The organism is Bradyrhizobium sp. UFLA01-814, assembly GCF_046718885.1.
Lineage (GTDB): Bacteria > Pseudomonadota > Alphaproteobacteria > Rhizobiales > Xanthobacteraceae > Bradyrhizobium > Bradyrhizobium elkanii.
On sequence record NZ_JAQOSR010000022.1, the window covers coordinates 1 to 55,849 of the forward strand.

The window sequence follows — 55,849 nt, forward strand, 5'->3', positions numbered from 1 at the left end:
AGCGCTTCAACGACGCCGTGGGACGGCGCCGCGCCCCGGTCGAGCAGGTCTTCGCGCGCCTCAAGGGCGTCTATGGCTGGGCGCGCGCTCGCTATCTGGGCTTGGCACGCAATCAGACCCATCTGCATCTTCTCTGCCTCGCCATGAACCTCAAACGATGGGCAATGCTGCGTCCAACGGGTGTTGCGCTGTGACCGCCGCTCCGCAATGCCGTCAATCGGCCGCCCAAACGAAGCTGTCCACTCCCGCGCGCCCCCAGAAGCCACGCAAAAAAATGCCTGACACTGGCCTGCACCCGCGCACGCCCGATTGCGCAAAGCCCTCGCAAGCGGGAGAGGTGCAACGAGTCCGCGGATGTAGCGTCATACAACAAGGGAGGCTCGCGATGATCGACCATATCGGCTTTTCTGTCTCCGACTATCAACGCGCGAAGGCGTTCTACCAGACGGCGCTGGCGCCGCTCGGCTACGGCCTGATCATGGAGGTGCCCGCGGAGGTGACCGGACACGCGCCCGCCGCGGGCTTCGGCGCCGACGGCAAGCCGGACTTCTGGATCGGCGGCGAAGGCGCGATGAACAAGCCGGTGCATATCGCCATCACGGCCAAAGACCGCGCCACCGTCGATGCCTTTTACAAGGCTGCGATGGCGGCCGGCGGCCGCGACAACGGCGCGCCCGGCATTCGCGCGCATTATCACCCGAACTATTACGGCGCATTCGTGCTCGATCCGGACGGCCACAATATCGAGGCGGTCTGTCACACGCCCGGGTGAAACATCGGAACGCCGCGGCGCGCGATCCGTTGTCGCTGCGAACTTCGATGGAGCGATCAATGCGCGCGACGCGATCTGGCATCGGCAACCGCCGCGGGGTCTCGACATGATGCCGATCGAGCCCCCGGAGATTCCGCCGACGACGCCGGGCACCCCGAGCGAACCGCCGCCGGGAATTCCACCCGGCAATCCGCATCCCGAGATTCCGGAGCCGGTGCGCGAACCCGGCGAGCCGCCGCGACCGGACGAGTTACCCGGCAAGACACCTGACGAATCACCGGTGCGCGGGCCGCCAGGACCGTCCGGCCCACAGCCTGCGACAGATCGACTCGCCGGCCGGTGAGCCGCTCTTGCGCCTTGGTTCCACGTCGATTGCATATGTGTCGGTGCGTTTCTTCTGAACGCGCGGTGAACAATCGCACATGCAACCCGTTATAATGTCGAAATAAACTTCGCCGATGATTCGTGGCTCGCCACAATCCGGCCTAACGGCTGGCGGTTCATCGTCCTGCCGAATTGTTCGGTTCTCACTTTGCTTTCCTGCCCAGACTTTCCGCCGGGGACTCCTAGACAATGACAAAGCTTCGTCTCGTGCTGCTTGCCACGACTGCGCTGACGGTGATGCAGTTCGCCACCTCAGCGTCGCACGCCCAAACTTCGCCTCTGGTCGTCGCACAGGCGCAGCAGAAGGAAGAAACCGGACCTGACGGAAAGCCGAAAGCGCGGCCGGCGCCGGGCGCACCGGGTGCTCCCGCACGTCCGGCACCGCCGGCGGCCGCGCCGCATCCGCAGGCGCCACCTCCCGCTGCGGCACCGGCACATCCTGCTCCGCCGCCGGCCGCAGCGCCCGCGAAGCCGACCCCGCCTGCAGCACCTGCCCGGCCCGAGCCGCCCGCAGCTGCGCCGGCAAAGCCGACACCGCCTCCGGCAGCCGCGCCGCATCCGGCGCCGCCGCCGGCTCCCGCACGGCCCGAGCCGCCTGCCGCGCGCCCGACGACGCCTCCGCCGTCGGCTGCTCCCGCACGTCCCACACCGCCTCCGCCCGCGGCCGCACCCGCGAAGCCATCGCCGGCACCGGCACGGCCGGAGCCGCCCGCAGCGGCGCCTGCGAAGCCGACCCCGCCACCGCCGGCGGCCGCCCCCGCACATCCGACGCCGACTCCACCGCCGCCGGCCGCAGCACCGCAGCGACCGGGCACGCCGCCGCCTGGCGCAGGACCCGCGCACCCGACGCCAACGCCCGGCGCCGCGCCAGCAGCACGCCCCGGCACCCCGCCGGCGGCGGCAACGCCGACACCGACGCCCGCAACGCCGGGAGCTCCGACAACGGCGCCGGCCGAACGCCGCCCTGGTGATCGGCCGGGTGGCGAACGCGGTGAACGTCCTGGCGGCGCCAAGCAGCCGCCGGGCACGCCGCCCGCGGCGACGTCAACGCCCACGCCTTCGACAACGACAACGCCGCCGGCAGCAGGGGCACGACCGGGCACGCCGCCTGCCGCGACAGCTCCCGGTGCGACACCGACGCCGACACCTCCGGCAGCCGGCGCACAGCCCGCGCGTCCAGGTACCCCGTCTGCCGCGACGCCTCCGGCGCCCGGCGCGACGCCGACGCCACCGGCGCCGGGTCAGCAGGGACGTCCGGCGACACCGCCCGGAACACCGGCGGCCCCGGGCGCAGCGATGGGTGCGCCCGGCGCGACCCCGGCTCCGGGTCAGCCGGCAGCACGTCCGGGCGTCGCGCCCGGCGTATCGCCGGCCCAGGGAGCAGCCATGGGCGCGCCGGCACCGTCGGTCGTCCCCGGCTCGGCCGCCGCAACGCCGCCGCCCGGCCGCGCGCAATACGCCCCGCCGACGGTTGCGCCCGCCTTCCGCGCCGCGCCTGCCGTCGCAGCACCGCTGCCGCCGCCGCCGCGCCATGACAACATCAAGCCGCTCGCGATCGGCGCCGCGGTCGGTGCCGGCGTGGTTGCCGGCGCCATCATCGGCGGCAGCATCGCCGACCTGCACAGCCAGCGGCAGGAGGTCGTCGAGGGCGGCCGCACCATCTACACCGAGCCGGACCGCGTCATCATCCGCGATCCGGGCGGCCAGGCCTATGTCCGCGGCGACGACGTCTATCGTTTCCGCTATGGGGCGCGCGATATCCGCACCGAGACGATCGGCGGCGAGACGCGGACGGTCGTGGTTCGTCCTGACGGCAGCGAGATCATCACGGTGGTCGGCTCCGACGGCCAGATGTTGCGCCGGATCCGCAGGGATACTGGCGGACGCGAGGTCGTCATCATCGACAACAGCTATCGCGATCCGCGGGCGGTCGGCGGCTTCTATGTCGACGCGCCACCGCCGGTGGTCAACATTCCCTACGATCGCTACATCGTCGACGCTCAGGACGCGTCGCCCGACGTGATCTACGAGACCATGGAGGCACCGCCGGTGCAGCGGATCGAACGGCGCTACTCGCTCGACGAGATCCGCTACAGCCCCAATGTCCGCATGCAGATGCCGAGCATCGACGTCAACACGATCAATTTCGACTCCGGATCGTGGACCGTCCCGCCGGACCAGGCTGCGCGGCTGCAGGTGATCGCCGACGGTCTCAATCGGGCCATCCAGCGCAATCCGCGCGAGGTGTTCCTGATCGAGGGCCATACGGATGCGACCGGCAACGACACCGACAATCTGTCGCTGTCGGACCGCCGTGCGCAATCCGCCGCCGAGCTCTTGACGCAGCAGTTCGGCGTGCCGGCGGAGAACCTGACCTCGCAGGGTTACGGCTCGCAATATCTGAAGGAGCAGACCGACGGGCCGAGCCGCATCAACCGGCGCGTCACCGTCCGCCGCATCACCCCGCTGCTCAACGGCGGCACCGCCTCCGCCGCCCCGCCGCGCTGAGCCGGCGCGACATCACGCGACGAAATGGCCGGGAGCGATCCCGGCCATTTTTGTTTCTTCTCCTTCCCCCTGAAAGGGGGAAGGTCGGGATGGGGGTCAGCCACAGGCAACACTGTTTGCGGAGAGAGCAGATCCCCACCCGCTTTGCTCTGGCGAGCAAAGCGACCTCCCCTTTTCAAGGGGAGGTTGGAGAAGCGTCGCCCCGCAAGCGGGAGAGGTACAGCGGGCATGCTGATCGACCCAATCTCATCATTCGTTATTTCCCCGCGCCCAGTCCCAGCGCCTCGACCATCACGCGGAATACCTCGGTGTTGTCCATTGAGCCGTGGACGCGCTCGCTGCCCGGGCCGGTCGCGGTGAGGATGACGTCCTCGCCGGAATGCACGCTGGCGCCGATCATCGCCGGCAGATTGCCGAAGCGCAGCACGACGCCGGGGACATCCTTGTACTTGTCATTGGCCTTGAACGTGTCGGGCTGGTCGCCCTTCACCGTCGGCTCGTTCGGATCGTCGAGTTTCGGGCGGAACGTCTCGTAGTGATCCGGCAGGCTGGCGGAGAAGATCGCAAGCCGCCGGCTGACATCGACGCGTGATGGATAACCCTCGGCGTCCGGCGCCGGATAATTAGGAAAGCCGGCCTTCTCGTAGACGCCGACGCGCTCGCGCAGCGGCACGTTGGGTGTCGCCGCCATGTCGTCATTGATGGTACCGACCAGGCTGTTCGGATGGTTGTGGTCGGCCACGACCAGGATCAGCGTGTCGCCGCTGCGCGCTTTCGCCCAGTCCTTGGCGAGCCGCACCGCATTGTCGAGCATGATGGTGTCGTAGACCGCGCGCTCCATGTCGAGCAGATGGGCGTATTTGTCGATCAGGCCGGACTCGACCATCAGGAAGAAACCGGCCTCGTGTTTCGACAGCACCGTGAGCGCGGCCTGGACCTGCTCGGTCAGGTCCGGCTGCTCGGGGAATTTCCTGACGCCGCCGCCCCTCAGGAACTTGCGGTCGAGCGCGCCGTCCATGTTGCCGGCGGCGAACAGGCCGAGCAGTTGGCGGGCGTCGGGCTTCGCCGCCAGCGCGTTCAGCTCGCTTGCGGTGGTCGCGACCGGATAGCCGGCGTCGCGGAAGCGCGCCAGATAATCGATATCGTCCTTGCGTTTCGACCCGGACGTGGATTGCGGCAGGAAGTTCGCGGAGCCGCCGCCCATCAGCACGTCGGGCTTCGCGTCGAAATATTGCGCGACGATCGCGTCATAGGCGGCGCGGCGGCGGGTATGCGCAACCATCGCCGCCGGGGTCGCATCCTCGACCTCGGTGTTGGTGACGATGCCGACGGCGAGGCCCGCCCGGCGCTTGGCAAGGCTCGCGATGGTCTCGACCCTGGGATCGTCGAGCGGATCGGGCGTGCGGTCGGCGTAGACGCCGAGCGCATTGACCGCGGCCTTGTGGCCGGTGGCGTAAGCGCTCGCGGCATTCGCCGAATCGGTGATGATCGAGTCCGAGCCCGCGGTCGCGACCAGCGCCATATGCGGCACGTCGTCGATCGCGAGCTTGCCGCGGCTCTTGCCCTCCGCAATTCCCTTGGAAAGGATTCGCGCGGCGACGCGATGCGACGGCGACATCCCGTCGCCGATGAACAGGATCACGTTCCTGGCCTTGCGTGCCCCGGTGTCGTAGACGGTCCAGGTCACCTTCCGGCTCTGCGTGCCGTCGCTGACTTCGACGGCGACCTGCCCGGGCTTGGCGAGCGAGACATCGCGCAGCAACAGCGCCGACTGCTCCCGGCCGGCCTCGCGCGCGGTGAATGTGCCGCCCTGGCCGAATACCGCGGCATAATCCGCGCCGTTCAGCGTGACCTTGAGCTTGGCTTGATCGACCACCCCCGGAAGCTCGACCTTGAAGTCGAATTTGGCGCCGACGAGGATATCGGCGCGATCGATCGGATAGATCGTCTGGGCGAACGCCGGCGCTGCCGACAACGCCAGCGTGACGGCCATACCGGCAACTCGCTTGATCATGATCGATGCTCCGCCCTTGCGCATCATGCGCATCGGAGCGGAGGCTAGTTGCGGCGGATGACGGCGCAATGAGGCGCGCCGGGGCGTATTGCCGCAAGGCCGGCGTGATTTCAGCGCGCCATTTGCTGCGTATCGTAGAAGAAGCGCTCCTCGACCAGCTCCTCGCCCCGCCAGGTCTGCCAGGCGACCTCCTCCATGCAGCGAACCTTGCCGTCCTTGCCGGTGAATTCGAACCGCCAGCAGATCGCCGAATGATCGCCGTCGAGCAGGAGCGGCCCGAGCCGCGTGGTCTTGACGCCGGCGACCGCGGCCAGCACCGCCGCCTCGCGCGCTGCCAGTGCCTCGCGGCCGACCCGCCACTGGCCGTCATTCTCCTGGGTGCGGGCATCGTCTGAATAGAAGTTCCTGATCGCGCCGACATGGTCGTTGGATTCCACCGTGTCCGCGAAGGCTTGCAACGTCCTAAGCGAGGGCATGGGCACTCTCCAGTTACAGACTGATAGTCGGTATTTATCGACCAACAGTCGGTAAGTCAATTGGCTTGCGCCTGGAACTGGGATAGAGATGCGCCATGGCAACCCAGGCCGAGCGGCGCGAGAAAACCAGAGCCGCCATCGTCAAGGCGGCGCGGCGCATTTTTGGCGAGCGCGGCTTTGCCGCTGCGACGATGGACGACATCGCCGCTGGAGCGCGCGTCGCCAAGGGCGCGGTCTATCATCACTTCGCGACCAAGGAGGCGGTGTTCGAGGCCGTGTTCGAGCAGGTGTCAATCGACCTCGTCGCCGATCTCGACCGCATCTCGCGCGCCGAGAACGATCCGCTGGCGGCGATGGCGGCGGGCACGCAGGGCTATTTCGCGGCGTGCTCGAAAGGCCCGACCGGCCAGATCATCTTGCGCGATGGTCCGGCCGTGCTCGGCTGGGAACGCTGGCGCGAGATCGACGCGAAACATTTCGGCGGCAAGTTTCCACGCGCGCTGACAGCGGCGATGGACGCCGGCATGATCGCCAGGCAGCCGATCGAGCCGCTGGCGCGGCTGCTGCTCGGCGCGGTGACGGAAGCCGCGGTTGCGGTCTCCGCGGGGCCGGACATCGGCAAGACCGGCACCGATTACGCGCGCGCGTTCCGTTCGCTGCTGGATGCGCTCAGGGTGAGGTAGGCCGATATCCATCCCCGGGTCGTCCCTGCGAAAGCAGGGACCCATAACCACAGGGAGGAGTCGTGGAAACGCGCTGGAGCACCAGCGCGCTTCATAACCACGGCCGGTGGTTATGGGTCCCGGGTCGCGCTTCGCTTGCCCGGGACGACGAGGCGAGAGGGTGCCGCCTCAACCCTTGTCGTTCTCGAGCTGAAAGATCTGCGCCCCCTCGCCGCTCGAGATGAGGCCGGTCTTGTTGTAGAGGCCGAGCTTGGCGCGGGTGTCTGATATGTCGAGGTTGCGCATCGTCAGTTGGCCGATGCGGTCGGCCGGCGTGAAGGCGGCGTCCTCGACCTTCTCCATGCTGAGCCGTTCCGGCGCATAGGTCAGGTTCGGGCTCTCGGTGTTGAGGATCGAGTAGTCGTTGCCGCGACGCAGCTCGAGCGTCACCTCGCCGGTGACGGCGCGCGCCACCCAGCGCTGTGCGGTCTCGCGCAGCATCAAGGCCTGCGAATCGAACCAGCGGCCCTGATAGAGCAGGCGGCCGAGCCGCATGCCGCTGATGCGGTACTGCTCGATCGTATCCTCATTGTGGATGCCGGTGACGAGACGCTCATAGGCGATGTGCAGCAGCGCCATGCCCGGCGCCTCGTAGATGCCGCGGCTCTTGGCCTCGATGATCCGGTTCTCGATCTGGTCGCTCATGCCGAGGCCGTGGCGGCCGCCGATCGCATTGGCCTCGAGGAACAGCGCGACCGGATCGGCGAACGTCTTGCCGTTCAGCGCGACCGGCTGGCCTTCCTCGAAGCGCACCACGACCTTCTCAGCCTTGACGTCGCAATCGGCGCGCCAGAACGGCACGCCCATGATCGGGTTGACGATGGTGATGCCGCTCGCAAGGCTCTCGAGATCCTTGGCCTCATGCGTCGCGCCGAGCAGATTGCTGTCGGTCGAATAGGCCTTCTCCGCGCTCATCTTGTAGGCGAAGCCTTGCGCGGTCATGAACGCCGACATCTCGGCGCGGCCGCCGAGCTCGTCGATGAACTGCTGGTCGAGCCAGGGTTTGTAAATGCGCAGGCTCGGGTTGGTCAGCAGGCCATAGCGATAGAAGCGCTCGATGTCGTTGCCCTTGAAGGTCGAGCCGTCGCCCCAGATGTTGACGCCGTCCTCCTGCATCGCCGCGACCAGCATCGTGCCGGTCACCGCGCGGCCGAGCGGCGTGGTGTTGAAATAGGTGATGCCGCCGGTCGAGATGTGGAACGCGCCGGACTGGATCGCGGCGATGCCTTCATGGACCAGCTGGGTGCGGCAATCGACCAGGCGGGCCTTCTCGGCGCCAAAATCCATCGCCTTGCGCGGGATCGCGTCGTAGTCGGCCTCGTCGGGCTGGCCGAGATTGGCGATATAGGCGAAGACCTTGGCGCCCTTCAGCTTCATCCAGAGCAGCGCCGCTGACGTGTCGAGCCCGCCCGAGAACGCGATGCCGACTTTTTCGCCAGTGGGCAGGCTTTTCAGAATCGTACTCATGGGACGGTCCAATCGGTCGAAAATCGAAATCGATGATGTTTCAGGGGTGGCGATATCAAATTTCGGCAGGCGGGGCACGCCTTTAATCAGGCCCCAAATCAGGCCTCGGGCTGGCTGGACGCCGCCTTGCCGCCGCGGCGCCAGCGCTGCATCAGCCGGTAGCCGGGCATTGCGAGCCGCGTCAGCGCGGCATCGACCTGGGCGTCGGTCAGCCGGGTCGCTGCCCAGCGGTAGATCAGCGCGTAAAACAGCCAGACGGTGAAGAAGGACACCAGGCCCGCGATCGCCACATCGGTGAAAAAGTGGCCACCGAAGGCCATTCGCAGCCCGCTGGTGACGATGCCGAACACGGTGGCCCCGGCAAAGGCCAGCGGCCGCCACACGGGCGGCGTCAGCGCCGCCGGTGCATAGGTCCAGAACGCGGTGGCGCCCTCGCCGGAGAAGAACGAGCAGTTGCGCGGGCAGCCGCCGCGCGGGTCCCACCACGGCATGAATTGCAGGTCGCCGCCGAACTGCGTCACGAACACCGGCCGCGGCCGGCCCCAATAATTCTTGAAGGTGAAATTGGTGAGCACGCCGGCCGAGAGCAGCATCGTGGTGAGCAGGAACACCGCGGCGCGGCCGGACATCAGCATTGGCCGGTCCGGGCGGATGAATTTCCAGACGATGGTCACGATCGCCGGCAGCACCAGCGCCCAGGCGATCCACATCGCCGCATCGCGCGCAAACGACGCCACCGCGTCGAGCTTCAGCGGGAAGGTTTTCTGCGCCACATCGTAGAACAGCGCCGCCAGCTTCAGGTCGAGCTCGGGATAGATCCCGAACAGGATGCCGACGATGAGCGCCAGCGCCAGCGCGATGAAAAGTCCGGTCCGGTTCATGGCGCGCGGTTTAGCCGAGGCTGCGGGGCATGGGAAGCATCACGGCCGCGGCGATTGCGACGGCAAGGGCGGGGGCGGCGGCAAGGGACGCGGCGGCTCGCGCCAGGCGCCGGCGGTGCGGCCGGCGATCAGCCAGTAGACGAGGCCCGCGACGATGCCGGCGCCGGTCATGATCTCCATGTGCCGGCGCACGATGCCGTGGAATTGCATCATATCGGGATCGAACGGAACCAGGCCGAGATAGCAGGCCGCGCCGACGATGGCGCCGCCGACGGCGTAGGCCAGTACGCTGCGGATGAAGAACGCCTCGGTGATCAGCACCACGATCAGCGCCGGCAACAATGCGAAGCCTGATATGAAGATGAAACCGAAGCCGAGCACGACGTTGATAGCGCTCTGGTCGATCTGCCCGCCGAAATCGCTGATCTCGGGATACAGCACCGCGACGACCACGATGATCCCTGCCACGAAGCAGGCCATCAGGAAGCCGAACGCGACGACGAACAGGCGGCCGATCAAGGCCATTGGATTCTCATTTGAGTGGGCATGATCTGGTCCGAAAACCGGACTCCACTTTTCGGGATCATGCCCTAGTCCGTCATCGCCATCGCGCGCAGCGCCTGGCGCTCGCGGGCGGAGAGCTTTTCGGTCTCCGACTTGAGCTGGCCGCAGGCGGCGAGGATGTCGCGGCCGCGCGGCGTGCGCACCGGCGAGGAATAGCCGGCGTTGAAGATGTATTCGGAGAATTTCTCGATCTGCTCCCAGTCCGAGCATTCATAGGCGGTGCCCGGCCACGGATTGAACGGGATCAGGTTGATCTTCGCCGGAATGCCCTTCAGCAGCTTCACCAGGAGTTTTGCGTCATCGAGCGAATCGTTGACGCCCTTGAGCATCACATATTCGAAGGTGATGCGCCGGGCGTTGGAGGCGCCGGGGTAATCGCGGCAGGCCTGCAGCAGCTCCTTGATCGGATATTTGCGGTTCAACGGCACCAGCTCGTTGCGCAGCTCGTCGCGCACCGCATGCAGCGAGATCGCAAGCATCACGCCGATCTCGTCGCCGGTGCGCTGGATGTTCGGTACCACGCCCGAGGTCGACAGCGTGATGCGGCGGCGGGAAATGCCGATGCCCTCATTGTCGGCGACGATCAGCAGCGCATCGCGCACCGCGTCGAAATTGTAGAGCGGCTCGCCCATCCCCATCATCACGATGTTGGTGACGCGGCGCGTGCCGTCCTCGCGGTCGGCCCAGTCATTCAGCCGGTCGCGCGCCACCATCACCTGGCCGACGATCTCGCCGGCGGTGAGGTTGCGCACCAGCCGCTGCGTGCCGGTGTGGCAGAACGCGCAGTTCAGCGTGCAGCCGACCTGCGAGGAAACGCACAGCGTGCCGCGATCGGTCTCGGGGATGTAGACGCACTCGACCTCGTGCGGCCGCTCGACCTTGTCGCCGCTCGGCAGCCGCAGCAACCATTTGCGGGTGCCGTCATTGGAGATCTGCTCGGCGACCACTTCGGGACGGTCGACGGTAAAATGCTTCTCGAGCTCGGCGCGCATGTCCTTCGAGACGTTGGTCATCTCGGCAAAGCTCTTGGCGCCGCGGAAATACATCCAGTTCCAGAGCTGCTGGGTGCGCATCTTGCGCTGGCCGGCCTGCACCCCGATCTCGCCCAGGCGATCGGCGATCTCGGCGCGCGACAGCCCGATCAGCGACGGCTTGGCCGGCGGCACATAGGTCTCGAGCGGAACCTTCTCGACCAGCGCGCTGGCGCCGGAGACGGCATGGGTGGTCACGGTGTCGGTCATGAAACCTCAAATAGGCCTTCCAGCCGGTGCTGGAAAGCCACCAAATACCTCGATTTTAGGCCTTAAGTCGCTTCTCTAGCGCCGGCAGTCCTGCCCGAGCCGGTCGAGCGCCTGCGCGAGGCCCTTCAGCGAGAAGGTGTCTGTCGTCTCGGTGCCCTTGGCCGAGACGGCTTTTACCGTCAGATCGGCCGATTTACGCATGGATTCCACCATCCGCCCCTCCTCGGCCGCATTCTTGATCCAGAGGCCGTCGCCCTGCGTGTACATCGCATAGGTCCCGCCGCCGACCTGAAGCGTCGATTCGGAGCCCGGCTTCACGGTGTAGCCGATCATGATCGAGACTTCGTTGACGACCTGCTCCGCCGGACGGGTGGAGATGAAGGCATAGGCCGGATCGCGCGGCCGGTTCGGCGGGTTGGTCTTCGACGACGACGGCTTGGCGAGCGCAAAGCACACCTTCTTGCCGTTGGGCGACGCCGTGTACGCGCCCCAGGTCCCGAATTGGCCGATCAGCGTCGGCTCCGCGCCGCCGGCCGCAGCCGCGGCCGCCGAAGGCGCCGGCTTGGCTGCGTCCTTCGCCGTATCCTTCTTGGGCGCAGCCTGCACCGGCGCAAGGGCGATGAACCCGCACAGGATACAAGCAACCAGTGATGTCAGAATCTGCCGCACGGCCAACTGGTTCCCCCATCATTGTGACTGCAAGATGGCCCGGCGATTCCCCTCCGCCGGCTCGGATGGATAACCGGGAAACGCTTTTTTGGGAAGGCAGTTAGGCCGAAAGACGAACGCCGCTCACCGTCGCGCGCGTTTCGCGACGCGTTATCACTTGGCGCGCGCAGCGCGCTGCTTCTCCCACTGCGCATCGGTCCATTGCAGCAGGTCCTCGGCACCGGAACTGCGCAAGTGCGAGCCGCCATCCTGCACCACCATCTCGCCGTTGATGTAGCCGGCCTGATCCGAGATCAGGAAGGTCGCGAGATTGGCGAGCTCCGCATGCTCGCCGGCGCGGCCGAGCGGATTGCGATGCGCCCAGCTCTCGCCGCGCCCTTCGGGACGCAACTGTCCGGTCGCACCTGCGGTCGGAAACGCGCCGGGCGCGATCGCGACGGTGCGGATGCCCTTCGGGCCCCACTCCACCGCAAGGCTCTTGGTCATCGCCAGCACCGCGGTCTTGGCCATCGAGGACGGCACCGTGAACGCGCGGCCGGTGATGGTCGAGGTCGACAGGATCGAGAGCACCACACCCTTGTGCTTGCCGTCGATCCAGCGGCGGCCCGCGGCGAACGTGCAGTACATCGTGCCATGCAGCGTCGGCGCGAGGATCGCGTCCGCCGCGCGGAACGACAAATGTTCGCTCTGCGCAATAAAGGTTGCGGCAGCATTGTTGACGAGTACGTCGATCGGCGCGTCCTGCCAGACCTGATCCATCATCGCTTCGACCGCTGCGCCGTCGCGGATATCGCAGCGCGCGGTGGAAACCTTGGCGCCGAGCTCGCTGCGGAATTTTGCTGCGGTTTCCTCCAGCAGCCCCTCGCGCCGCCCGCAGATGATCAGTTCGGCGCCGAGTTCGGCGAAGCGGCGGCCCATCGCCGCGCCAAGGCCGGAGCCGCCGCCGGTGATCAGGATGCGCTTTTTCGCTAGCAGGCCTTTTTCAAACATAGTTTGATCCCTCCGCACTGTATTGTCGCTCCGCCGCAAATCCGGCATGAAGCTTGTAGTCCAAGATCTTGCAGCTCTTTCTGCGTCCGAAACTCAGGTGTGTCCATGAAAGCCATCCTCTGCTCGCAATACTGTCAACCCGACGATCTCGTGCTGGCTGACGTGCCCGATCCGGTGGCGGGTCCCGGCGAAGCCGTGATCGCGATCAAGGCGGCGGCGCTGAATTTCTTCGACATCCTGATGATCCAGGGCAAGTACCAGATCAAGCCGCCGTTCCCGTTCTCGCCGGCCGCCGAAGTTGCCGGCGTGATCGAAAGTGTCGGCGCAGGCGTCACTGACCTGAAGGTCGGCGATCGCGTCGTCGCTTCCTGCGGCCATAACGGCGCGCGCGACAAGATCGCGCTGCCGGCGAATTCGATCGTGAAGATTCCCGACAATCTCGATTACGACCGCGCCGCCGGCATCATCATCATCTACGGCACCGCGCTGCATGCGCTGGAAGATCGCGCAAGCCCGAAGCCGGGCGAGACGCTCGCGGTGTTAGGCGCCGCCGGTGGCACCGGCCTTGCTGCGTGCGAGCTCGGCAAACTGATGGGGTTGAAGGTGATTGCCTGCGCCTCGTCGGACGAGAAGCTGGCATTCGCCAAGCAACACGGCGCCGAGCTAACGCTGAACTATGCGAAGGAGGATCTCAAGGAGGGCCTGCGCAAGCTGACTGACGGCAAGGGCGCCGACATCGTGTTCGATCCGGTCGGCGGCGCCTACGCCGAAGCTGCGCTGCGTTCGACCGCGTGGGAAGGCCGCTTCCTGGTGATCGGCTTTGCCGCCGGCGACATTCCGAAGATCCCGCTCAACCTCGCGCTGCTGAAGGGCTGCGATATCCGCGGCGTGTTCTGGGGCGCCTGGGCGCGGCAGAACCCGGACAAGAACCGCAAGAACCTCGAGAAGCTCGTGCAGTGGACCGCGGAAGGCAAGATCTCCTCGCATGTCGACCGCACCTTCCCGCTGTCGCAGACCGCGGAGGCCCTGAAGGTGCTCGCCGGCCGCAAGGCGATGGGCAAGGTGATCCTGCACCCGGGAAGCTGAACCGAGATCGCGTAGCCCGGATGAAGCGCAGCGAAATCCGGGACCAGACTATCCGCGGTTAGAGCAGCCCCGGATTACGCTTCGCTGCATCCGGGCTACGGATGCTCCAACCTCCCCTTGAAAAGGGGAGGTCGCTTTGCTCGCAGAGCAAAGCGGGTGGGGATCTGCTCTCTCCACTTACAGCGGCGTCTGCGGCTGACCCCCATCCCGACCTTCCCCCTTTCAGGGGGAGGAGAACGCAGACCTCACTCCTCAGTCGGCACTCCACGCTTCAGCGCTGCGCGCGCAACGCGAGCAAACCTTGTGAACTTCCTCTGAATTGGCGCGCGCTGCCGCAATCAAACCCAAATTTCTCCCGATTCGCAGCGACCGAGGCCGCTTTTTGGGCCCAATCGCAAGGCGATTAAGGACCCGTAACGGGCGCTCAGGTACCCCAATAAGAATAACAACCAGACACCAGAGATGCCCGATTGTTGCGTCATAGTAACGGGGAAGCGTCATCATGGTGGGGAATTCAGGACACGTTCACGGCAACGATCCGCCGCGCGGCGCAGTCAACGCAGATATCAACGATCCCGGATTTGCGCATTATCGCTACCGACGATCGCATCGGGCAGGCATCGACTTCGGCGCGGACGAACCAGCTCCGCTCTTTCTCTCAAGCCAAATTGACGAGTACGACGCGGATTGGGAAAGGCGCACGACGATTCCGCGTTCGCGCCTTCGCATCGGCCTGCTGACAGCTTCGGCCGTCGCGGCTGTCGCGGCGGCGGTCTTCGCGCTGTTGTCCGCCGGCGTCACGCGCGACACGATCCTGAGCGCCAAGGCCTTATTGGTCGGCGTTTCGCCAGTCGGGGTCCGGGCGGACCTTGCTGAGGCTGTTCGCGCCGTGGCAACGCCAGCATCACCCGCCATCGCGAGCCAGCCGTCGCGCGCTGAGATCGCGGCCGCCTATCAGGAAGCGATTCAGAGCCAAATCGTCGCGGTCGAAGTACCCGCTGCTGCGCCGGTCGAGCCATTACCGGCGGCGCCACAGGCAAGACGCCTCGATCCGGATGCGGTCGCGGCGCTTCTGAAGCGCGCCAACAGCCTGCTTGCGATCGGCGACATCGTATCGGCGCGACTCCTGCTCGAGCGGGCCGCGGATGCGCAGGACGCGGACGCGGCGCTGTTGCTGGCGCGCACCTACGACCCCGACGTGCTGGGGACTTTGGACAAGCGGAGCATCACGCCCGATCCGGAGACCGCGCGCCTCTGGTATCGCAAGGCCGCCGAACTCGGCTCGCAGTCCGCGCAGCAGCGCCTCGCGCAAATGCAGAACTAAGCTCATCTCGAGGGACACATGCGACGCTTGTTTGGATTGGTACTATGCACAGGCATGATGATTTGCGGCCTGGCGGCACGGGCCGAGCAGACCGAATTCGACCCGGCCAAGGTCAGCGACAGCCTGAAGGCGATCTTTCAGTTCGGCTCCGTAAGCACCAAGCAGAGCCTCAACGCCAACACGGTCACGCTGATCTCGGGTACGATCGGCGGCACCTATGTTCAGTTCGGCGCCGATCTCGCCTCCGTGCTCGACGATGGCAATAAGTTGCGCATCCTGCCGATCATCGGCCGCGGCTCGGTGCAGAGCGTCGCCGACATACTGTTTCTGCAGGGTGTCGATCTCGGCATCGTTCGATCTGACACGCTCGACTATCTCGAGCGGAAGGGCATCGCGAAAGACATCAAGAAACAGTTCACATACGTGACCAAGCTCTATAACGAAGAGATGCACGTGATCGCGTCGAAATCGATCCGTAATCTCAGGGAGCTTGAAGGCAAGACCGTCAGCGTCGACCTTCCCAATGGCGGCACCTTCGTCACTGCACTGACCGTGTTCGAGCGGCTCGGAATGAAGCCGAAGGTCGTCTATATCGAGCAGCGCATCGCCTTGGAGAAACTGAAGGCCGGCGAAATCGACGCGGTGATCGTCTGCGGCGGCAAGCCTTACAAGTCCGTGAGCGGCTTCAAGGACGACCGGTTCCACCTGGTGCCGGTCAACTACGAGAAACCGTTGCAGGACGACTATCTGCCGGCGAGCCTGTCGGCCAAGGACTATCCCAACCTGATTTCGGGCGAGGAGCGCGTTGACACGATCGCCGTTCCTGCCGTGCTTGCGGCCTACAACTGGGCACCGAAGACGGAGCGCTACAACAAGCTGGCCAATTTCGTGGATGCGTTCTTCACAAAATTTCCGACGTTCCAGAATCCGCCGTTCCATCCGAAGTGGCGGGAGGTCTCGCTGTCGGCGCCACTGCCGGGCTGGCAACGCCTGCCGGTAGCCCAGCAATGGCTGGACCGCCACGGCGTCGAAGCTGCCAAGCGCACCCGTTTCGATGAATTCCTGAAGCAGAGCCCGGCGGCGACGCGCTTGCAGAGCGACGCCGACAAGGAGGTGCTGTTCAAGCAGTTCCGGGCGTGGGAAGCGGAAAACAACTCTCGTGCCCAACTGCGCGCCGGCGAGAAACGCTAGACTCCTCGGACCCGGATCGGGCGCAGCGAAACCCGCTCGATCGATCGGCGAGAAAGACCACGGATTACGCTACGCTTCATCCGGGCTACTTTCCGCGCCCTCCGGCACACCGCGCTTCAGCGCGGCGCGGGCGGCATCGCGATGCTCCGGCGTGATGTGGCTTGCCACAATGCGGAGCGCTGTTGCGAGCACTGCGGCGTCATCGGTGAAGCCGAGGATCGGCAGCATGTCGGGCACGAAATCGAACGGCAGGATGAAATAGGCGATCGCCCCGAGCAGCGCCGCCTGCACATGGCGCGGCGTCTGCCGGTCGAAGGCGCAGTAATAGGCGGCCAGCAGGTCCTCCGCGAAGGGCAGGCTCGCCACCACCTTCTTGAACTTGATCCAGAAACGGCGGCGCACGCTTTCGGGGTCCTGTGCCAGCCGATCGGCAGGCCCAAATCCCACGCCGTGTTCGCTCGATGTCATCGCAAGGTTCCTCGACGCCGCGCCAGTTCGGCGGCGGACGATGCGAATCTGGGGATATCGGCGGACCCGCGCAAGGTTGCGCGCGCCGGGCTCAACTGACCCCAAGCTGCCTTGCGATCGCGTTCATGGCCTTGGCGAGGTCGATGTCGCGCTTGGTCACCCCGCCGACATCGTGGGTCGACAGCACCACCTCGACCGTCTTGTAGACGTTTTTCCACTCGGGGTGATGGTCGCTCTTCTCGGCGACCAGGGCGGCGCGGGCCATGAACCCGAAGGCCTCGTTGAAGTCCTTGAACACGAAGGTCTTGGCGATCGCCTCGCGGCCGGACGTTTCCGACCAGCCGGCCAGTTCCCAAAGGGCGGCCTTCCTTGCCTCCGCTGACAGCCGTTCGACCATGGTAACCTCCCGTTTAACGCCGACTTTAGCCTAACAACCGGCCTCCGGGATGGGATCCACGCCCAAATTAAGGCCGAAATCGCGTCCTATCGCCGCTGGTAACCATGACGGAGTTGTAACATCTGTCCATTCAGTAATTTGCTACACATAGGGGATGTATGCGCGTTGGTAGTTTTGCGAGATTGAGCCCCGACGATTGTTTGCGAGATCGATGACAGACGGCTCCGCCAGCATGTCGCCCAAGCCGCTGCGTTCGGCAAAGCGGCGGCTGATGTTTGTTTTGATCGCGGGCGCGCTGGCCATCATCGGCACGCTGCTGGCCGGTTACTATTTCGCCGTGCGTCCGGTGACGCTGCGGATCGCGGTCGGTCCCGCCAACAGCGATGACCTCAAGGTCGTGCAGGCGCTGGCGCAGGCCTTCAACAACCAGCAGCAAACCCAGGTCAAGCTGAGGCCGGTGCAGACCGAGGGCGCCACCGCCAGCGCGCAGACGCTGGCCGACGGCAAGGCCGATCTCGCCATCATCCGCGGCGATCTCGAAGTGCCGAAGAATGCGCAGGCGGTCGCGACCCTGCGCAAGAATGTCGTGGTGATGTGGGTTCCGCCCGCCAAGGGCAAGGTCCGGAAATCCGCGCGGATCACCAAGATCGCGCAGCTTGCCGGCCGCAAGATCGGCGTCGTCGGCCGCACCCCGGCCAATGTCAATTTGCTGAAGCTGATCCTGACGCAATACGGCGTCGACCCGATGAAGGTCGAAATCGTGCAATTCCCGGCCAATGAGGCGGCGGAAGCGATCAAGAACCTGAAGGCCGACGCCTATCTCGCCGTCGGTCCGGCCAACAGCAAGATCACGATCGATGCGATCACGGCATCGGTCCGCGACGGTGGCGAGCCGAGTTTCCTTGCGATCGACGCCTCAGAGGCAATCGCGCAGAACCATCCGGCCTATGAGGCCGCGGAAATCCCCGCGGGCTCGCTCGGCTCCGCCGACCGGCCCGACGATGAGGTGAAGACGATCAGCTTCTCGCACCACATCGTTGCGCGGAAGGGCCTGTCGGACTCGACGGTCGCGGCATTCACTCGGCAATTGTTCGCGATCCGGCAGTCGCTCAAGACCGATTTCCCGCTCGCCGCCAAGATCGAGACGCCGGACACCGACAAGGATGCCACCATTCCGGTGCATCCGGGCGCCGCCGCGTTTGTCGACGGCGAGGAAAAAACCTTCCTCGACCGCTACAGCGACTACATCTGGTGGAGCCTGATGGCGTTCTCGGCGATGGGCTCGGCCGGTGCGTGGTTCGCCGGCTATCTCAAGCAGGACGAGCGCAACACCAACACCTCGCAGCGCGAACGCCTGCTGGCGATGCTCAAAGCCGCACGGCAAAGCGATTCAATCGAGGAACTCGACCAGATGCAGGCGGAGGCCGACGACATCCTGCGCCACACGCTGGACTGTTTCGAGCACGGCGCGATCGAGGAAGGCACGCTGACCGCGTTCAACATCGCGCTCGAGCAGCTTCATAACGCCGTCGCCGACCGCAAGGCCTTGTTGTTCAGCATGCCGCAAAATTTGCAACGGACTGCCACGCAGTTCAGGGCGGCGGGCACGGCGTAGAATCGCCGCTACTCTCTATCCGCCAAAGCCTGTGAGGGAGTCATCGGCGGCAGGGTTCCCTCCCCCCTTGCGGGGGAGGGTTAGGGAGAGGGGTGCCACACGACGTGCTCTCTCAGAATTGAGTTCGACAACAAGCGACCGAGTTGCGAAGGCACCGTTCTCCGCAAACATGCCGCCCGGAGCTTACCCCTCTCCCCTACCCTCCCCCGCAAGGGGGGAGGGAGCCCGACGTACGTGCTCACCTTACAAAGGTGCTGACCCCGACGCCTTGTGCCTCCCGCCGCTGTAATCTCTCCGTCATGGAATTTTTCTAGGTCTTGGCGCGCCTGCGGCGCATTGTCGCTGTGACCTGAGGAGGCTCCCCATGACGATCCGGTTCTCGCGAAATCTCACCCGCCGACGCTTTCTCTCCACGGCGGCTGCGGCCGGCGCCGGCGTGATCGCGATGCCCTATCTGTCGCGGGCCGCCGACCGCCCGGTGATCACCCATGGCGTGCAGTCCGGCGATGTCGGCGTCGACGGCGGCGTGGTGTGGGCGCGTGCGGACCGGCCGTCGCAGATGATGGTCGAGGTCGCGACCACCGAATCGTTCAAGGACGCCCATACGCTGCCGCCGATCACGGCGCTGCCCGAGAGCGACTTCACCGCCAAGATGCTGCTGGAGAACCTGCCCTCCGGCCAGGACATCTTTTACCGCGTCCGCTTCCGCGACCTTGCCCATATCGACGTCGTCGGCGAGCCGGTGGTCGGCCGCTTCCGCACCGGGCCGAGCGATCGCCGCGACGTCTCCTTCGTGTGGGGCGGCGATGTCGCCGGCCAGGGCTGGGGCATCAATCCCGACGACGGCGGCATGATCACCTTCGCCGCGATGAAGAAGCACGCTCCGGATTTCCTTCTGCACTCCGGCGACACGATCTACGCCGACGGCGTGATCCCTTCCGAGGTGAAGCTTCCCGATGGCAAGATCTGGAAGAACGTCACGATTCCCGAGAAGGCCAAGGTCGCCGAGACGCTCGACGAATACCGGGCCGCCCACAAGTATAACTTCCTCGACGACAACGTCCGCGCCTTCAATGCCGAGGTGCCGATCTTCGTGCAGTGGGACGATCACGAGGTGACCAACAACTGGTCGCTGTCGAAGCAACTGCCGGCGGCCTACAAGGAGCGCGACATCACCGTGCTCGCGGCGCGCGCGGCCAAGGCCTTCCACGAGATGTATCCGATGCGCGAGAGCATCGTCGAGCCGGGCCGCGTCTATCGCACGCTGAGCTACGGTCCGCATCTCGACGTCTTCATGCTCGACGAGCGCAGCTATCGCGGCCCCAACGGCCCGAACCTGCAGGAGCAGTACGGCCCCGACGCCTATTTCATCGGCCCGGACCAGATGGCCTGGCTGAAGCGCGCGCTGCTCAACTCGCGCGCCACCTGGAAGGTGATCGCCTCCGACATGCCGCTTTCGCTGATCGTCTATGACGATGCCGCCAACAAGAAGGGCTCGGAAGCCTTTGCGCAGGGCGACGGTCCGGCGCGCGGCCGCGAGCTCGAGATCGCCGATATCCTGCGCTTCATCAAGACCGCGGGTATCGTCAACACGGTGTGGCTGACCGCCGACGTGCATTACGCCGCAGCGCACTACTACAACCCGAACAAGGCCCAGTTCCAGGAGTTCGATCCGTTCTGGGAATTCGTCTCCGGCCCGCTGCATGCCGGCACGTTCGGTCCGAACGAGCTCGACAACACCTTCGGCCCCGAGGTGAAGTTCATCAAGGCGCCGGGCGAGGCCAACCAGAACCTGCCGCCGTCGGCCGGCATGCAGTTCTTCGGCCACGTCAAGATCGACGGCAAGAGCGGGCAGATGACGGTGAGCCTGCGCGACCGCGTCGACGCCGAGCTGTGGGCGATCACGCTCGATCCGAAGCCAGTCTAGCGCGCGACGCGATTGGGTTGAGATAACGCCGCGAACGAACTGCGCTCCCTCTCCCGCTTGCGGGCAGGGCTATCGCATTTCGTGGCGGTGCCCTCGTGGCCATCCTTCGAGACGCCCGCCTTCGGCGGGCTCCTCAGGATGAGGTCTTGTTTTGCGGCACAATAGTAGACCCTCATGGTGAGGAGCGCCGCTTGCGGCGCGTCTCGAACCACGAGGCCAAGCACTTGCGCGGTCGCCAAGGGGCATATGCGATAGCCCTGCGCTTGCGGGGAGGGCTGGGGTCTCTCCGCAACCGATCAGCCCGGTTTGCCCGCCTTGATCTCCTTGAACCTGGCAAGCGCCTGCTCGAACTTGGCGTCGAACAGCCACATCGCATCGAGGATCTCGCGGAAGGTCGCAGATGTTCTTGCCCGGTCGGCCCGGCCGAAAGCGAAGATGCTGTTGTTGCGCAAGTATCGCATGATCCTGGCATCGGAAATTCTGTAACCGACGAGGTTGCCCGACCTGAGTGCGGCCCTGGTCGGCGTCGGAATGATCTGGATCAGCTCAAACAGCTTCATTTGATCGATCGGATCCGGCAGGGTTTTCAGAATCGCGGGGATCTCCGGGAAAATATCCGCGTGTGCGTTCATCAGGGCGTCCCGCACGGCGGTCCAGTGATTGAACCTGTGATCAAGGTTGCCGGCCCGCGCCTCTTCTTTGTCGTCACGACCGCTCAGTGCAGGATCGAGGGCCGCGATTGATCCCTTGATCGCTGCCCACTTCCTTCGGCCGTTGCGGTCTTCGGACGGACCGGTCTGCAGGCTCCCTTTGTAGGTGTTCGACCGCGCATTCCCCGCATTTTGCTTGCCGCCGGTCTCGGCAAAGAAAAGGCCGAGGCTGATACGGCCCGCGGCCGCGGCGTCCTTGGCATCGAGACCCTTGGCTCGCGCGATCGCGGCCGCCAGATCGACCACGTCCGTGAATGGCGTATCGGATCGTTGCGCGCTGGCGGGCGGCGCCTCCATGATGTCAAAGAGCTTCCTGTACTCGTCGAACAGCGGCTCATTGTCGGCGTCAAAATACGCCGGGGGAATTCGGAATCTGCTGGGTCTTCCAACCCTGGACGGAAGCGCATCGGTGAGATCCTTGTATGCGCTCATCATTTCGACGCGGGCCAGGTAGAGGGCCTGGCCCGGCAGATTGGGCAGCGGCTGATTGGAATCGATCTGTGCGCGTCGCTGGCGCAGGATCGACTCGAAGCTCTTCAGGGCATTCTCGTACGCCTCACGTGCGGCCGATTGCTGGCTCGTGAGCGCGAGGGGCGTCGCAATGGTTGGGGACGCGGAACCACCGATGACGGCCGAGGCCAGCGACAGGACCACCCCAAGCAGCCCGAGGGATCGCGCTGCTGCCGGCGCAACGGCAGATGTCCTGATCGCCATCACGGCTTCCCGATGCCTGTGCGTCGCCGAATCCAACAACTTGGATCGTAGACGACGAACGCCCCGGCGGCGAGGCCGAAGCCTGGCAATCCGTCAGTGGCCGTTTCTCAGCGCCGCCTCCAGCGCCTCGCTCGAGCACGGCTTGGTCAGCCGCGGCTTGTCGGCGAGCGATGCTGGCAGCTTGATGTCCGCGCCATAGCCCGTGACGAACGCGTAAGGCACCTTCAGCGCATCCAGCCGCTCGGCGATCGCGAACGTCATCTCGCCCCTGACGAGGCCGACGTCGAGCAGCGCGAAATCCGGCGCGCGCTCGGCGATCAGCTCGAGCGCACGGGCGACGTTCGCCGCGGTGCGCACCGTGCGGGCGCCGAAGCCGAGGATGGTGTCCTCGAAATAGAGCGAGATGATCGGATCGTCCTCGACCACGAGGACGTCACCGGGCATGCCGGCATTGGGGGTGAGGTCCATGGCGTGCCAGTTTCCGTTTGCTAGAGCTTGTTGTCTTGACGCGTTTTCTTCACGCGAACCGGTATCCAATTCGCTCGAAAACGCTCCAAAGCATGGATGAAAGACCGGATCAGTCCGGCCGGATGGCCCGCGACCGGCGCCTGAAAGCACGCCGGCTGTTCCCGAGATGAAACCACCACATCGCGAGCGGCGCCGTCTGTTCACTAGTGAACATAAATCCGGGAACCTTTCGATTATTGTCGGCGTTGGATTTTCAGGAATTTCCCATGATCGCGAAACGGACCGAGTTGGCCGGGACGAGTGATCGGCCATTCAACAATCTTTTGCGCCGGCTGAACGACGCCGATTACCAGTTGATCGCACCGCATCTGGGGTTGGTCGACGCGCAGGCCAACGACCTGCTCTACAGCCCCGGCGATGATGTTCAGACCGTGCATTTCCCGTGCGGGCCGAGCCTCGTCTCCTACATGGTGCCCAATGAGGACGGCCGCGATATCGAGACCATCCTGGTCGGTCGCGAGGGCGCGGTCGGCGGCATCGTCAGCCAGGGCTTCCTGCCGGCCTATACCCGCATCGCCGTCAAGTTCGGCGGCCCGTTCGCGCGGCTGCCGATCAGCAAGCTCAACGGCGCCAAGCTGAAGTCGATCTCGGTGCGCAACATCTTCGCGCGCTATGCCGATTGCATGCTGGCGCAGATCTTCCAGTCGACCGCCTGCAATGCCATCCACTCGATCGAGCAGCGCGCGGCGAAATGGATCATCTCGGCGATGGAGCGTACCAATGGCAACGGCATGGTGCCGCTGACCCATGAACAGCTCTCGACCCTGCTCGGCGTCGGCCGCAGCTACACCAGCCGCGTGATCCAGAACTTCAAGGCGGAAGGTGTGCTGGAGACGCGCCGCGGCGCGATCGTGATCCGCGACACGGACAAGCTGCGGCAGCGCTCCTGCCTGTGCAACGACGCGGTCAAGGATCATTTCGAGGAGGTACTGCGCGGGGTCTATCCGAGCGAGGACAACCCGGCGAACTAGGGTGTGTACGCATCATTCGTCGCATCCGCCATGCTTCCGGAACCCGACGCTAAACCCGACATCGCCGTAGGGGTTCGTCCTATCGCCCCAACCCGCGCGCTTAATGAGCGCTTAACGCTTTTGCGCAACAGATAGGATCACCAGCGCGGAATTAGTCCTTGTTATGAGTGCGAGCCGAGCTCCCGAGGAGGGGAATCGGATGGGACTGCTTGTTGTCGGAGCGCTGGCAGGAATCCTGGTCGGCTTTGGCTGGTTTGCGCCTTCCCGAGGGTATTTCCTTGGGTGTGGGTCAAGACCCTGTTTCGACAAGGTTGCAGTCGCCCCGCCCACAGAACCCATGCCGGCGGCGTTAGCGCCAGCTCCTGCGACCGTCAAATCGAAGTCTGCAACCCCGGCAAAATCCGGCAGGAGACCATCATCGAAGAAACACCGACCGGCCGACCTCGCCAAGGCGGCGTCCCCGCGGACGCGGAACAACGTCCCGACACCCGAACGCGCCGCGGACATGGCAGATCCTGTCCTCACCAAAGCGAAGGTCACGATTGCAGCGCAGATAGAGGATCCGGGATCGGCCGAATTCAGCGACATGAAGCGCGCCATGCGAAAGAACACGTTCGGGCGCGCCGTGGATACGATTTGCGGGCGCGTGAAGGGAAGAAGTGCGTCGGGCGGAGAGACTGGAGGGAGGCCGTTTCTGTATCTTGTGAAGGAGAATGAAGCGTATGTCGTCGACGGCAAATCGGGGTCGGCGGCGTCAACGGCGTATCGAAATATCTGCAAATAGGGGATGCGTCGACCGCGCCACGGCGCGCGTCCAAATGATTTGATCGGAAAGAATTTCCACCGAAGCGCCAGGCTATCCCGCAATGGATGCGATCCTGATGTCGGCGCTGCGCGTGATGATGCATTCAGGATGAATGCCGCAACGGTAAATGCGCAATACGCATCGATGGGACTGTCGCAGAAATTCTTTTCATTCCGAGGAAATCATGGACGACATAACGGACTCCTCAAAACGGCTCAATGGAGCGCTTCACGTACCGGTTCTGGTGATCATCGAGCAGCACCTGTTGCCCCGCACATGTATTCTCAACGTCCTCAGGCGGGAATTGGCCGACTTCGAGATCCTCGACATGGCAACGGTCCAAGGCCTGGACTGCATGTCGGCCCGCGACGTTCGTCTGGTGCTGCTGAGCATCGCGGACAAGCCCATCGGCGATCCCTCGGTCGAGGACGATCTCGCCTTCGTGGCCGAGCACTGTCCCAATGCCGCCGTCGCAATCCTGTCAAACCATGACGACGAGCCGACCGCACAAGCCGCGATGCAGCGGGGTGTTCGCGGCTTTCTTCCCACCTCGCTACCAATCGAGGTCGTCATCGCCGGCCTGCGCCTGGTTCTTGTCGGCGGCGTCTACAGGCCGTTGCCGGTCGCCGAAATGAACAGGATGCCGGGTTTCGATCCGCCGGACGCGCGCGGGCTCGCGTCCGCATATCTGATGAACGAGGCAGCCAGGGCGGCCATCGACAGGAGCGGTCTCACGCCTCGAGAGCAGCACGTTCTGGCGGAATTGGAACTCGGCCTGCCCAACAAGCTGATCGCAGCCAAATTGAAGCTCTCGGAAAGCACCGTCAAAATGCACATTCAGCATATCATGAGGAAATGTGCCGCTCATAATCGCACGGAAGCGGTCCTCCGCTGGCGCGGCCGGTCGCTCCCCCAGAATCGCGATCACGACCCCGGTACAGCCCCAATGCCGGAGACCTAGTCACCCTGAGCGGGATCAATCCTCTCTGAATGCACCGCGGAAGCTGTCGAGCAGGGGCCTGAGCGCGTAAAGTGCGACGGTACCGCGCCCCGTGGTGATGAACACTTGAACCGGCATACCGGGGACGATCTGGAAGTCGTTTGCGGCGATCTGCGCGTCGTCGATCCGGATCTTGGTCGCGTAGTATGGCTGGTCGGTACGCTTGTCGAGTAGCCGGTCTGCCGATACGTGCACGACGATTCCCTTCAGGCGCGGTACGCGACGCTGATTGTACGGCACGAGATGCACCTCGGCATTGAGGCCGGGATGAACCACATCAATGTCCTCGGGCCTCAGGCGGGCGGTCACGATGAGGCGGTCTTGCCGCGGCACCAGCTCCATGAGCGGAGCACCCGCCCCGATGACGCCGCCCGTCGTATGGATCCGCAAGTCGGTTATCACGCCGTCCTCAGGCGCCTTCACCTCCGTTCGCGATAGCTGATCCCTGGCCGCAAGCAACCGCTCGCGGAGCTGGAATATCTGGTTCTGTGCTTCACGAAGCGACTGTGCGATCTCGTTCTGCCTGTCGCTCTCGAGCTTGAACAATGTGGCCTGCTGCTCGCTGATGACCTGCCCGGCGCGAGAAATCTGCGCGGTGATCTCGCCGCGGCGACCCTCAACGTCGGCCAGTTCACGTTGCAGGTTCAGAAGCCGCGGCCGCCGTTCGAGTCCCTTGTTCACGAGCGTCGTGACCATATCCAGCTCTTCCCTGACGATGTCGACCCGCTGCCCGGTAGCGCTCTGCTGAGCCTTGAGACCTTCGATCTCCCTCTCGACTTGAAGCCTCCGTTCGCGAATGACCGCAAGCTGCGACTCATGAACCTGCCGGCGCGCCTGAAAAATGAACTGCTGCGCCGATACCGCGGCGGCGGCCACCCCATTTCGCTTGCTGTCCTGTTCCAGCGTGCTCGGGATTGCGATGCTCTCAAAGTTCTGCTGCTCGGCCTGAAGCCGCGCGGCACGAGCAATTGCATCCCACAACTGGCCTTGAAGGCTTTGCACCTCCGAGCCGGGCCGGGTGTCGTCCAGCGCGATCAGCGTCTGTCCGCTTCGCACGATATCGCCGTCCGAAACCAGGATCTTCCTGACGATCCCGCCTTCCAGGTGCTGAATCGTCTTGCGGCTCGATTCTGATTCCACGACGCCGGAAGCGATCGCCGCGCTCTCGAGAGGCGCGAGGCACGCCCATGTGCCAAGCCCCAGCATGAAGCAGAGCACCAGCAGGTTGCCCGCCAGGGTGATACCGCGAAGCCGTCCACGCGGAGAGATGGGTGTCGGGGTCGCACACCATGGATATTCGAGAGGCTCGAAATCGTCGATCGCAGTAACCACGACCCCGGATCGTCCGGCAAGCGCGGGACTTGCCGGCGTTCGCACGAGCTGGTCCCAGATCGCGGGTAGCCGCGATATCGTGGGAAGCTTCCAGATGGTGAGAGGATTCCGGATCATGGCGCAATCCGCGAGGTAACTTGGGGTCGGTTCAGGTGCCGCTCAAAGATTTCCTCGCTGTCGCCGAAAGCGACGACCGCCCCCTCCTCCATAATGGCAATCTTGTCTGTGGCTGCGAGCAGACCCATACGATGAGTGACGACGACCAGGATGACACCGGCGAGCTTCATGCGCTCGATCGCGTCCAGCAGCATTCGCTCGCCCCCGTAATCGAGACTGGCATTCGGTTCGTCGAGAACGATCAGGCGGGGACCGCCGAAAAAGGCCCGGGCAAGACCGAGGCGCTGCCGATATCCGCGCGAGAAGGATTTTTCACGGTGAATCACCGTGTCGTACCCGTGCGGCAGGCGCATGATCGCTTCATGAATTCCGGCCAGCTTGGCCGCTTCCACGACCTTCCGCCGATCGGCATCATCAAGCCGCGCGATGATATCGCTTATCGTATCGCCGAGCAGGTCGATGTCCTGGGGGAGATAACCGAGACGGTGGCCGCTTAGGCCCTCGCGAAGCAGCGAGACGTCGGTATTGTCGAGCAGGACACAGCCATGAGTTGGCGTCGACAGCCCGGCAATCACCTGGCCAAGCAGCGACTTGCCCGACCCGGACGCACCGATAATGCCAAGGCATTCTCCGCTCGCGAGCGTGAACGAGACACCGTTCAGCAGAACGTGGTTGGTCCCCGATAGCCTCACGCCGACGTTGTCGACAACGAGACCGCTCGACGCTTGCCGCTGCGAAACTTCTGGATCCTTCTGTCCGGCGGCGGGGGACGCGGCGAGAACCGCGCCGAGCCGCTGACAGGCACTCACGGCCGTCCTGAGTGACTTCCAGCCTGCGATCGCACTTTCGACCGGCGCGAGCGCGCGGCTGAACATCAGTGTCGAAGCAAAAATGATCGCCGGACTCTTTCCGTGATCGAGGACAAGCCACGCGGCAGCCCCCATTATCAACACCTGCGACAGCGCGCGGACCGGCTTGGTGACCAGCATCACGATCTCGCTTCGCCGGACTGCCACATCGTGCTCTCTGCGTGCCTCCTGCGCGTCATGGTAGATCGTGCGCGCAGCGCTTTCGAACATTCCCATGGCGCGGATCATGTGGATGTTGCCTGCGGCGGACTGGAGGCGGCCGTAGCTTCTGGACAGCGCGGCGCCGGATCTGAGCAGAACGTCCTCGGTAACCAGATCTCCGGCGACCGTGAGAGCGAAGAGGAAAGCCACACAGCAGGCGCCTACCACGCCAAGCAGGGGATGGATGAGAAAGAGGACCAGGAGAAATAGGGGCGCCCAGAGTGCGTCGAACAGCATCGGACATGCGCCGGAATCGATGAACTGGCGCAGCACGGTGAGATCCCGATATGCGTCCGACGCCCGCGTCCAATCGCTGCGAAACGCGGATTCGAGGCTGGCCGAAAGCACGCAAGGACGGAGCCGATCGTCGAGCCAGGCGCCAAGGCGACCCAGGACAGCGCGCCGCAAGGCATCGAACACGCCGCCGACCACGACCGTGATCGCGACAATGAGCGTGAGCAGGAGCAGCGTGTCGCCACTCCGGCTCGACAACACCCTGTCGTAGATCTGAAGAAGGTAGATGGAGGGCGCAAATAAAAGCAGGTTGTAGCTGCAGCTATACGCGAATACGAGACCAAGCGGTCCCGCACAGGACCAAAGGGCCGCGTGCAGTGGCGTCGGGATCTGCGGCAGAACAGGCAACCGAATGGGCGGCATCAGCATGATCGTCACCGCCTGAAATCGAAGTCCGGCGCACTTGCCCGACGGCCAACGCGATCTGCCAAAAAGGGCATCGGCAGGGCATCGGCTTGAACTGCGGGACCGGCAGCAAATGGCGGCCGGTCCCGCCACGGTCGGACGAGCCGATGGTCAGAATGTATCGAGGTGGAAGCTCACTTCTCCACCCAGCGCGGCGTTGCCGTCTCCGCCATTGCCGCCGATGCCAGCCAGGACCTCCTGGTGCTGGTCCACCGCGAGCTTGTTGATCTGAGTGGCATCCGTATTGGCATATACCTTGGAGGTATCGTGGCCGCTGTAGGATTTCTGGCTTCCGTTCGACTCGGCGCTTCCGCCATGGGCCTTCGCAAACACCGAGGCCGTCGCGTTTGCGCCGCCGGCGTCCCAATCTGCCGTCTGAGTGACGTGGTCGCCGGTGTTCACATGCACATCGGCACCTTCTGCCTTGTTGGTTGGATCGAAGTTGAGGGTCGGCTTGCTGATGATGGCTCCCTTGAAGGTACCGTCGCCGCCATTTCCGACACTTTGACCACCGGTGTTGATCGATTTGAATTCGATCGAATCCGAGATGCTGATCGCCTTGGGCAACATTTGAGCCTCCGTCCTTGTGTTGGCTGTCGTGCATCATCCATCCCGATCAGGCGGACGCGCACGGGCGAGTCTGATCCGGCGATACGCGCTGCCGATAGATGTCAAATCGGACACCATCCGGGTTGGTCGACCTACGTACGAAAGTATGACATTCGTCGCGCAACATCGGAGCTCGAAGCATCGGGGAGGCCGCCTCTGCGCGAGATTTGCATGCGCAGAGAGTCCGCGACCTTGCGACCGGCCTGCGCGAGCGGGTGCGATGTTTCGCTATGCCAACAGGTGAAGATCCGACAGAAGATGGGCGGAAAGATCGCCACCCAGCGCGAGATTGCCGTAGCCGCCGTCCCCACCAAGTCCGGCAATCTGGACCGCACTCTGGTCGATGTGCACGTTGTTGACCTGATCGGCCACGGCCGTCGAATGGGGCCCCGCGATTGCGATATTGATGGGTGCATAGATCGCGACGCTGACATCGATCAGGCTGCCGGCAAAATAGCCGTTGCCGCCGTTGCCTGCGCCGTTCGAGCCGGTCGCAATCGTGTCGGAGCCGCCCCACAAGCCGTGGGAAAGTAGGCTTGCATGGCCGCCCGTCGCGGCGTTGCCATTGCCACCGTGCCCGCCCATGGCGGCGATCTGAACTACGGATTGATCCACGTCGGCGTCATTCGTCTGGACTGAATGAACGTTAGAGCCATAGCCTGCGACTGCGATGTTGATCGGGTCGTACACTACGATCGAGGAATGCACGAGACTCCCGTAGAACGCGCCGTCGCCGCCGTTGCCGGCCTGACTCCCGCCCGTTTGAACGTCCCAGACGCTCCCTCCGTTGCTTGATCCCCAGCTGGGGTCGAGCGTGATGATGCTGCCGCCGACGGCCACATTGCCATTTCCGCCGCTGCCGCCGACGCCCGCGACCTGCGTAGCCGATTGATCGATGTCGACTGTGTTCGATTGACTTGCATAGGCCGTGCCGCCTGAGCTCGCCACCGCAATATTGATCGGATGATAGATCACCACGGGAGCGTCCACCAACGCACCCGAGAAATAGCCGCTGCCGCCATTTCCGGCGCCGTTGTCGCCGCTCCCGATCACGCCGGGGCCCAATGAAGCACTCAAGGAAGCACTGATGCTGCCTCCCGATGCAAGGTTGTCATTCCCACCATGTCCGCCGACGCCGGCCATCTGAAAGGCGGATTGATCGACATTCAAATCGTTGGACTGGTTGGCGACGGCGACCGAGCCGTATCCCAAATTTACCGAAATGTTGATCGGTTCATAGATCAACAAGGATGCGTGAATGATACCTCCGTAAAAGTAACCGTCTCCGCCGTTCCCGGCGGTGTTCGCCCCGCTCTCGATTGAAGCGATGCCCGTCGGGGAATGGGATGCGCCGGCAGCAGGCTTCGTTGCCGAAGCATCCAGGCTCGCCGCAGTGTGGTCGCCGACGTGGCCGCCGGTGCCGCCTCCCGACACGGTGGGATGGTCGGATTGGCCTGGGCCAGAGTCATAAGGCGGAGAATTCGCGGTCGAGGTATGCGCATCGAGCCCTGCAAACGGACCGCTCGGTGCCGGACCCGGCTCGTCGTCACCATCGTGCCCATCGTGGCGATGAGAGGCGTGATGCAGCCGGATCCCATCCGACATCCGCGAAAAATCCATCGTAGCCTTCCTCATCGCAATCGCTCCGCGCAATCGGGACGGGTTCTGCACTCCGGACAGAATGTCATCCTGGGAAGGTCGAAAGCCCAGCCGTCAGTTCGGATATAGCGCTTCGGATGGTCGCCGTAACATCGGCTATATCCGTTCGGGCGCGGTTACAGCCTCTGTAGTTTTGTGCGGGGCCGGCGTGGTCCATCAGCCCGCCGCTCCCAGGCGGGCGGGTTGATAACCTCGCCCCGCCATTGCAATCGGGAAGCCGCTATCGCGGACCGCGAAAATCACGCTACACTCGCCTCATGAGCGGGGCTGAACTTCACGCCGTTTTCGACGTTGCAGCATGGTGCGCCGCCGCGCTCGCGATGTGGTGGCTGTCGCGCCGGCGCGGGCTGCAATTCCCCCGGCAATCCTTCGAGCTGCCCTACATCGCCGCGCTGCTGTTCGGCGCTGGGATCGGCGCCTACATTTTCGGCACGCTGAACCTGTGGTTCTCGGGCATGGCGGGCGTCGCCCGCTCGGTCGAGGGCGCGCTGGCCGGCGGCATCGCCGCGATCGAGCTCTACAAATGGCGACACGGGATTTCGCTGCGCACCGGCGCGCGGTTCGCGCTGCCGCTTGCGATCGGCGTCGCGGTCGGCCGTCTCGGCTGCTATTTCGCGGGGCTCGAGGATTTCACCTATGGCACGCCGACCACGCTCCCCTGGGGCCATGATTTCGGCGACGGCGTGCTGCGTCATCCGGTGCAGCTCTACGAGAGCCTGGCGATGGCGGCGTTCGCGGCATTCTATGTCTGGGCCGTGTTGAACCGAAATGCCGCCGTCATCACCAACGGATTCTACCTCGTGCTGCTCTACTACGGGCTGCAGCGCTTCCTGTGGGAGTTCATCAAGCCCTATAGCACGCTGATCGGACCATTCTCGCTTTTTCACCTGCTGTCGCTGTTTGTCATGATTTACGCCGCCGTCATGCTGGCGACGGCGCCGAATGTGAGCTTGAAGCATGAACGCGCCGCTGCGTAAGGCACGCCCTTACATCTTCTGGGGCCAGACCCAGTCGCTTTGCGAAACCTGCCTGGCCCTGGTGCCGACCAAGATCCAGATATCAGGCAACGAGGTCTGGTACGAGAAGCGCTGCAAGCAGCATGGCGTGCAGTCGACGCTGGTCTCGACGGATGCGGCGTATTGGCGGCTGTGCAAGGATTTCATCAAGCCCGGCGACCGGCCGCTCGCGTTCCAGCGCCACACCGAATTCGGCTGCCCCTATGATTGCGGGCTGTGCCCGGACCACGAGCAGCACTCCTGCCTGGCGCTGATCGAGATCACCGAGCATTGCAATTTGACCTGCCCGGTGTGCTTTGCGGATTCCTCGCCGGCGCGCACCAGCTTCACGCCGCTGGCGAAAATCGAGAAGATGCTGGACGCGCTGGTCGCGAGCGAGGGCGAGCCCGATCTGGTGCAGATCTCCGGCGGCGAGCCGACGCTGCATCCGGATTTCTTCGCCATTCTGGATGCGGTGCGCGCCCGCCCGATCCGCCATGTCATGATCAACACCAACGGCCTCAGGATCGCGCGCGAGCCCGACTTCGTGGCGAAGCTCGCCGAGAACAAGCGCGGGCTGGAGGTCTATCTGCAGTTCGATTCGCTGAAGCGCGAGGCGCTGGTCAATCTGCGCGGCGCGGATTTGCGCAAGATCCGCCAACAGGCCCTTGAGAATCTCGAGCGCCACGGCGTCTCAACCACGCTGGTCGCGACCATCAAGCGCGGCGTCAACGACGGCGAGATCGGCGACATCGTCCGCCACGCGCTGACCTGGACATGCGTCCGCGGCGTCACGCTGCAGCCGGTGCAGGACGCCGGCCGCAACGAGCACTTCAACAAGGACACCGACCGCATCATGCTGTCGGAGATCCGCCGGCGCGTGATCGAGACCGGGGTGTTCGGCGCGAACGACATGATCCCTTTGCCGTGCAATCCCGAGAGCATCTCGATCGGATATGGCCTGCGCAACGGCGACAAGGTGCTGCCATTGACCTCGCTGATCCCGCAGGAGCAGCTCATCGCGGTGATGCCCAACACCATCAGCCCGGAGAAATATCCGGTGTTGCGGGAGAAGTTTGTCGACCTGTTCTCGCTGTCGTCGGGGCCGCTGAACACCTCGGAGCGGGTCTGCGAATTGCTGTGCTGCCTGCCGAGCTTCGAGGTGCCGGAGGGCCTGACCTACGAGAACGTGTTCCGCGTCACCATCGTGCAGTTTCTCGACCGCTTCAATTTCTGCGTCGGCAACGTCAAGCGAAGCTGCATCCACTTCGTCACCGAGAGCGGCGCGATCATTCCGTTCGACACCTACAATCTGTTCTACCGTGACGGAAAGATCGACGGCATCCGCGCCGCGATGGCCGGCCAGACTTACCGCGAGACGCGGCAAAGCGAGGAGGTGCCGCGATGAGCGAGACCAATCCACCGCCCATCCCGCCTGCACCACCGGAGCCACCCTACCAATACATCCCGCCGCCACCGTCGCCACGCAGCGGCTGCGCCACCGCGTTCATGGTGCTGTTCGGGCTGGTCCTGCTGCTGCCCGGGCTCTGCGCCCTCCTGTTCGGGTTCGGCGTCCTGAGCGAGTCGAAAACCGATCCCTCCATTCTCTTCCTGATCCTGCTCGGGCTCGCGGTCTGCTTCGCCGGCGTGATGCTGATCCGCGCCGCGATCAAGGGACGGAGCTGACGGACCATTCGACGACGCATGTCCGACACCGACGAGCCGCCCCCGGAACGACCATCGACGCCGCCTTCGGCGGCGGAAGGCTGCCTGTCGATGCTGATGCTGCTGGTCGGCATCGTGTTGTTGCTTCCCGCCTTATGCGTCGTGATGGCTGGCCTCAAATCCGGCATGTCGCTCCGAGCGGCCGACTTCCCTATCCTGCTCGTCATTCTCGCGATCGCCCTCATTGGTGGCTGGCTGATCTGGTTGGCGACGCGTCCGCGGACTCGCTAGATCGGTAAATCTCATGAGCAATATCGAGCAGACCCCGCCGATCAGACCACCGGAACGCGGGCAGCGCAGCGGTTGCGCCACCGCCCTCATGCTGGTCGTGGGGGTGATCCTGCTGATCCCGGGGGTCCTGTGCGCCATTCTCAACGCCAAGATGGGCGCCGGGGCCGGTGGCGACCCCATCACCATGTTCGTGATGATGGCGGCGCTGGGCGGGCTTGGCCTGATCGTGTTCGCGATTACCCGGAAGTAAGCCCTGAAAGCCCTCAAAGCCCGCCTTTGGAGCGAAAATCAGCCCTCCAAACAGCCAATAAATCATTGTTTTTTGGCGTTTTCTGACTATATTGCGCCGCAACGCGCAAGGTGCCCGGTCCTCTGACCGGGCTTCCTTTTTGGGGTGATGCGTCCCCGTCAAATTTCTTGGGTATGAGCGTGATCCGGGCCCGAATGGGCCACGCGAGCGAGCGGCCGGCCAAACTGGTCCGGCGAGATCGCGCATCTGACCATTGCACGACCAGAAGAAGAGCCATGAACCTTCGCAACGTCGCCATCATCGCCCACGTCGACCACGGCAAGACCACCCTCGTCGACCGCCTGCTGCAGCAATCCGGCACCTTCCGCGAGAACCAGAAGGTCACCGAGCGTGCCATGGACTCCAACGACCTGGAGCGCGAGCGCGGCATCACCATCCTGGCCAAGGCCGCCTCGGTGCAGTGGAAGGACATCCGCGTCAACATTGTCGACACCCCCGGCCACGCCGACTTCGGCGGTGAGGTCGAGCGTATCCTCAACATGGTGGACGGCGCGCTGGTGCTGGTCGACGCCGCCGAGGGCCCGCTGCCGCAGACCAAGTTCGTGGTGTCGAAGGCGCTCAAGATCGGGCTGAAGCCGATCGTCGTGATCAACAAGGTCGACCGTCCCGACGCACGCCCGACCGAAGTCATCAACGAGGTGTTCGACCTGTTCGCGGCGCTCGACGCGAGTGAAGAACAGCTCGACTTCCCGATTTTGTACGGGTCGGCGAAGCAGGGCTGGATGGCGGAGAGCCCGGAGGGTCCGAAGGACCTCGGCATGCAGCCGCTGTTCGACCTGATCGTGCGCCATGTCGAGCCGCCGAAGGTCGAGGAAGGCCCGTTCCGCATGATCGGCACCATCCTCGAGGCCAACCCCTATCTCGGCCGCATCATCACGGGCCGCATCTCCTCGGGCTCGATCAAGCCGAACCAGCAGGTCAAGGTGCTGTCCGCCGACGGCAAGCTGATCGAGAGCGGCCGCCTGACCAAGATCCTCGCCTTCCGCGGCCTCGAGCGCACCCCGCTTGAGGAGGCCGAGGCCGGCGACATCGTCGCGATCGCGGGCCTCACCAAGGGCACCGTTGCCGACACCTTCTGCGATCCCACCGTCGAGACGCCGCTGCCGGCGCAGCCGATCGATCCGCCGACGGTGTCGATGTCGTTCATCGTCAACAACTCGCCGCTCGCCGGCACCGAAGGCGACAAGGTGACCTCGCGCATGATCCGCGACCGCCTGATGCGCGAGGCCGAGGGCAATGTCGCGCTGCGCGTCGTCGAGGCCGCCGACAAGGATTCCATGGAGGTCTCCGGACGCGGCGAATTGCAGCTCGCGATCCTGATCGAGACCATGCGCCGCGAGGGCTTTGAGCTCTCGGTGTCGCGCCCGCGCGTCGTGCTGCAGAAGGACGAGGCGACCGGCGCCTGGCAGGAGCCGATCGAGGAAGTCGTGATCGACGTCGACGAGGAGCATTCCGGCGTCGTCGTGCAGAAGATGAGCGAGCGCAAGGCCGAGATGATCGAGATGCGCCCCTCCGGCGGCAACCGCCTGCGGCTGGTGTTCTACGCGCCGACCCGCGGCTTGATCGGCTACCAGGGCGAACTGCTCACGGACACCCGCGGCACCGCGATCATGAACCGCATCTTCCACGGCTATGCCGCCTACAAGGGCGAGATCCAGGGCCGCCGCAACGGCGTGCTGATCTCCAACGACCAGGGCGAAGCGGTGGCCTATGCGATGTTCAAGCTGGAAGACCGCGGCCCGATGATGATCGAGCCGGGCTGGAAGGTCTACAAGGGCATGATCGTCGGCGAGCACACCCGCGACAACGACCTCGAGATCAACGTGCTGAAGGGCAAGCAGCTCACCAACATCCGCACCACCTCGAAGGACGAGGCGGTGCGCCTGACGCCGCCGATCCGGATGACCCTGGAAAAGGCGCTCGCCTATATCGAGGACGACGAGCTCGTCGAGGTGACGCCGAAGTCGATCCGGCTGCGCAAGAAGCACCTCGACCCGAACGACCGCAAGCGCGCCGAAAAGGCCAAGGAAGCTGTGGCGTAAGCGGTGGCTTAAGCGATGGCGTAAGCCCCACTGTCATGCCCCGGCTTGACCGGGGCACCCGGTACGCCGCGGCCTGTCGGCTTAGTCTCCTCTGCCTCTGGAATACTGGATCACCCGCATGCGCATGCGCGGGTGATGACAGTTATGCGCGGGGTGACTTTAGGCGTCTTTCCAGACGTGCTAGAGCCGGGACATGACTTCCCTTCCCTCCACGGTCGATGTTGCCATCATCGGTGCCGGCGCCGCAGGCCTCGGTGCCGCGAATGCGCTGAAGGACTCCGGCCTCTCCACGATCGTGCTGGAGGCCCGCGACCGCCTCGGCGGCCGCGCGCATACGATTCAGGCCGCGCCCGACGTGGTGTTTGACGTCGGCTGCGGCTGGCTGCATTCGGCCGACCGGAACAGCTTTGTCGGCATCGCCCGGCAACTCAACTTCGAACTCAACAAGGACCTGCCGCCGTGGCGCGAGCGCGCCTACGGCGAGGCGTTCCCGCAGGCCGCTCGCGACGACTTCACGCACGCACTCGATCAATTCTACGACCGCATCGAGCAGGCGGCGCAGCAGGGCAAGGACCGCCCGGCCAGCCTGTACCTCGAGCCCGGCAACCGCTGGAACCCGATGATCGATGCGATCTCCACTTATGTGAACGGCAGCGAGCTCGACCAGGTCTCGATCCTCGATGTCGATGCCTATGAAGACACCGACATCAATTGGCGGGTGCGGCGCGGCTATGGCGCGCTGGTCGCGGCCTATGGCGCACAGGTGCCGGTCGCGCTGAACTGCGCGGTCAGGCTGATCGATCACTCCGGCAAGCGCATCCGCATCGAGACCTCGCGCGGTGTACTTGAGGCGGACAAGGTGATCGTCACCGTGCCGACCAACCTGATCGCCGATCAGGCGATCCGCTTTTCGCCTGCGCTGCCGGACAAGCTCGACGCCGCGCGCGGTCTGCCGCTCGGCCTCGCCGACAAGGTGACGCTGGCGCTCGCCGAGCCCGAGGCGTTGCCGAAGGAAGGCAATCTGCGCGGCGCCACCATGCGCACCGAGATGGGCACCTATCATATCCGCCCGTTCGGCCAGCCCTGCATCGAAGGCTTCTTCGGCGGCCGTTTTGCGCGACAGCTCGAAAATGCCGGCGACGGCGCCATCGCCGCGCACAGCATCGACGAGATCGTCTCCTTCCTCGGCACCGATTTCCGCCGCAAGCTGAAGCCGCTCAGCGAATCCCGCTGGGCCCGAGACCCGTTCGCCCGCGGCTCCTACTCGCACGCATTGCCCGGCCACGCCGACAAGCGCGCCGTGCTGGCCGCGCCAGTCGACGGCCGGCTGTTCTTCGCCGGCGAAGCGACGTCGCCGGAGTTTTTCTCGACCGCGCACGGCGCGCGGGACTCGGGGGAGCGGGCGGCGAAGGAAGTGGTGGCGGCACTGCCGCGCAAATAGTCGCGTCGTCATTGCGAGCGAAGCGAAGCAATCCATCTCTCCGCTTGTGGCAGCATGGATTGCTTCGCTTCGCTCGCAATGACGGAGACTACTCCAGCACCCGCGCCCGCATGTCGGCGTCGGGCACGAAACACGTCTCGTACTTCCCGAAGATCTTGTACCGGTTGCGGGCGATGAGGCTGTAGACGGCGTCGCGCAGCGGCTTCGGCACCGCGAACAGCGCGCGGGTCCAGCCCCAGCCGGGCAGATGACTCAGCACCGTCAGCGCCGCATCGGATTTCATGTAGGCGACGCCGCCATGAACGACGGCGTTGGTGTCGGGGTCGTCAGGATCGATGCCGAATGCCCTTGCCAGCCGCGTGCCGTAGCCGGACTGGATCGGCGTGAAGCGGAAGCGGCGTGCCGTGTCGCGGTCGATGACGAAGCGGACCCAGCGCGAGCAGAAGATGCAGACGCCGTCATAGAGGATCACGTCGTCGTCGGGCCAAATGCTCATTCTTGATTCCTTTCGACGCGTTTTCTTCACGCGAACCGGTTCCCACTTCGCTTGAAAACGCTATCGGTTATCCAGGATCAACAGCGCGACCAGCATCAGCACGATCGCAGGTCCCGTCTTCACCAGCGCGCCGAGCGGCTCGATCCAGAGATCCGGCGTCAGGATCGCCGATCCCACCATGTAGCCGAGCGAGGCGATGATGCCCGCGATCAGACCGAACGCCGCGGTGCGGCGGATCGCGATCAGCACCCCGATGCTCATGTCCATCAGGCTGGTCAGCACCGTCACCGGCCCGACCAGCGACGGCGGGAAATGGTGCGCACGCAAGATGCCTGCCGCGGCGTCATAGGAAATCACCAGCGCGATGAAGCCGGATGCGACCCAGAACAGCACGAGGCTCACGAAGATCAGCGCCTTGATCAGGAACAACCGCGCGAACCATTTGTCCTGAATGGTCGCGGGGCGCCCGCCGACCGCTTGCGCAATTGTCTTCGGCACGATGCCGGTCGCTTGCATCCAGCCTGCGGGATCGCCGGTGACGCCGCGGCGCAGCTCGGCGATCGCGGTGGAGCGCAGCGGCGGCATCCAGCCGAGGCGGCTTGCGAGATCGCCGAGGCGGGCGCCGAGATCGACCAGGAACGGCGGCGTCGCGATGCGGACATGCTTTGCCGTGCCGAACGACCGGCGGAACTGGGCGATGACGCCGCCGAGCGAAATCGGCTGCTTCTGCATCAGGTCCCATGTCACCGATCGCATCGCTTCATCGGCGACATCGCGCGCCGCAAGCCAGGCGATGGTGGCGGCGATATCCTCGACTGCGACCGGCTGGAACGGCGTCGCGGCCTCATCGGCCGGCAGATCGATCGGCAGCGCCGCCAGCGCGCGCAGCATGGCGCTGCCGCCATAGGCCGACGGCGCGATGACGAAGCCCGGACGCAGGATCGCATGAGGAATCCCGGACGCCGCAATCAGCCGTTCGGCCTCGCGCTTGGTGGTGCTGAAGGCGGTGCGGTCCGCATCGGCCGTGCCGGGAATCGAGATGTGGACGAGACGGATCGCGCGGTGGCTGTCACCAATCGCCCGCAACAGCCGCGCGACGAGGTCGCGGTGCACCGCGCTTGTGTCGTTGCCCGGACCATCCTGCAGCACGCCGAGGCAGTTCACGACGATGTCTACCTCGTGCGTGCGAAGCAGCTGCGTCAGCGCCGCGGCATCCATCGACATGACAGGCAGCTCGATGTCGGCCGCGCTCATTTTCTGCGCCGGCGTGAAGTGCCGCGCGATGCCGATCACGTGAAAGCCGCGCGCCCGCAGATCGTCGGTGATGGTGCGCCCGATCAGGCCCGACGCGCCGAGCACGAGGATGTTGTGTGATGCATCGTCACTCATGGAGCCCTGGACTATCTGGTGGTCATTCCGGGGCGCGAAGCGAACCCGGAATCTCGAGATTCCCCGATGCGCAATTGCGCATCTGGGGTTCGCTGCTTCGCATCGCCCCGGAATGACGACACTGCGCTAAAATGGTTTCGCGATCATCAGCCAGAGGATGATCATCACGGAGCCGAAGCCGGGAATACCGAACAGGAACCAGCGGCGAAACAGCGCAAAATAACGCGGCGGCAGCGGAAGACCTTTTTCGACGGCCGCCTGCGCGAGGTTGCGCATCTCGATCTGCATGAAGACCACGGGAACCCAGAACACGCCGGCGAGCGCGTAGAGCGCAAGCGAAACCACGAGCCAGCGCTCGGCGATGCTCGTTGCCGACAGCAGCATCAGCAGTCCACCGCTCGCCGGCTGCAGCAACACGGCGGTCAGCGTGAAGATCATGTCCGCGATCACGACGGTCGCCGCCGTGCGCGCGATGAACGCCGCATCCTGCGTGCGGTGCGCCGCCAGCATGAAGAAGGCGATGCCGGTCCCGGTGCCCAGGATCACGATGGCGCCGAGCACGTGCAGATATTTGATCAGGAAGTAGAGCGTCATCGCAGTCCGCTCGTAATCAGGCCAACTTCGGCGCGCACAAATACCGCCGCTGCCATAGGCCGGTCGGGCGCGAAAATCCACTGCGGCAGCGCAGGCGTGGCGCGGTCGGAGTACCCACATCGCGTCTGGATTCGCTCGCAGAATCCTGGCCGCGAATCAGCCCCCGAATGAGCTTTTTCCAACTATGGCAGTGTCATACTGCGCTCGCGATACACGCTTTGCACAGCTCCGGATCGGCGGTTGGCCGCTTGAACTCCGGCAAGTGTCCTCTTTCGGAACAAGTTCTCACGACACTGATGCAGAAAATCCACAGATTAACCGATAATTAACGATGGACCTTGAAGGCGGCCCGCCGACTTGCTTTGATTACACCCATGAGCACAACGCTAATCGAGGTCCGGCCGGCCAAAGCTGCAGACGCGGCGGCGGTGGCGTCTACCCATGACGAAGCCTGGCGCTCGGCGTATCAGGGAATCATCCCCGGCGCCGAACTCGAAAAGCTGATCAATCGCCGCGGCCCGCAGTGGTGGGACAGCGCCATCCGCAAGGGCAGCCGCGTCAGCGTGCTGGTGTTCGGCGACCGGGTCGCAGGCTACGCCAATTACGGCCGCAATCGCGCCCGCAGCCTGCATTTCGAAGGCGAGATCTACGAGCTCTATTTGCGGCCGGAATTCCAGGGGCTTGGCTTCGGCCGGCGCCTGTTCGCCTCCGCCCGCCGCGACCTGATGCAGAGCGGCCTCAAGAGCATGGTGATCTGGGCGCTGTCCGACAACGAGCCGGCGACCGAGTTCTACCGTGCGCTGGGCGGCCGGATGGTGGCGCGCTCCTCGGAGCGGTTCGGGCCCAAGTCGCTCGACAAGGTCGCTTTCGCCTGGGCGAACTGAAAATCCTGCTTCTCTCGCAGCTGCAGCAAGGCTAAACCAGCCTCAAGCGCTGCGCGCGTCGGCCAGCCCGGCCTCAAGGCCGGGCCTGGAGCCCTTTTGCGGCCCGGCGGCGCCAACCAAAAAATCACATCGTTCTCAACTTCCAGAGGCCACGCGGAGCAATCCATGCGTATCGACGCCATATCGATCGGAAAAAATCCGCCCCACGACGTCAACGTCATCATCGAGGTTGCCGTCGGCGGCGAGCCAATCAAGTACGAAATGGACAAGGAGGCCGGCACGCTCGTGGTGGACCGCTTCCTCTACACGCCAATGCGCTATCCCGGCAATTACGGCTTCATCCCGCACACGCTGTCCGGCGACGGCGATCCCTGCGACGTGCTGATCGTCAACACCCGTGCGATCGTGCCGGGCGCGGTGATGAGCGTCCGCGTGGTCGGCGTGCTCCTGATGGAGGACGAGGCCGGCGGCGACGAGAAGATCATCGCGGTGCCGTCATCGAAGCTGACGCAGCGCTACGACAAGGTGCAGAACTACAACGACCTGCCGGACATCACGCTGCAGCAGATCCAGCACTTCTTCGAGCACTACAAGGACCTCGAGAAGGGCAAGTGGGTGAAGGTGCTGCGCTGGGGCGACGCCGACGAAGCCCGCAGGCTGATCCTCGAAGGCATCGAGCGCGCGAAGAAGAAGTGACTAACCTCGCCCCGCTTGCGGGGAGAGGTCGGATCGCATGTAGCGGAGCGGAATGCGATCCGGGTGAGGGGGTATAGGTCTCTCGACAATCCCACCTCGGAGAGGGGCCCCTCACCCCAACCCTCTCCCCGCAAGAGCGGGGCGAGGGAGCAACTCACACCGCCGGAGCCGGCAAGCCCTGGATCGCGCAGGCGGCGCGCAGCGTGTTGACCAGGAGGCACGCCACCGTCATCTGCCCGACGCCGCCGGGCACCGGCGTGATTGCGCCGGCGACATTGAGCGCTTCCTGGAACGCGACATCGCCGACCAGCTTCGGCTTGCCGCCGGGCACCGGAATGCGGTTGATGCCGACATCGATCACCGTCGCACCCGGTTTCAGCCAGTCGCCCCGCACCATCTCGGGCCGGCCGACCGCGGCATAGACCAGATCGGCATGGGCGCAGAGCTTTGGCAGATCGCGCGAGCGCGAATGCGCGATCGTCACCGTCGCGTTCTCGTTCAGCAGCAATTGCACCAGCGGACGGCCGACCAGATTGGAGCGGCCGATCACGATCGCGTTCATGCCCTCGAGCGAGGCGTGCACGCTCTTGGTCAGGATGATGCAGCCGAGCGGCGTGCAGGGCGACAGCGCGGCCAGGCCCCCGGCGAGCCGGCCGGCATTGCTGGGGTGCAGGCCATCGACGTCCTTGGCCGGATCGATCGCGTTGATGATGGTCTCGGTGTGCAGCGATTTCGGCAGCGGCAGCTGCACCAGGATGCCATGCACCATGGGATCGCGGTTGAGCCGCGCGATCAGCGCCAGGAGATCGGCCTGCGACACATCCTCCGGCAGCTTGTGCTCGAACGAGGCCATGCCGGCGGCCTGGGTCTGGGTGTGCTTGCTGCGGACATAGACCTCGCTCGCGGGATCATGGCCGACCAGCACGACGGCGAGCCCCGGCGTGAGCTGATGGTCGCGCTTGACCCGGGCGACCTCGTCGGCGACGCGGGCGCGAAGCTCGGCGGCGATGGCTTTTCCGTCGATGATGCGGGCAGTCATGTCAGTCCCTCGTCTGCTGGTTCGGCTTGGCCGCAGTCAGCTTCCTCAATGTATCGCCGAGCCCTTTCGGATCGCCGTCCACCGCGACCTGCTTGAGCCGCGAGGTAGCGCCGGACAACAGCCTCACCCTGGCCTTCGGCACGCCGAGCGCCTTGGCCAGCAGCTCAGTCACCGCACGGTTGGCCTCGCCGCCCTCGGCGATGGCGCGCACCCGCACCTTCACCACCGAACGGCCGTTGGCCAGCGTTTCGATCCCGTCGATGTCGTCGCGGCCGCCGCGCGGCGTCACGCGCAACGCGATGCTGATGCCCTCGGTGGAATAGCGCCAAGGATCCATCAAGGCTCCTCGCCAAGGCTCCGTCGAAAGGATCAGATCACGTTGGGATAGATGTAATAGGCGATCACCCGCTGGATGAACATGATGATCAAAATCACGATGATCGGCGAGATATCGAGCCCGCCCAGATTCGGCATCACGTTGCGGATCGGCCGCAGCACCGGCTCGGTGATCCGGTAGAGGAACTCGGCCACCGCGGAAACGAACTGGTTGCGCGTGTTGACCACATTGAAGGCGACCAGCCAGGACAGGATGGCGGAGGCGATCAGCAGCCAGACATAAAGGTCGAGGATGATGATGACGATGTCGAGAACAGCGCGCATATGAGGGGGGCTCGCGGGTAAGACAATCGATTGAAGCGCAACGAGACCGGACTGAGCCGCCATCGCGCTTCTTGATTGAGCAGGATCGTTTCGGAAAACCGCTATGCACTGGGGGCTGGCGCGGTCCGCCGGGTCGGGATCACGCTCTAAATATCGGTTCATCCCCCCGCAAACAAGGGAAGTTCCCGGCGGGACGGGCCGAAAACCGCGCTTTCACCGTTCTTGACTTGACCTTGGGCGGGACTGTAAATGGCGCCCGACTGACGGCCGGGATACTCAGCAACACCCGGCCGCGATGGGGCCATAGCTCAGCTGGGAGAGCGCGTCGTTCGCAATGACGAGGTCGGCGGTTCGATCCCGCCTGGCTCCACCACGCTTCGCCCTTCGGGCTACGCGTGGCGCAGCCGCGCAGGAGCCTGAAGGGCGAAGCGTGGTGTCCGGCGAAGCCCAAAGGGCGAAGACGGACCTTTAACCCGGCACTCCCCCCTCACGTCCCCGTAAACCGCGGCGGCCGCTTCTCCACAAAGCTCGCGACGCCTTCCCTGAAATCATTGCCCTTCAGCGCGATCTGCATCTCGCGATTGGCATCGATGGTGGCTTCGGCGAGCGTCTGGAACGGCACGTCGTAGACCTGGCGCTTGATCACCGCGATCGCGCTCGGGGAGACGAAATCGGCGAGGTCGCGGGCGTAGGCATAGGTTTCCTCGCGCAGCTTCTCCGGCGAGGAGAGCCGGTTGACGAGGCCGATGCGCAGCGCCTCCTCGGCCGACACGCGCCGCGCCGACATCAACAGATCGAGCGCGTTGGCGTGGCCGACGATACGCGGCAGCATCCAGCTGATGCCGTGTTCGGCGATCAGGCCGCGCCGTGCGAAGGCGGTGGTGAACACCGCGGTGTCGGCGGCGAAGCGCAAATCGCAATAGAGCGCGTGGACCAGGCCGATGCCGGCGGTAGCGCCGTTGAGCATCGCGATCACGGGCTTCCTGATCGCGGGGTAGTAGGCGTAACGCGTCTGCCAGTCGGCGCGCCGGTTCATGTCGAACGGGATGTTCTCGCCGCGCCTGACCTCGTTGGGATCGATCCCTTTCAACGCGTCCATGTCGGCACCGGCGCAGAAGCCGCGGCCCGCGCCGGTCAGCACGATGACGCGAACGTTGTCGTCGTTGGCCGCCGCTTCCATCGCGTGGCGCACGTCGCGCTCCATGATCGCGGTCCACGCATTCATGCGATCGGGGCGATTGAGCGTGATGGTCGCGATCCTGTCGCTGACCTCATAGAGGATGTGCTCGTAGCTCACGGCGATCTCCCTGTGCCTTGTTGTTATTGATACGCGCGGCGATACGGCCCGCGCCCGGCGGCCGACAGTAACACATTCACGAGAATGAAAAGCCGGCGCGAAATTCCGCGTGGCGGCTATTCCGCGGCCTGCAGCAGCTGCCGTTGCGGCACGCGCGCGATCCAGCCGTCGATGAAATGCTTCAGCCACGCGCGTTCGGCGACATCGTGGACGGCACGCTCGGCGAAGTGCAGATGGCCCGGTTGTGCGCCCGGCGAATCCATCCGTGCGCAACCGCGTGTGGTCCAGCGATGCATCATCGCGTAGGTCACGTCGGGATGGAATTGCAAGCCGAAGGCGTTGCCGAACTGGAACGCCTGCACCGGGAAATCATCGCCCGCCGCGAGCAGGTCGGCGCCGGCGGGCAGTTGAAATCCCTCGCCGTGCCAGTGATAGACCCGCGCCGGCCAGTCCGGGCAGAGCGTGCGGCCCGCCTCGGTCGGCCTGACCGGATAATAACCGACCTCGACACGGCCTTGCGGATGCGGCGCGACCGTGGCGCCGAGCTGCCGCGCCAGCATCTGCGCGCCGAGGCAGATGCCCAGGAACGGGCGCTGCTCGCGCAGCGGAACGGCGATCCAGTCGATCTCGCGCCGCACGTAGTCGTCGCCGTCGTTGGCGCTCATCGGGCCGCCGAAGATCACCGCGCCGGCATGCGCGTCGAGCGTTGCGGGCAGCGCGTCGCCGAAGCGCGGGCGGCGGATGTCGAGGCGGTAGCCCAGCGCGCGCAGGGCATTGCCGATCCGGCCGGGAGTCGATGTCTCCTGATGCAGCACGACCAGCACCGGCCGCAACGGGGTCTGGTCCGAGACCTCAGCCGTGACCGCGGTCGGCCTTCGGCTGGCGAAGGGCACCACGACACGGCTCTGGTCAGACCGGAACGACATTGCCTCTGCTTAAAGTTTCGGCACGTAAGGCGGGATCATAGCTAAGTGGTCGTTAACATCGTGTGAGTTTGCGCACACCTTGACGAAGCAAATCGCGGGCCAGAAAACAGCCTTAACGGCGACGCGTGGGACGTTTTTCAGGGGCAGCTAGCGCTTGCGGAGCTGAAATCCGCCGACCGCCGTCAGGATGAAGGAGCGCGGAAACAGCCGGAGCAGGAACGGCACCAGCTTGATGAAGGCGCCGGGCAGCACCGCGCGCTTGTTGGCCATCAATCCGCGATAGGCCTGGCGGGCCACCTCTTCCGGCGTAACGTTGAGGATCGCGGAATCGAATCCGGGGGCAAACCCGGCGCGATCCTGAAACTCCGACGGTACCGGGCCCGGGCAACACACGGTGACACGCACACCCTGCGGCGCCAGCTCACAGCGCAACGCCTCGGAAAACGACAGCACATAGGCCTTGCTGGCGTAGTACACGGCCATGCCGGGGCCCGGCAGAAATCCGGCGATCGAGCCGAGATTGAGGATGCCGCCGCGGTTGCGGATCAGCTGGTCGGCAAAGCGCAGCGTCAGATCGGTCAGCGCGCGGATATTGACATTGATGATGTTGAGCTGCTCGGCACGGTCGCGCTCGATGGCGCGGCCGAACAGGCCGAAGCCGGCATTATTGACGAGAAATTCGACCTCGACCCCGGCATCGGTCAGGGCCTGCGCGATCCGATCGCCCGCATCTGTGTGCTGGAGATCACAGGGGATCACAATCGGCGTTGCGCCGCCCTTGGCCCCGAGCTCGTCGGCAAGGGCCTTCAGGCGGTCGGCGCGCCGCGCCACCAGCGCCACACGGTGACCATTCGATGCAAACACGCGCGCCAGTTCGGTGCCTATGCCCGCCGATGCCCCGGTTATCAGCGTCACACGCTCGGTCACGTTTCAAACTCTTACTGCAAATTCTAGTGAGGTCCCCAACAAGGCGACGAGAGCATAGGCATGCGGTGGGACGCAAGCCGTGTGTAAGCTTATGGACAGCGGCGAGGCACTGGTTTTGTGATGAAACGCCAGATTTTCAGTCGGATCGCCCACGATCGCGGCGGACATTAAAATTTCGTCATCCGTGATGCCGGTGACGATGCGTCCGCCGGCGCGGGCAATCGCGTCAGATTGCGGCGTCCGCCGTGCCCCAGGGGCCCTTTGGCAGTGCCGCCTGCTTCTCGGCGACCCGATGCTTGAGATCGATGCGGTCGCGCGAGGAAATGCCGAGCAGATCGGCGGCGCGCCAGACCACATTATCCTCGAACTCGCTGACCTGGCCGTCGGCATAGACCAGCTCCCACATCATCTCGACGATGCGCAGCCGTCCCTCCTCGTTCACCGAGCGCATGATCACACTGGTAAAGTGATAGAGATCGACGGCCTCGCCCTCGACGCGCATGGCAGAGGCGATCAGCTTGTCGGCCGCGCCGCGGTCGAGCTGGAAACGGCTCTCGATCAGGCCGTGCAGCTTGCGCGTCTCCGCAGGCGTCGGCTCGCCGTCCAGCGAGACGACATGCACCAGCAGCGCCGTCGCCGCCAGGCGATAGTCGCCGTCATCGAAGGTGCGGTCGGCCTGAGCATCGGGGGAAACGATATCGGCAATGAATTGGCGAAGTCCGTCGAGCATCGTTCTCTCTGTGGAATGAAGCCTGCCTGATTTGAGCGTGATCTATCCGGGCATCAAGTTTTCCGGACCATGCTCCGTTGAAATCTATATGGCGTGGAAACAGAACCGGTGCAATCCGCGTAGGTTCCCGCTGCGACATTACGTTTCGGCAAGCATTACGTTTCAGCAATATGACTACGGTATCTCGTACACCACGAGCTTGTCGGCAATGCCGCGCAGTGCCGCTTCCTTCTGGATCGGCTTGATCGCGGCGCGATCGAGGATGCCCGCGACTTCAGCCGATTCCATCACCGGCTGGGTCAAGTGGATTTCCTGTGAGGTCGACAGGCTCTGCACCCTGGCTGCGATATTCACGGTCTGGCCAAAATAATCCTGCCGCTCGTTCAGCGTCACCGCGAGGCACGGCCCCTCATGGATGCCGATCTTGACGATCAGATCTTCCTTGCCGCGCTCGGTGTTGAGCTGCTTCATCGCCGCCCGCATGCGCAGGCCCGCCGACAATGCATGCTCTGGCCGGATGAAGGTCGCCATCACGGCATCGCCGATCGTCTTCACGACGGCGCCGTGCTCGGAAGCGATGATCTCGAGCAGCGCGTGGAAATGCGCGCGCACCAGATCGAATGCGGCGAGATCGCCGACCCGTTCATAGAGCGCGGTCGAGCCTTTGAGATCGGTGAACAGGAAGGTGAGCGCGGTGATCTTCAGCCGCTGGTCGACGGTGAGATTGTCGGCCTTGAACACGTCGCGGAAGGTCTGGTTCGACAGCATCCGCTTCGCGGTGAGGATCGGCTTGCGCTTGCCGAGCAGCTCATGCAGCGCATCGGCCGCGACCCACACCGCGGGCAGCACGCGGGTGTCGGTCTGGTTGTCCAGCGACAGCCGGAGCGGCCCCGGCCGCAGCACCGTGGTGCCGGTCGGCGCCTGCAGCTTGTTGAACACGATCGAGAACTGCTGGCGCTCGGTGGTCGGTTCGCCCTGCACGTCGAAGAAATGCGCCGAGTGCGTCACCGGCTCGAACACGATCAGGAACTGCTTCGGCAATTGCAGCGATAGCAGCGCCTTCTCGCCGGCCGGCAACTCCAGCGATTCCAGCGTGACCTCCTTGAGCAGGCGCTCCAGCGAGTCTTCGTTGAGCTCGATGCCCGAGCTCCAGAACATCTGGCGGACATATTCCCAGATCGGCAGCGTATTCGGATCATGCGCGCCGATGCGGCGCACGCGCGGGCTGACAGTGAACGCGACCTCGACCAGATCGTCGACGGACGCTTCGTATCCGGCCGCGCACAGCGCGCAATTGTAGTCGTCGTGGCGCAACGACTTCAGCGTCGAATGCGCATCGAGCACGCCGCCGCAGCCCGGGCACAGCACATTCCAGCTCATGTCGAACAGGCCGAGCCGCGACGCATGCAGGAAGCCGGAGATCACCTTCTCCTGGTCGAGCCCGGTCCGGTTCGAGAAATCCAGCAGATTGATGCGATTGAGATCCCGGTCATGACCGTCCGCGATCAGCTGCTGCATGGCATCGACGACGGCCGGATCGGTCGTCTGCCTGAGGACTGCGAAATGGGCCTGCGTATCGCTCATGGTGGGCCCCTAGATGAGCATTGGGACACCGCCGTGCAAGGTCAGCGCGGCTTGATCGTAAACACCGGCGAGCGGTTCGGCTGTGTCGTCACCACGCCGATCGGCAGCACCGGATCCTTGTCCGCCAGCGCGACGCGGAATGCGCCGACAATCTTCGCAAGCGCGAGCGTCGCCTCGACCAGCGCGAAATGCGCGCCGATGCAGACCCGCGCGCCGACTCCGAACGGCAGGTAGGCGAACCGATCGGGCGGCGTTCCCGTCATGAAACGCGCCGGCACGAACGCGTTCGGATCGCGCCACAGCTTCTCATGCCGGTGCAACAACCACGGCGCAATCAGGATTACGTCACCCTTCCTGACCGGACGGCCCGCGATGGTATCGGGACCGCCTGCCGCACGCGCGATCAGGAACGCCGGCGGATAAAGCCGCATGGTTTCGTCGATCACCGCGCGGGTGAATTTCAGCCGCTCGATGTCGAGCGCGCCAGACGTCGCCGCGCTCCTGACTTCTGCCGCCAGCTGTTCCTGCGTCAAGGGATCGAGTGCCAGCAGATAGAGCGCCCAGAACAGCGCGGTCGCAGTCGTCTCGTGGCCGGCCAGGATCATGGTGGCGACCTGGTCGCCGAGTTGGGCATCGGTGAAGGCCTCGCCGGTTTCAGGATCGCGCGCGGCGCCCATCAGGTCGAACAGGTCGCGGGCCGGCGCGTTGTCATCCTTTCCGGCCGCACGTCGCTCGGCCATCAGCATGCCGACGAACGCGGTCCAGCGCTTGCGGAAGCGGGCGCGCCGGAAATCCTGCGGCGTCGGCCAGTTCAATGGCAGCACCAGATCGAGCATATGCGGCCGCGCCAGCGTGTCGCCATACTCCATCACGAAGTCGCGCAGCGCGGCGCCGTGGCGATCCATGCCGAACGAGAACATGGTGCGGCCGGCGATCTCCAGCGTCATCCGCTGCATCGCCTCGCGCAGATCGACCGGGCCGCCACTCGCGGACTTCAGCTTGGCGATGGTCTCGTCGACCGCCGCAATCATGTAAGGCACCAGCGTCGTCACCGCGCGCGGCGTGAACGCCGGCGCCAGCGTGCGGCGCTGATGCTTCCACGCACGCCCTTCGGCGATCAACAGCCCCTCGCCCAGCATCGGACGCAGCACGCGAAGGCCGGCCGGCGTGCGGGTGTAGTTCTCGTAATTGTCGACCAGCACATGGCGGATCGCATCGGGCGTGTTGAGGATGAAGCTCGAATGGTTGAGAAAGCGGCCCTGGACGATGTCGTCCTCATAGGCGCGCTGGCCCCAGGTCTCGATCGGCGAGTTGCGCATCACCCGCATGCGCGCGAACGCGCCCATGTCGTCCGGCGCGCGCGGCGGCGCCGGCGGGACCAGGGGACGCCGCGTGACCGTGATATCGTAGACTTCGGCTATGCTCATGGTCCTCGCTTCCTGCCTCACGCGACGGCCGATCCGGCCATGCGATCCCGGCGCCAAGAAGGCGCGCGGACCCTCCACCAGACCTAATAAGTCAGCTCGGCGACCGCAATCCGATTCTCCGACGCCGGCCAGGCCCGCATCATAATGCGTTCCCCGTTGAAGATCGCGGCGACCGGACGGCCGACATCGTCCGCGGCGAGCCGCAACGTCGTCACCGAATCCGTCGGCACGCCGGGTTTTACATCGGCCGGCTCCTTGCCGTCGAACAGCACGATATCGCGCGGCAGGCCGAAATAGCCGCGCGGCCGCGACATCAGCACGACCGCACCTGCGCCGGCATCGGCCGGCCCCAGCGGCCGCGCCGCGCGCAGATGCACGATCTCGGACGAGCGCGGAAACGGTGAGCGATAGATGTGCGTCGTCGCCGTACCAGCTGACGTCAGCACGAATTCGAGCGGCCACGACGGGTCGACCTGCGCCGGACCCCAGCGGCCGTCGGCGCCGGTCTGCGAGCTGTGCAGCGGGCCGCCGATGCGCTCGCCGGTCTCCGCCGCGACGTGATAGATGTCGACCGTGGCGCCCGGCACCGGCCGGTTGGTCGGCACGCCGCCCGGCGTACCCGTGACGAGGCCGCTCAGCCTCACCGCCGCTTCTGGTACGATCCCGATCCGCGACGGCTCATGCCGTGCGATGAATTTGTAGATCTCGCGAAAGGCGCGCGGATGAAAGGCGGTCTCGCGATGATCGAGCGCGCCGAGCACCAGATTGGTCGCGCCTTTCAGCGCCGGGCCTTCCGTCGTGACGTTGGTCGGCGTGCCCGGCTTGCCGGCGAAGCGGCCGTCGGCTTGCGCATATTTGTCGAGGCCGTCGCTGCGCAGCGTCAGGAAGGCGGTGCCAACAGTGACTTCGCTGTCGCCATCGTTCAGCCCGCGCAGGAACGGACCACGACCGTTGAACTCGTTGCCGAGCCCGTCGTCCCACGCATACACACCGTGATTGGGCGTGCCGCACAGCACCGCGTGGCTGACGTCGCCGCCGCCACCATTCTTGATGGTGTTGCGGATCGCATTGCCGCCGCGCGAACTGCCGACCAGCGCGACCCGCGGCGCGCCGGTCTTCTGCTTCAGCTCCCTGATCGCCTCGGCGAGCTCGCGGCGCTGGTCCTCGGTCGAGGAGCGGCTGGCCTGCTCGATCTTGTCGTCACTGCGCGCCAGCGGATCGGTGAAATTGATCGCCGCCATGCGTTCGCGCGGCACGCCGTTCGATTCCATCCGCCAGAACGTCGTCATCCAGAGCGGGGCGTGATCGCCATTGCCATGCACGAACAGGATCGGCGGGGTATCACCGGCGGGCACCGGCTGCGCCGAGGCCGACTGAGCCGAGGCCGCGGCGCCGAGGCGGCCGGCCAGCAGGGACAGGGCGCCGGCCCCTTGCAAAATTCTCCGCCGCGACAGCGCCATTGCCCCTCCCCCGACCTTCCCTTGACCTTCCCTTGGCCTTCCTCAGGTCTTTCAGTGCTTTAGCTGTGTCCTATCCCCGCCAAGGGTGCCGTAATCGCTGGACAGGACCCGCGTTTCGCGGGCATCAGATGGTGCAGCCGGAATCGTCCAACAAGCCATAGCAGGCCAACCGGAACTGGATATGACCGAACCGCGTGATCGCTCCGACAGTATCACTGCACCGTTGCGGCATTCAATCTTCAGGCGAATCTGGCTCGCGAGCCTGCTCTCCAATCTCGGTATCCTGATCCAGGGCGTCGGCGCCGCCTGGGCGATGACGCAGATGACCTCGGAGGCCGACAAGGTCGCGCTGGTGCAGACCGCCTTGATGTTGCCGGTGATGCTGATCTCGATGCCGGCCGGAGCCATCGCCGACATGCACGACCGCCGCATCGTCGCGCTGGTGTCGCTGGCGATTGCGCTGACCGGCGCCACCACCCTGACCGTGCTGGCCTGGCTCAATCTGGTAACGCCGAACATCCTGCTCGCGCTGTGCTTCGTCGTCGGCAGCGGCATGGCGCTGTTCGGCCCGGCCTGGCAATCCTCCGTCAGCGAGCAGGTGCCGCCGGAGACGCTGCCCGCCGCGGTCGCGCTGAACGGCATCAGCTACAACATCGCGCGCAGCTTTGGTCCGGCGATCGGCGGCATCGTGGTGGCGTCCGCGGGCGCCGTCGCCGCCTTCGCCGCCAATGCCGTGTTGTATCTGCCGCTGCTCGTCGTGCTGTTCCTGTGGAATCGCGTCAGCGAGCCGTCGCGGTTGCCGCGCGAGCGGCTGAACCGCGCCATCGTCTCCGGCGTGCGCTACATCACCAATTCGCCGTCGATCAAGATCGTGCTGACCCGCACCATGGTGACCGGGATCATCGGCGGATCGGTCTCGGCACTGATGCCGCTGGTGGCGCGCGACCTCCTGCATGGCGGCGCGCAGACCTACGGCATCATGCTCGGCGCCTTCGGCATGGGCGCGGTGATCGGCGCGCTCAACATCAGCGAGATCCGCAGCCGGCTCAGCGGCGAAGCTGCGATACGCGTCTGTGCGTTGACAATGGGCGCGGCGATCGCCGCGGTTGCCGTGAGCAAGCAGCCGGTGATCACCGCCGCCGCGCTGGTGGTTGCCGGAGCGGTGTGGATGCTGGCGATCGCGCTGTTCAATATCGGCGTGCAGCTCTCCGCGCCGCGCTGGGTCGCGGGCCGTTCGCTGGCGGCCTTCCAGGCCGCGATCGCCGGCGGCATCGCGATCGGCAGCTGGTGCTGGGGCCGCATCACGGACGCGGGCGGCGTCGAGATGGCGCTATTAATCTCCGCTGGTCTGATGCTGCTGTCGCCGCTGCTCGGCATCTGGCTCAGGATGCCGCCGATCGGCGCGCGCAACGAGGACGCGACGGATGCGCTGGCCGATCCCGAGGTGCGGCTGCAACTGAGCGGGCGCAGCGGGCCGCTGGTGGTCGAGATCGAATACCGGGTGGCGCAGGACAATGCCCGCGCCTTCCACAATGTGATGCAGGACGTGCAGCTCAGCCGCCAGCGCAACGGCGCCTATGGCTGGTCGATCGCACGCGACATCGCCGATCCCGAATTGTGGACCGAGCGCTATCATTGCCCGACCTGGCTCGATTTCCTGCGCCAGCGCAACCGCGCCACGCAGATCGAGCGCGAACTGCATCAGAAGGCGGCCGACTTCCACATCGGCGCCGAGCCGATTCGCGTGCGCCGGATGCTGGAGCGTCCGTTCGGATCGGTGCGCTGGAAGGACGAGACCCCCGACCGCGCCGCCAAGGAGGTGATCCCGGTGGTCGCGACCGCAGCGGGGAGCAGCACCTAGTCTCTCTATTGTCATTCCGGGGCGCGCGAATAGCGCGAACCCGGAATCTGGAGATTATTAGCTCGAGATTCCGGGTTCATCGCTCCGCGATGCCCCGGAATGACAGCTGATGGGTCTACTGCCCGTGATCGGCGAGCGTCTGCTGGCAGGCCTTGCTGAGGCGGCTGCGATGCTCCTTCAAACACGCCAGCACGACCTGATCGCCCTCGCTGAGATGGGCGCGGCAGAACCGCGAGGCATCGCGTGAGCAGGCATCGCGCCCCTGCTGCTGCGCCGAGGCGGCCGACGTCAACAGAACCAGCGGAACGACGGCAAACAGCAATCGGGTCATCTCTCAAAGCCTCTCAAGCGTTTTCGCGCGAAGTGGTGCCGGTTCGTGTGAAGAAAACGCGTCAAATAAGGAATCCGGAGCCCCGTTCCGATTTCATCGGAGCGGAAACGGCTCCAGGGAATGCGACGCCGATTCTATAGCGTTTCCTTGCAGCGAAGAAGCTTGAAACCGACTGTGATGGCCATCACGCATGGTAACGCCCGCTTTTTCTTGTCCTTCCGGCGCCTTGTTGGGATCGCGTTAAGACCTTGTTGGCATTAATCGCTCGTTACGGCTGTGGCGTATCCTTAAGTTCCGAGAGAGTGTGTAGCGATGCGTAGTGCGTTGGGCCTGATGCTGGCCAGTGTTGTAACGGCGATCGTGATCGCCGGCGTGTGGTTCTGGACCTCCTCGCCGCGTGCCGACGCGGCTCCTCCGCAAACCACGGCTGCGGCCAAGGCCGATCCGCTGCCTGCGGCGGCAAAACAGGCCGCCAGGGACGATGTCGAGACGACCGCCGCGCTGTCGAAGCGCGCCGATGCCACCCAGGCCGCGGCACCGACCGCCGCTCCGGCGCCGGTGCCGGCCCCCGTCGCGGCCGCGCCCAAATGCGCCAACCCCGATGCGCTCGGCATCAGCCGCACCGTGGTGGTCGACACCAATGGCGGCCCGGGCTTCGGTTTCCTGCAGTACAAGCAGTATGACTTCCTGACCGACAAGGAGGTCGTGCTGACCTTCGACGACGGTCCGTGGCCGACCACGCCGGCCGTGCTCAAGGCGCTGGCCGATGAATGCACCAAGGCGGTGTTCTTCCCGATCGGCCTGCACACCACCTATCACCCGGACATCCTGCGCCAGGTCGCCGCCGCCGGCCACACCATCGGCGCCCATACCTGGTCGCATGCGCATCTGGCGGGCAAGAAGATCACTGAGCAGCAGGCCAAGGACGAGATCGAGAAGGGTTTCAGCGCGGTAAAGCTGGCGCTGGGTGCCAACCCAGCCCCGTTCTTCCGCTTCCCGGCGCTGGCGCACACCCCGGCGACAACCGCCTATCTCGGCACCCGCAACATCGCGATGTTCTCGGTCGACGTCGACTCCAACGACTTCAAGTCCAAGAGCGCGGACGAGGTGATCAACAACGTGATGACCAAGCTCGACAAGGAGCACAAGGGCATCATCCTGATGCACGACCTGCAGAAGCACACCGCGCAGGCGCTGCCGACGCTGCTCCGCAAGCTCAAGGCCGGCGGCTACAAGGTGGTCTGGATGAAGGCCAAGACCCAGCTCGAGACGCTGCCCGAATACGACGCGATGATGGCGAAGACCGAGAAGCCGATCGCAACGGGCCGGCCGATCGGCAACGTCGTGCAGACGGTCGCCGAGTAACGCAGCGAACGCACTCTCAACACAAAGCGCCCCTGGATCGGCTCCAGGGGCGCTTTCGTTTTCTGATCGCAGCCACCTTCTCCCGGTCCGATACGATGTGAGCGACAGCCTGGAAAGGCCTGTGCGCCTTCAAGAGAGGCGCCATCACGCCCGGTGGCTACGGCTCCCACCAAAATATCGAAAACAACCCCATGCAAAGGAGCCGGCGGATGCCGGCGCTCGACAAGGCAACTTGACCCGTCGGGCAAATCAAGGGTACATTTCCAGTATTCCGAAATCATGACCGATGCGCGGTTGGCCACTGCTCGCCTGGCGTCGGGCGCTGCCGGCGCAGCAGCAGCCTTGTCCGCAGCATTGACCGAATTCGACGCCGCCGTCGGCAAGGACCCTGCCCCGCCCAACGACAGGCTTCGTTCGCAGGCCTGCGCGGACGCGGACACCAAACCATCGACGTGATCAGGATGAGTTTGCGCATTGTTGTTCTCCCGTTGGTGGCCAGGAGATTAGGCCGAGATCGCCGACAGGAACG

At 64.9% G+C, this 55,849-nt stretch carries 54 protein-coding genes and 1 tRNA gene; 25 read left to right on the forward strand and 30 right to left on the reverse strand.

Annotated features, from left to right (window positions below; translation table 11 throughout):
• The 4 genes from PMN64_RS09400 to PMN64_RS09415 all read left to right on the forward strand — a co-directional run.
• Nucleotides 1-194, forward strand: a 194-nt coding sequence (locus PMN64_RS09400; RefSeq protein WP_411780487.1) for a transposase, incomplete at its 5' end; no start/stop codon positions are given.
• Nucleotides 195-385: 191 nt separating this feature from the next.
• A complete protein-coding gene (locus PMN64_RS09405; protein ID WP_283089048.1) occupies nt 386-772 on the forward strand; it encodes a VOC family protein in 387 nt (128 codons plus the stop codon).
• Between the two features lie 109 nt (nt 773-881).
• Nucleotides 882-1,115 (forward strand): hypothetical protein, encoded by a 234-nt coding sequence (locus PMN64_RS09410; protein WP_411780488.1) that lies wholly within the window; start codon nt 882-884, stop codon nt 1,113-1,115.
• A 230-nt stretch (nt 1,116-1,345) separates the two neighbouring features.
• A complete protein-coding gene (locus tag PMN64_RS09415; RefSeq protein ID WP_411780489.1) occupies nt 1,346-3,664 on the forward strand; it encodes an OmpA family protein in 2,319 nt (772 codons plus the stop codon).
• Between the two features lie 256 nt (nt 3,665-3,920).
• On the opposite strand, the gene PMN64_RS09420 is transcribed toward PMN64_RS09415, so the two are convergent.
• Both PMN64_RS09420 and PMN64_RS09425 read right to left on the reverse strand, forming a co-directional pair.
• A complete protein-coding gene (locus tag PMN64_RS09420) occupies nt 3,921-5,678 on the reverse strand; it encodes an alkaline phosphatase (RefSeq protein WP_411780490.1) in 1,758 nt (585 codons plus the stop codon).
• A 110-nt stretch (nt 5,679-5,788) separates the two neighbouring features.
• Nucleotides 5,789-6,154: a nuclear transport factor 2 family protein gene (locus tag PMN64_RS09425; protein ID WP_411780491.1), complete on the reverse strand. Its 366-nt coding sequence runs from the start codon at nt 6,152-6,154 to the stop codon at nt 5,789-5,791.
• A gap of 95 nt (nt 6,155-6,249) precedes the next feature.
• Here PMN64_RS09425 and PMN64_RS09430 point away from each other — a divergent pair, with 95 nt between their 5' ends.
• Nucleotides 6,250-6,837: a TetR/AcrR family transcriptional regulator gene (locus PMN64_RS09430; RefSeq protein WP_411780492.1), complete on the forward strand. Its 588-nt coding sequence runs from the start codon at nt 6,250-6,252 to the stop codon at nt 6,835-6,837.
• Between the two features lie 168 nt (nt 6,838-7,005).
• Here the strand turns inward: PMN64_RS09430 and argG are convergent, their stop codons facing one another.
• From argG to PMN64_RS09460, 6 genes are all read right to left on the reverse strand, one after another.
• On the reverse strand, nt 7,006-8,343 hold the full coding sequence (gene argG, locus PMN64_RS09435) for an argininosuccinate synthase (RefSeq protein WP_411780493.1): 1,338 nt from the start codon (nt 8,341-8,343) through the stop codon (nt 7,006-7,008).
• A 98-nt stretch (nt 8,344-8,441) separates the two neighbouring features.
• Nucleotides 8,442-9,224 carry a phosphatase PAP2 family protein gene (locus tag PMN64_RS09440; protein ID WP_304498069.1) on the reverse strand — a complete coding sequence of 261 codons (783 nt, stop codon included), beginning with the start codon at nt 9,222-9,224 and terminating at the stop codon, nt 8,442-8,444.
• A gap of 39 nt (nt 9,225-9,263) precedes the next feature.
• The gene (locus tag PMN64_RS09445; RefSeq protein ID WP_304498068.1) at nt 9,264-9,749 is read right to left on the reverse strand and encodes a hypothetical protein; all 486 of its coding nucleotides are present in this window, start codon (nt 9,747-9,749) and stop codon (nt 9,264-9,266) included.
• A 65-nt stretch (nt 9,750-9,814) separates the two neighbouring features.
• Nucleotides 9,815-11,029, reverse strand: coding sequence for a 23S rRNA (adenine(2503)-C(2))-methyltransferase RlmN (gene rlmN / locus PMN64_RS09450; protein ID WP_057021293.1), 1,215 nt, complete (start codon nt 11,027-11,029; stop codon nt 9,815-9,817).
• 75 nt (nt 11,030-11,104) lie between these two features.
• A complete protein-coding gene (locus PMN64_RS09455; protein ID WP_411780494.1) occupies nt 11,105-11,698 on the reverse strand; it encodes an invasion associated locus B family protein in 594 nt (197 codons plus the stop codon).
• Between the two features lie 153 nt (nt 11,699-11,851).
• Nucleotides 11,852-12,688, reverse strand: a complete 837-nt coding sequence (locus tag PMN64_RS09460; RefSeq protein ID WP_411780495.1) for an SDR family oxidoreductase — start codon at nt 12,686-12,688, stop codon at nt 11,852-11,854.
• Nucleotides 12,689-12,793: 105 nt separating this feature from the next.
• Between PMN64_RS09460 and PMN64_RS09465 the strand changes: the two genes are divergently transcribed.
• The 3 genes from PMN64_RS09465 to PMN64_RS09475 all read left to right on the forward strand — a co-directional run bounded on the left by PMN64_RS09465 (nt 12,794) and on the right by PMN64_RS09475 (nt 16,289).
• Complete coding sequence (locus PMN64_RS09465) at nt 12,794-13,774, forward strand: NADPH:quinone oxidoreductase family protein (RefSeq protein ID WP_016847222.1); 981 nt, start codon at nt 12,794-12,796, stop codon at nt 13,772-13,774.
• Nucleotides 13,775-14,276: 502 nt separating this feature from the next.
• Nucleotides 14,277-15,098: a hypothetical protein gene (locus PMN64_RS09470; RefSeq protein ID WP_212058139.1), complete on the forward strand. Its 822-nt coding sequence runs from the start codon at nt 14,277-14,279 to the stop codon at nt 15,096-15,098.
• Nucleotides 15,099-15,116: 18 nt separating this feature from the next.
• Nucleotides 15,117-16,289 (forward strand): TAXI family TRAP transporter solute-binding subunit, encoded by a 1,173-nt coding sequence (locus tag PMN64_RS09475; RefSeq protein ID WP_411780496.1) that lies wholly within the window; start codon nt 15,117-15,119, stop codon nt 16,287-16,289.
• Between the two features lie 69 nt (nt 16,290-16,358).
• Here the strand turns inward: PMN64_RS09475 and PMN64_RS09480 are convergent, their stop codons facing one another.
• On the reverse strand, nt 16,359-16,757 hold the full coding sequence (locus PMN64_RS09480; RefSeq protein ID WP_028340892.1) for a YkvA family protein: 399 nt from the start codon (nt 16,755-16,757) through the stop codon (nt 16,359-16,361).
• A 91-nt stretch (nt 16,758-16,848) separates the two neighbouring features.
• Nucleotides 16,849-17,154, reverse strand: coding sequence for a 4a-hydroxytetrahydrobiopterin dehydratase (locus PMN64_RS09485; protein ID WP_016847224.1), 306 nt, complete (start codon nt 17,152-17,154; stop codon nt 16,849-16,851).
• Between the two features lie 211 nt (nt 17,155-17,365).
• On the opposite strand from PMN64_RS09485, the gene PMN64_RS09490 reads away from it, so the two are divergent.
• Both PMN64_RS09490 and PMN64_RS09495 read left to right on the forward strand, forming a co-directional pair.
• Nucleotides 17,366-18,769, forward strand: a complete 1,404-nt coding sequence (locus tag PMN64_RS09490) for a TAXI family TRAP transporter solute-binding subunit (protein ID WP_411780497.1) — start codon at nt 17,366-17,368, stop codon at nt 18,767-18,769.
• A gap of 364 nt (nt 18,770-19,133) precedes the next feature.
• Nucleotides 19,134-20,696, forward strand: coding sequence for an alkaline phosphatase D family protein (locus PMN64_RS09495; RefSeq protein ID WP_411780498.1), 1,563 nt, complete (start codon nt 19,134-19,136; stop codon nt 20,694-20,696).
• A 296-nt stretch (nt 20,697-20,992) separates the two neighbouring features.
• Here PMN64_RS09495 and PMN64_RS09500 read toward each other — a convergent pair whose 3' ends face one another.
• Nucleotides 20,993-22,120, reverse strand: coding sequence for a hypothetical protein (locus tag PMN64_RS09500; RefSeq protein ID WP_411780499.1), 1,128 nt, complete (start codon nt 22,118-22,120; stop codon nt 20,993-20,995).
• Between the two features lie 93 nt (nt 22,121-22,213).
• Nucleotides 22,214-22,588 (reverse strand): response regulator, encoded by a 375-nt coding sequence (locus tag PMN64_RS09505; protein WP_411780500.1) that lies wholly within the window; start codon nt 22,586-22,588, stop codon nt 22,214-22,216.
• 266 nt (nt 22,589-22,854) lie between these two features.
• Between PMN64_RS09505 and PMN64_RS09510 the strand changes: the two genes are divergently transcribed.
• The 3 genes from PMN64_RS09510 (at nt 22,855) to PMN64_RS09520 (ending at nt 25,385) form a co-directional block, all read left to right on the forward strand.
• A complete protein-coding gene (locus PMN64_RS09510; RefSeq protein WP_411780501.1) occupies nt 22,855-23,619 on the forward strand; it encodes a Crp/Fnr family transcriptional regulator in 765 nt (254 codons plus the stop codon).
• Between the two features lie 199 nt (nt 23,620-23,818).
• Entirely contained in the window at nt 23,819-24,403 is a 585-nt protein-coding gene (locus PMN64_RS09515) for a hypothetical protein (protein WP_411780502.1), read from the forward strand.
• Nucleotides 24,404-24,608: 205 nt separating this feature from the next.
• On the forward strand, nt 24,609-25,385 hold the full coding sequence (locus PMN64_RS09520) for a LuxR C-terminal-related transcriptional regulator (protein ID WP_411780503.1): 777 nt from the start codon (nt 24,609-24,611) through the stop codon (nt 25,383-25,385).
• Nucleotides 25,386-25,400: 15 nt separating this feature from the next.
• Here the strand turns inward: PMN64_RS09520 and PMN64_RS09525 are convergent, their stop codons facing one another.
• The 4 genes from PMN64_RS09525 to PMN64_RS09540 all read right to left on the reverse strand — a co-directional run bounded on the left by PMN64_RS09525 (nt 25,401) and on the right by PMN64_RS09540 (nt 30,871).
• Entirely contained in the window at nt 25,401-26,873 is a 1,473-nt protein-coding gene (locus PMN64_RS09525) for an HlyD family type I secretion periplasmic adaptor subunit (protein ID WP_411780504.1), read from the reverse strand.
• Nucleotides 26,870-28,606, reverse strand: coding sequence for a type I secretion system permease/ATPase (locus PMN64_RS09530; protein WP_411780530.1), 1,737 nt, complete (start codon nt 28,604-28,606; stop codon nt 26,870-26,872). The genes PMN64_RS09525 and PMN64_RS09530 overlap by 4 nt, the downstream gene beginning before the upstream one ends.
• 147 nt (nt 28,607-28,753) lie before the next feature.
• A complete protein-coding gene (locus tag PMN64_RS09535) occupies nt 28,754-29,212 on the reverse strand; it encodes a hypothetical protein (RefSeq protein ID WP_028343759.1) in 459 nt (152 codons plus the stop codon).
• A gap of 267 nt (nt 29,213-29,479) precedes the next feature.
• Nucleotides 29,480-30,871, reverse strand: coding sequence for a hypothetical protein (locus tag PMN64_RS09540; protein ID WP_411780505.1), 1,392 nt, complete (start codon nt 30,869-30,871; stop codon nt 29,480-29,482).
• A gap of 296 nt (nt 30,872-31,167) precedes the next feature.
• Here PMN64_RS09540 and PMN64_RS09545 point away from each other — a divergent pair, with 296 nt between their 5' ends.
• The 7 genes from PMN64_RS09545 to PMN64_RS09575 all read left to right on the forward strand — a co-directional run bounded on the left by PMN64_RS09545 (nt 31,168) and on the right by PMN64_RS09575 (nt 37,654).
• Complete coding sequence (locus PMN64_RS09545) at nt 31,168-31,887, forward strand: prolipoprotein diacylglyceryl transferase (protein ID WP_411780506.1); 720 nt, start codon at nt 31,168-31,170, stop codon at nt 31,885-31,887.
• On the forward strand, nt 31,868-33,313 hold the full coding sequence (locus PMN64_RS09550; RefSeq protein ID WP_411780507.1) for a radical SAM protein: 1,446 nt from the start codon (nt 31,868-31,870) through the stop codon (nt 33,311-33,313). The genes PMN64_RS09545 and PMN64_RS09550 overlap by 20 nt, the downstream gene beginning before the upstream one ends.
• A complete protein-coding gene (locus tag PMN64_RS09555; RefSeq protein WP_411780508.1) occupies nt 33,310-33,591 on the forward strand; it encodes a hypothetical protein in 282 nt (93 codons plus the stop codon). Before PMN64_RS09550 ends, PMN64_RS09555 begins: the two co-directional genes overlap by 4 nt.
• 18 nt (nt 33,592-33,609) lie before the next feature.
• Complete coding sequence (locus PMN64_RS09560) at nt 33,610-33,861, forward strand: hypothetical protein (RefSeq protein WP_304498048.1); 252 nt, start codon at nt 33,610-33,612, stop codon at nt 33,859-33,861.
• A 13-nt stretch (nt 33,862-33,874) separates the two neighbouring features.
• A complete protein-coding gene (locus PMN64_RS09565; RefSeq protein WP_411780509.1) occupies nt 33,875-34,111 on the forward strand; it encodes a hypothetical protein in 237 nt (78 codons plus the stop codon).
• A 275-nt stretch (nt 34,112-34,386) separates the two neighbouring features.
• Entirely contained in the window at nt 34,387-36,213 is a 1,827-nt protein-coding gene (typA, locus tag PMN64_RS09570; protein ID WP_016847242.1) for a translational GTPase TypA, read from the forward strand.
• Nucleotides 36,214-36,406: 193 nt separating this feature from the next.
• On the forward strand, nt 36,407-37,654 hold the full coding sequence (locus PMN64_RS09575; RefSeq protein ID WP_411780510.1) for a flavin monoamine oxidase family protein: 1,248 nt from the start codon (nt 36,407-36,409) through the stop codon (nt 37,652-37,654).
• Nucleotides 37,655-37,742: 88 nt separating this feature from the next.
• Here PMN64_RS09575 and PMN64_RS09580 read toward each other — a convergent pair whose 3' ends face one another.
• From PMN64_RS09580 to PMN64_RS09590, 3 genes are all read right to left on the reverse strand, one after another.
• On the reverse strand, nt 37,743-38,150 hold the full coding sequence (locus PMN64_RS09580; RefSeq protein ID WP_411780511.1) for a thiol-disulfide oxidoreductase DCC family protein: 408 nt from the start codon (nt 38,148-38,150) through the stop codon (nt 37,743-37,745).
• Nucleotides 38,151-38,210: 60 nt separating this feature from the next.
• Nucleotides 38,211-39,539 carry an SDR family oxidoreductase gene (locus PMN64_RS09585; RefSeq protein WP_411780512.1) on the reverse strand — a complete coding sequence of 443 codons (1,329 nt, stop codon included), beginning with the start codon at nt 39,537-39,539 and terminating at the stop codon, nt 38,211-38,213.
• Between the two features lie 126 nt (nt 39,540-39,665).
• Nucleotides 39,666-40,133, reverse strand: coding sequence for a DUF2269 family protein (locus PMN64_RS09590; RefSeq protein ID WP_411780513.1), 468 nt, complete (start codon nt 40,131-40,133; stop codon nt 39,666-39,668).
• 374 nt (nt 40,134-40,507) lie between these two features.
• Between PMN64_RS09590 and PMN64_RS09595 the strand changes: the two genes are divergently transcribed.
• Nucleotides 40,508-41,017: a GNAT family N-acetyltransferase gene (locus tag PMN64_RS09595; RefSeq protein WP_028343770.1), complete on the forward strand. Its 510-nt coding sequence runs from the start codon at nt 40,508-40,510 to the stop codon at nt 41,015-41,017.
• A gap of 165 nt (nt 41,018-41,182) precedes the next feature.
• On the forward strand, nt 41,183-41,713 hold the full coding sequence (ppa, locus tag PMN64_RS09600; protein ID WP_050383570.1) for an inorganic diphosphatase: 531 nt from the start codon (nt 41,183-41,185) through the stop codon (nt 41,711-41,713).
• A 154-nt stretch (nt 41,714-41,867) separates the two neighbouring features.
• Here the strand turns inward: ppa and folD are convergent, their stop codons facing one another.
• The 3 genes from folD to PMN64_RS09615 are packed head-to-tail and all read right to left on the reverse strand — an operon-like array spanning nt 41,868 to nt 43,412.
• Nucleotides 41,868-42,752 (reverse strand): bifunctional methylenetetrahydrofolate dehydrogenase/methenyltetrahydrofolate cyclohydrolase FolD, encoded by an 885-nt coding sequence (gene folD / locus PMN64_RS09605; RefSeq protein WP_411780514.1) that lies wholly within the window; start codon nt 42,750-42,752, stop codon nt 41,868-41,870.
• 1 nt (nt 42,753) lies between these two features.
• On the reverse strand, nt 42,754-43,089 hold the full coding sequence (locus PMN64_RS09610; RefSeq protein ID WP_080583546.1) for a DUF167 domain-containing protein: 336 nt from the start codon (nt 43,087-43,089) through the stop codon (nt 42,754-42,756).
• 32 nt (nt 43,090-43,121) lie between these two features.
• Entirely contained in the window at nt 43,122-43,412 is a 291-nt protein-coding gene (locus tag PMN64_RS09615; RefSeq protein WP_016847252.1) for a YggT family protein, read from the reverse strand.
• Between the two features lie 297 nt (nt 43,413-43,709).
• Between PMN64_RS09615 and PMN64_RS09620 the strand changes: the two genes are divergently transcribed.
• A tRNA-Ala gene (locus PMN64_RS09620) sits at nt 43,710-43,785 on the forward strand.
• A 114-nt stretch (nt 43,786-43,899) separates the two neighbouring features.
• Here the strand turns inward: PMN64_RS09620 and PMN64_RS09625 are convergent.
• From PMN64_RS09625 to PMN64_RS09655, 7 genes are all read right to left on the reverse strand, one after another.
• A complete protein-coding gene (locus PMN64_RS09625) occupies nt 43,900-44,709 on the reverse strand; it encodes an enoyl-CoA hydratase (protein ID WP_028337384.1) in 810 nt (269 codons plus the stop codon).
• A gap of 116 nt (nt 44,710-44,825) precedes the next feature.
• Entirely contained in the window at nt 44,826-45,635 is an 810-nt protein-coding gene (locus PMN64_RS09630; RefSeq protein WP_411780515.1) for a glutamine amidotransferase, read from the reverse strand.
• Nucleotides 45,636-45,782: 147 nt separating this feature from the next.
• On the reverse strand, nt 45,783-46,562 hold the full coding sequence (locus tag PMN64_RS09635; protein ID WP_411780516.1) for an SDR family NAD(P)-dependent oxidoreductase: 780 nt from the start codon (nt 46,560-46,562) through the stop codon (nt 45,783-45,785).
• 226 nt (nt 46,563-46,788) lie between these two features.
• Entirely contained in the window at nt 46,789-47,292 is a 504-nt protein-coding gene (locus PMN64_RS09640) for a TerB family tellurite resistance protein (protein ID WP_016847256.1), read from the reverse strand.
• Nucleotides 47,293-47,466: 174 nt separating this feature from the next.
• Nucleotides 47,467-48,876: an adenylate/guanylate cyclase domain-containing protein gene (locus PMN64_RS09645; RefSeq protein ID WP_016847257.1), complete on the reverse strand. Its 1,410-nt coding sequence runs from the start codon at nt 48,874-48,876 to the stop codon at nt 47,467-47,469.
• Between the two features lie 41 nt (nt 48,877-48,917).
• A complete protein-coding gene (locus PMN64_RS09650; RefSeq protein ID WP_411780517.1) occupies nt 48,918-50,303 on the reverse strand; it encodes a cytochrome P450 in 1,386 nt (461 codons plus the stop codon).
• An 83-nt stretch (nt 50,304-50,386) separates the two neighbouring features.
• Nucleotides 50,387-51,763 (reverse strand): hydrolase, encoded by a 1,377-nt coding sequence (locus tag PMN64_RS09655; RefSeq protein ID WP_411780518.1) that lies wholly within the window; start codon nt 51,761-51,763, stop codon nt 50,387-50,389.
• A gap of 181 nt (nt 51,764-51,944) precedes the next feature.
• Here PMN64_RS09655 and PMN64_RS09660 point away from each other — a divergent pair, with 181 nt between their 5' ends.
• Nucleotides 51,945-53,624, forward strand: a complete 1,680-nt coding sequence (locus PMN64_RS09660; protein ID WP_411780519.1) for an MFS transporter — start codon at nt 51,945-51,947, stop codon at nt 53,622-53,624.
• A 115-nt stretch (nt 53,625-53,739) separates the two neighbouring features.
• On the opposite strand, the gene PMN64_RS09665 is transcribed toward PMN64_RS09660, so the two are convergent.
• Nucleotides 53,740-53,955, reverse strand: coding sequence for a cysteine rich repeat-containing protein (locus PMN64_RS09665; protein ID WP_411780520.1), 216 nt, complete (start codon nt 53,953-53,955; stop codon nt 53,740-53,742).
• Nucleotides 53,956-54,267: 312 nt separating this feature from the next.
• Here PMN64_RS09665 and PMN64_RS09670 point away from each other — a divergent pair, with 312 nt between their 5' ends.
• The gene (locus PMN64_RS09670; RefSeq protein ID WP_411780521.1) at nt 54,268-55,320 is read left to right on the forward strand and encodes a polysaccharide deacetylase family protein; all 1,053 of its coding nucleotides are present in this window, start codon (nt 54,268-54,270) and stop codon (nt 55,318-55,320) included.
• Nucleotides 55,321-55,849 lie beyond the last annotated feature (529 nt).

Excerpts from the sequence above, each read along its gene's own strand:
- PMN64_RS09505 (WP_411780500.1), bottom strand. The coding sequence starts at position 22,588 with ATGGACCTCACCCCCAATGCCGGCATGCCCGGTGACGTCCTCGTGGTC.
- PMN64_RS09645 (WP_016847257.1), bottom strand. The coding sequence starts at position 48,876 with ATGAGCGATACGCAGGCCCATTTCGCAGTCCTCAGGCAGACGACCGAT.
- PMN64_RS09465 (WP_016847222.1), top strand. The coding sequence starts at position 12,794 with ATGAAAGCCATCCTCTGCTCGCAATACTGTCAACCCGACGATCTCGTG.
- PMN64_RS09610 (WP_080583546.1), bottom strand. The coding sequence starts at position 43,089 with ATGGATCCTTGGCGCTATTCCACCGAGGGCATCAGCATCGCGTTGCGC.
- PMN64_RS09515 (WP_411780502.1), top strand. The coding sequence starts at position 23,819 with ATGGGACTGCTTGTTGTCGGAGCGCTGGCAGGAATCCTGGTCGGCTTT.
- PMN64_RS09420 (WP_411780490.1), bottom strand. The coding sequence starts at position 5,678 with ATGATCAAGCGAGTTGCCGGTATGGCCGTCACGCTGGCGTTGTCGGCA.
- PMN64_RS09565 (WP_411780509.1), top strand. The coding sequence starts at position 33,875 with ATGAGCAATATCGAGCAGACCCCGCCGATCAGACCACCGGAACGCGGG.
- PMN64_RS09660 (WP_411780519.1), top strand. The coding sequence starts at position 51,945 with ATGACCGAACCGCGTGATCGCTCCGACAGTATCACTGCACCGTTGCGG.
- PMN64_RS09670 (WP_411780521.1), top strand. The coding sequence starts at position 54,268 with ATGCGTAGTGCGTTGGGCCTGATGCTGGCCAGTGTTGTAACGGCGATC.
- PMN64_RS09470 (WP_212058139.1), top strand. The coding sequence starts at position 14,277 with ATGGTGGGGAATTCAGGACACGTTCACGGCAACGATCCGCCGCGCGGC.
- PMN64_RS09640 (WP_016847256.1), bottom strand. The coding sequence starts at position 47,292 with ATGCTCGACGGACTTCGCCAATTCATTGCCGATATCGTTTCCCCCGAT.
- PMN64_RS09430 (WP_411780492.1), top strand. The coding sequence starts at position 6,250 with ATGGCAACCCAGGCCGAGCGGCGCGAGAAAACCAGAGCCGCCATCGTC.
- PMN64_RS09550 (WP_411780507.1), top strand. The coding sequence starts at position 31,868 with ATGAACGCGCCGCTGCGTAAGGCACGCCCTTACATCTTCTGGGGCCAG.
- PMN64_RS09490 (WP_411780497.1), top strand. The coding sequence starts at position 17,366 with ATGACAGACGGCTCCGCCAGCATGTCGCCCAAGCCGCTGCGTTCGGCA.
- PMN64_RS09475 (WP_411780496.1), top strand. The coding sequence starts at position 15,117 with ATGCGACGCTTGTTTGGATTGGTACTATGCACAGGCATGATGATTTGC.
- PMN64_RS09440 (WP_304498069.1), bottom strand. The coding sequence starts at position 9,224 with ATGAACCGGACCGGACTTTTCATCGCGCTGGCGCTGGCGCTCATCGTC.
- PMN64_RS09445 (WP_304498068.1), bottom strand. The coding sequence starts at position 9,749 with ATGGCCTTGATCGGCCGCCTGTTCGTCGTCGCGTTCGGCTTCCTGATG.
- PMN64_RS09590 (WP_411780513.1), bottom strand. The coding sequence starts at position 40,133 with ATGACGCTCTACTTCCTGATCAAATATCTGCACGTGCTCGGCGCCATC.
- PMN64_RS09510 (WP_411780501.1), top strand. The coding sequence starts at position 22,855 with ATGATCGCGAAACGGACCGAGTTGGCCGGGACGAGTGATCGGCCATTC.
- PMN64_RS09535 (WP_028343759.1), bottom strand. The coding sequence starts at position 29,212 with ATGTTGCCCAAGGCGATCAGCATCTCGGATTCGATCGAATTCAAATCG.
- PMN64_RS09520 (WP_411780503.1), top strand. The coding sequence starts at position 24,609 with ATGGACGACATAACGGACTCCTCAAAACGGCTCAATGGAGCGCTTCAC.
- PMN64_RS09415 (WP_411780489.1), top strand. The coding sequence starts at position 1,346 with ATGACAAAGCTTCGTCTCGTGCTGCTTGCCACGACTGCGCTGACGGTG.
- PMN64_RS09580 (WP_411780511.1), bottom strand. The coding sequence starts at position 38,150 with ATGAGCATTTGGCCCGACGACGACGTGATCCTCTATGACGGCGTCTGC.
- typA (WP_016847242.1), top strand. The coding sequence starts at position 34,387 with ATGAACCTTCGCAACGTCGCCATCATCGCCCACGTCGACCACGGCAAG.
- PMN64_RS09595 (WP_028343770.1), top strand. The coding sequence starts at position 40,508 with ATGAGCACAACGCTAATCGAGGTCCGGCCGGCCAAAGCTGCAGACGCG.
- rlmN (WP_057021293.1), bottom strand. The coding sequence starts at position 11,029 with ATGACCGACACCGTGACCACCCATGCCGTCTCCGGCGCCAGCGCGCTG.
- PMN64_RS09425 (WP_411780491.1), bottom strand. The coding sequence starts at position 6,154 with ATGCCCTCGCTTAGGACGTTGCAAGCCTTCGCGGACACGGTGGAATCC.
- PMN64_RS09615 (WP_016847252.1), bottom strand. The coding sequence starts at position 43,412 with ATGCGCGCTGTTCTCGACATCGTCATCATCATCCTCGACCTTTATGTC.
- PMN64_RS09575 (WP_411780510.1), top strand. The coding sequence starts at position 36,407 with ATGACTTCCCTTCCCTCCACGGTCGATGTTGCCATCATCGGTGCCGGC.
- PMN64_RS09540 (WP_411780505.1), bottom strand. The coding sequence starts at position 30,871 with ATGGATTTTTCGCGGATGTCGGATGGGATCCGGCTGCATCACGCCTCT.
- argG (WP_411780493.1), bottom strand. The coding sequence starts at position 8,343 with ATGAGTACGATTCTGAAAAGCCTGCCCACTGGCGAAAAAGTCGGCATC.
- PMN64_RS09405 (WP_283089048.1), top strand. The coding sequence starts at position 386 with ATGATCGACCATATCGGCTTTTCTGTCTCCGACTATCAACGCGCGAAG.
- PMN64_RS09630 (WP_411780515.1), bottom strand. The coding sequence starts at position 45,635 with ATGTCGTTCCGGTCTGACCAGAGCCGTGTCGTGGTGCCCTTCGCCAGC.
- PMN64_RS09500 (WP_411780499.1), bottom strand. The coding sequence starts at position 22,120 with ATGGCGATCAGGACATCTGCCGTTGCGCCGGCAGCAGCGCGATCCCTC.
- PMN64_RS09665 (WP_411780520.1), bottom strand. The coding sequence starts at position 53,955 with ATGACCCGATTGCTGTTTGCCGTCGTTCCGCTGGTTCTGTTGACGTCG.
- PMN64_RS09480 (WP_028340892.1), bottom strand. The coding sequence starts at position 16,757 with ATGACATCGAGCGAACACGGCGTGGGATTTGGGCCTGCCGATCGGCTG.
- ppa (WP_050383570.1), top strand. The coding sequence starts at position 41,183 with ATGCGTATCGACGCCATATCGATCGGAAAAAATCCGCCCCACGACGTC.
- PMN64_RS09495 (WP_411780498.1), top strand. The coding sequence starts at position 19,134 with ATGACGATCCGGTTCTCGCGAAATCTCACCCGCCGACGCTTTCTCTCC.
- PMN64_RS09545 (WP_411780506.1), top strand. The coding sequence starts at position 31,168 with ATGAGCGGGGCTGAACTTCACGCCGTTTTCGACGTTGCAGCATGGTGC.
- PMN64_RS09485 (WP_016847224.1), bottom strand. The coding sequence starts at position 17,154 with ATGGTCGAACGGCTGTCAGCGGAGGCAAGGAAGGCCGCCCTTTGGGAA.
- PMN64_RS09650 (WP_411780517.1), bottom strand. The coding sequence starts at position 50,303 with ATGAGCATAGCCGAAGTCTACGATATCACGGTCACGCGGCGTCCCCTG.
- PMN64_RS09655 (WP_411780518.1), bottom strand. The coding sequence starts at position 51,763 with ATGGCGCTGTCGCGGCGGAGAATTTTGCAAGGGGCCGGCGCCCTGTCC.
- PMN64_RS09525 (WP_411780504.1), bottom strand. The coding sequence starts at position 26,873 with ATGATCCGGAATCCTCTCACCATCTGGAAGCTTCCCACGATATCGCGG.
- PMN64_RS09585 (WP_411780512.1), bottom strand. The coding sequence starts at position 39,539 with ATGAGTGACGATGCATCACACAACATCCTCGTGCTCGGCGCGTCGGGC.
- PMN64_RS09410 (WP_411780488.1), top strand. The coding sequence starts at position 882 with ATGCCGATCGAGCCCCCGGAGATTCCGCCGACGACGCCGGGCACCCCG.
- PMN64_RS09560 (WP_304498048.1), top strand. The coding sequence starts at position 33,610 with ATGTCCGACACCGACGAGCCGCCCCCGGAACGACCATCGACGCCGCCT.
- folD (WP_411780514.1), bottom strand. The coding sequence starts at position 42,752 with ATGACTGCCCGCATCATCGACGGAAAAGCCATCGCCGCCGAGCTTCGC.
- PMN64_RS09460 (WP_411780495.1), bottom strand. The coding sequence starts at position 12,688 with ATGTTTGAAAAAGGCCTGCTAGCGAAAAAGCGCATCCTGATCACCGGC.
- PMN64_RS09530 (WP_411780530.1), bottom strand. The coding sequence starts at position 28,606 with ATGCTGATGCCGCCCATTCGGTTGCCTGTTCTGCCGCAGATCCCGACG.
- PMN64_RS09555 (WP_411780508.1), top strand. The coding sequence starts at position 33,310 with ATGAGCGAGACCAATCCACCGCCCATCCCGCCTGCACCACCGGAGCCA.